The organism is Cupriavidus sp. WKF15 (genome assembly GCF_029278605.1).
Lineage (GTDB): Bacteria > Pseudomonadota > Gammaproteobacteria > Burkholderiales > Burkholderiaceae > Cupriavidus.
In genome coordinates this window covers 724296-780195 of the sequence record NZ_CP119572.1, presented here as the reverse complement: position 1 = coordinate 780195, position 55900 = coordinate 724296, and the positions used below count along the sequence as shown (strand labels likewise).

Annotated in this window: 55 protein-coding genes (1 of these 55 running past the window's edge); 29 read left to right on the top strand and 26 right to left on the bottom strand. The window is 66.1% G+C overall.

Annotated elements, in window-relative coordinates; all coding sequences use genetic code 11:
* The 3 genes from CupriaWKF_RS03745 to CupriaWKF_RS03735 all read left to right on the top strand — a co-directional run.
* Positions 1–148 carry the 3' portion of a type II secretion system F family protein gene (locus CupriaWKF_RS03745; RefSeq protein ID WP_276099695.1) on the top strand. The gene continues 830 nt to the left of window position 1, outside the view, so 148 of the gene's 978 nt are visible here — the last part of the coding sequence; its start codon lies off the left edge, out of view; its stop codon occupies positions 146–148.
* Positions 149–235: 87 nt separating this feature from the next.
* The gene (locus CupriaWKF_RS03740) at positions 236–1207 is read left to right on the top strand and encodes a type II secretion system F family protein (protein WP_276099694.1); all 972 of its coding nucleotides are present in this window, start codon (positions 236–238) and stop codon (positions 1205–1207) included.
* 235 nt (positions 1208–1442) lie between these two features.
* Positions 1443–2228: a metallophosphoesterase gene (locus CupriaWKF_RS03735; protein ID WP_276099693.1), complete on the top strand. Its 786-nt coding sequence runs from the start codon at positions 1443–1445 to the stop codon at positions 2226–2228.
* A 111-nt stretch (positions 2229–2339) separates the two neighbouring features.
* Here the strand turns inward: CupriaWKF_RS03735 and CupriaWKF_RS03730 are convergent, their stop codons facing one another.
* The 5 genes from CupriaWKF_RS03730 to groES all read right to left on the bottom strand — a co-directional run bounded on the left by CupriaWKF_RS03730 (position 2340) and on the right by groES (position 6983).
* Positions 2340–2783, bottom strand: coding sequence for a TadE family protein (locus CupriaWKF_RS03730; protein WP_276099691.1), 444 nt, complete (start codon positions 2781–2783; stop codon positions 2340–2342).
* Positions 2776–3267: a TadE/TadG family type IV pilus assembly protein gene (locus CupriaWKF_RS03725; protein WP_276099690.1), complete on the bottom strand. Its 492-nt coding sequence runs from the start codon at positions 3265–3267 to the stop codon at positions 2776–2778. The genes CupriaWKF_RS03730 and CupriaWKF_RS03725 overlap by 8 nt, the downstream gene beginning before the upstream one ends.
* Positions 3268–3276: 9 nt before the next feature.
* The gene (locus CupriaWKF_RS03720; protein ID WP_276099689.1) at positions 3277–4515 is read right to left on the bottom strand and encodes a pilus assembly protein TadG-related protein; all 1239 of its coding nucleotides are present in this window, start codon (positions 4513–4515) and stop codon (positions 3277–3279) included.
* A 487-nt stretch (positions 4516–5002) separates the two neighbouring features.
* The gene (groL, locus tag CupriaWKF_RS03715) at positions 5003–6646 is read right to left on the bottom strand and encodes a chaperonin GroEL (protein ID WP_276099688.1); all 1644 of its coding nucleotides are present in this window, start codon (positions 6644–6646) and stop codon (positions 5003–5005) included.
* 46 nt (positions 6647–6692) lie between these two features.
* Positions 6693–6983: a co-chaperone GroES gene (gene groES, locus CupriaWKF_RS03710; RefSeq protein ID WP_063237002.1), complete on the bottom strand. Its 291-nt coding sequence runs from the start codon at positions 6981–6983 to the stop codon at positions 6693–6695.
* Positions 6984–7386: 403 nt separating this feature from the next.
* Here groES and CupriaWKF_RS03705 point away from each other — a divergent pair, with 403 nt between their 5' ends.
* The 6 genes from CupriaWKF_RS03705 (at position 7387) to CupriaWKF_RS03680 (ending at position 13809) form a co-directional block, all read left to right on the top strand.
* The gene (locus CupriaWKF_RS03705; RefSeq protein WP_276099687.1) at positions 7387–8364 is read left to right on the top strand and encodes an NAD(P)-dependent oxidoreductase; all 978 of its coding nucleotides are present in this window, start codon (positions 7387–7389) and stop codon (positions 8362–8364) included.
* Between the two features lie 239 nt (positions 8365–8603).
* Entirely contained in the window at positions 8604–9581 is a 978-nt protein-coding gene (locus CupriaWKF_RS03700; protein ID WP_276099686.1) for a tripartite tricarboxylate transporter substrate binding protein, read from the top strand.
* Positions 9582–9865: 284 nt separating this feature from the next.
* Positions 9866–11116: a serine hydrolase domain-containing protein gene (locus CupriaWKF_RS03695; RefSeq protein WP_276099685.1), complete on the top strand. Its 1251-nt coding sequence runs from the start codon at positions 9866–9868 to the stop codon at positions 11114–11116.
* 75 nt (positions 11117–11191) lie between these two features.
* On the top strand, positions 11192–12211 hold the full coding sequence (locus CupriaWKF_RS03690; RefSeq protein WP_276099684.1) for an NADP-dependent oxidoreductase: 1020 nt from the start codon (positions 11192–11194) through the stop codon (positions 12209–12211).
* 36 nt (positions 12212–12247) lie between these two features.
* Positions 12248–13108, top strand: coding sequence for an SDR family NAD(P)-dependent oxidoreductase (locus tag CupriaWKF_RS03685; RefSeq protein ID WP_276099683.1), 861 nt, complete (start codon positions 12248–12250; stop codon positions 13106–13108).
* Positions 13105–13809: an EthD family reductase gene (locus tag CupriaWKF_RS03680; RefSeq protein ID WP_276099682.1), complete on the top strand. Its 705-nt coding sequence runs from the start codon at positions 13105–13107 to the stop codon at positions 13807–13809. Before CupriaWKF_RS03685 ends, CupriaWKF_RS03680 begins: the two co-directional genes overlap by 4 nt.
* Positions 13810–13820: 11 nt before the next feature.
* On the opposite strand, the gene CupriaWKF_RS03675 is transcribed toward CupriaWKF_RS03680, so the two are convergent.
* Entirely contained in the window at positions 13821–14879 is a 1059-nt protein-coding gene (locus CupriaWKF_RS03675) for an AraC family transcriptional regulator (protein ID WP_276099681.1), read from the bottom strand.
* 93 nt (positions 14880–14972) lie between these two features.
* The gene (locus CupriaWKF_RS03670) at positions 14973–15701 is read right to left on the bottom strand and encodes an SDR family NAD(P)-dependent oxidoreductase (RefSeq protein WP_276099680.1); all 729 of its coding nucleotides are present in this window, start codon (positions 15699–15701) and stop codon (positions 14973–14975) included.
* A gap of 200 nt (positions 15702–15901) precedes the next feature.
* Between CupriaWKF_RS03670 and CupriaWKF_RS03665 the strand changes: the two genes are divergently transcribed.
* Both CupriaWKF_RS03665 and CupriaWKF_RS03660 read left to right on the top strand, forming a co-directional pair.
* Positions 15902–16918, top strand: coding sequence for an AraC family transcriptional regulator (locus tag CupriaWKF_RS03665; protein ID WP_276099679.1), 1017 nt, complete (start codon positions 15902–15904; stop codon positions 16916–16918).
* Positions 16919–17127: 209 nt separating this feature from the next.
* Positions 17128–17886, top strand: coding sequence for an SDR family oxidoreductase (locus CupriaWKF_RS03660; protein ID WP_276099678.1), 759 nt, complete (start codon positions 17128–17130; stop codon positions 17884–17886).
* Between the two features lie 86 nt (positions 17887–17972).
* Here the strand turns inward: CupriaWKF_RS03660 and CupriaWKF_RS03655 are convergent, their stop codons facing one another.
* Positions 17973–18785, bottom strand: a complete 813-nt coding sequence (locus CupriaWKF_RS03655) for an SDR family oxidoreductase (protein WP_276099677.1) — start codon at positions 18783–18785, stop codon at positions 17973–17975.
* Between the two features lie 460 nt (positions 18786–19245).
* Here CupriaWKF_RS03655 and CupriaWKF_RS03650 point away from each other — a divergent pair, with 460 nt between their 5' ends.
* Complete coding sequence (locus CupriaWKF_RS03650; protein WP_276099676.1) at positions 19246–19665, top strand: hypothetical protein; 420 nt, start codon at positions 19246–19248, stop codon at positions 19663–19665.
* A 154-nt stretch (positions 19666–19819) separates the two neighbouring features.
* Entirely contained in the window at positions 19820–21349 is a 1530-nt protein-coding gene (locus CupriaWKF_RS03645) for a transglycosylase SLT domain-containing protein (RefSeq protein ID WP_276099675.1), read from the top strand.
* Positions 21350–21369: 20 nt separating this feature from the next.
* Here the strand turns inward: CupriaWKF_RS03645 and CupriaWKF_RS03640 are convergent, their stop codons facing one another.
* From CupriaWKF_RS03640 to CupriaWKF_RS03625, 4 genes are all read right to left on the bottom strand, one after another.
* Positions 21370–21657, bottom strand: coding sequence for an ArsR family transcriptional regulator (locus CupriaWKF_RS03640; protein ID WP_276099674.1), 288 nt, complete (start codon positions 21655–21657; stop codon positions 21370–21372).
* Between the two features lie 104 nt (positions 21658–21761).
* Positions 21762–22517 (bottom strand): DsbA family protein, encoded by a 756-nt coding sequence (locus CupriaWKF_RS03635; protein WP_276099673.1) that lies wholly within the window; start codon positions 22515–22517, stop codon positions 21762–21764.
* A gap of 50 nt (positions 22518–22567) precedes the next feature.
* Positions 22568–24832: a xanthine dehydrogenase family protein molybdopterin-binding subunit gene (locus CupriaWKF_RS03630; RefSeq protein WP_276099672.1), complete on the bottom strand. Its 2265-nt coding sequence runs from the start codon at positions 24830–24832 to the stop codon at positions 22568–22570.
* 14 nt (positions 24833–24846) lie between these two features.
* Complete coding sequence (locus CupriaWKF_RS03625; protein WP_276099670.1) at positions 24847–25305, bottom strand: (2Fe-2S)-binding protein; 459 nt, start codon at positions 25303–25305, stop codon at positions 24847–24849.
* Positions 25306–25514: 209 nt separating this feature from the next.
* Here CupriaWKF_RS03625 and CupriaWKF_RS03620 point away from each other — a divergent pair, with 209 nt between their 5' ends.
* Positions 25515–26621, top strand: a complete 1107-nt coding sequence (locus CupriaWKF_RS03620; protein WP_276099669.1) for an acyltransferase — start codon at positions 25515–25517, stop codon at positions 26619–26621.
* Positions 26622–26625: 4 nt separating this feature from the next.
* Here CupriaWKF_RS03620 and CupriaWKF_RS03615 read toward each other — a convergent pair whose 3' ends face one another.
* The gene (locus CupriaWKF_RS03615) at positions 26626–27510 is read right to left on the bottom strand and encodes a c-type cytochrome (RefSeq protein ID WP_276099668.1); all 885 of its coding nucleotides are present in this window, start codon (positions 27508–27510) and stop codon (positions 26626–26628) included.
* A 318-nt stretch (positions 27511–27828) separates the two neighbouring features.
* On the opposite strand from CupriaWKF_RS03615, the gene CupriaWKF_RS03610 reads away from it, so the two are divergent.
* Positions 27829–31200, top strand: a complete 3372-nt coding sequence (locus tag CupriaWKF_RS03610; RefSeq protein ID WP_276099667.1) for a diguanylate cyclase — start codon at positions 27829–27831, stop codon at positions 31198–31200.
* 473 nt (positions 31201–31673) lie between these two features.
* Positions 31674–32984: a dicarboxylate/amino acid:cation symporter gene (locus CupriaWKF_RS03605; RefSeq protein ID WP_276099666.1), complete on the top strand. Its 1311-nt coding sequence runs from the start codon at positions 31674–31676 to the stop codon at positions 32982–32984.
* A 222-nt stretch (positions 32985–33206) separates the two neighbouring features.
* Here CupriaWKF_RS03605 and cax read toward each other — a convergent pair whose 3' ends face one another.
* From cax to CupriaWKF_RS03565, 8 genes are all read right to left on the bottom strand, one after another.
* The gene (gene cax, locus CupriaWKF_RS03600; RefSeq protein ID WP_276099665.1) at positions 33207–34277 is read right to left on the bottom strand and encodes a calcium/proton exchanger; all 1071 of its coding nucleotides are present in this window, start codon (positions 34275–34277) and stop codon (positions 33207–33209) included.
* A 15-nt stretch (positions 34278–34292) separates the two neighbouring features.
* Positions 34293–34937, bottom strand: coding sequence for a hypothetical protein (locus CupriaWKF_RS03595; RefSeq protein WP_276099664.1), 645 nt, complete (start codon positions 34935–34937; stop codon positions 34293–34295).
* Between the two features lies 1 nt (position 34938).
* A complete protein-coding gene (locus tag CupriaWKF_RS03590) occupies positions 34939–35643 on the bottom strand; it encodes a hypothetical protein (protein ID WP_276099663.1) in 705 nt (234 codons plus the stop codon).
* Positions 35644–35889: 246 nt separating this feature from the next.
* Positions 35890–36792 carry a transglutaminase family protein gene (locus CupriaWKF_RS03585; protein ID WP_276099662.1) on the bottom strand — a complete coding sequence of 301 codons (903 nt, stop codon included), beginning with the start codon at positions 36790–36792 and terminating at the stop codon, positions 35890–35892.
* Positions 36774–37934, bottom strand: a complete 1161-nt coding sequence (locus CupriaWKF_RS03580; protein WP_276099661.1) for a putative zinc-binding metallopeptidase — start codon at positions 37932–37934, stop codon at positions 36774–36776. The genes CupriaWKF_RS03585 and CupriaWKF_RS03580 overlap by 19 nt, the downstream gene beginning before the upstream one ends.
* Positions 37935–37948: 14 nt before the next feature.
* Positions 37949–38233, bottom strand: coding sequence for a hypothetical protein (locus tag CupriaWKF_RS03575; RefSeq protein WP_276099660.1), 285 nt, complete (start codon positions 38231–38233; stop codon positions 37949–37951).
* A 141-nt stretch (positions 38234–38374) separates the two neighbouring features.
* On the bottom strand, positions 38375–38668 hold the full coding sequence (locus tag CupriaWKF_RS03570; RefSeq protein ID WP_276099659.1) for a hypothetical protein: 294 nt from the start codon (positions 38666–38668) through the stop codon (positions 38375–38377).
* Positions 38669–38695: 27 nt separating this feature from the next.
* Positions 38696–38980: a hypothetical protein gene (locus CupriaWKF_RS03565; RefSeq protein ID WP_276099658.1), complete on the bottom strand. Its 285-nt coding sequence runs from the start codon at positions 38978–38980 to the stop codon at positions 38696–38698.
* A 300-nt stretch (positions 38981–39280) separates the two neighbouring features.
* Here CupriaWKF_RS03565 and CupriaWKF_RS03560 point away from each other — a divergent pair, with 300 nt between their 5' ends.
* The 3 genes from CupriaWKF_RS03560 to CupriaWKF_RS03550 all read left to right on the top strand — a co-directional run bounded on the left by CupriaWKF_RS03560 (position 39281) and on the right by CupriaWKF_RS03550 (position 41047).
* Positions 39281–40000, top strand: a complete 720-nt coding sequence (locus CupriaWKF_RS03560) for a Crp/Fnr family transcriptional regulator (RefSeq protein ID WP_276099657.1) — start codon at positions 39281–39283, stop codon at positions 39998–40000.
* Between the two features lie 247 nt (positions 40001–40247).
* Positions 40248–40508: an XRE family transcriptional regulator gene (locus tag CupriaWKF_RS03555; RefSeq protein ID WP_276099656.1), complete on the top strand. Its 261-nt coding sequence runs from the start codon at positions 40248–40250 to the stop codon at positions 40506–40508.
* 200 nt (positions 40509–40708) lie between these two features.
* Positions 40709–41047 (top strand): DUF5329 domain-containing protein, encoded by a 339-nt coding sequence (locus CupriaWKF_RS03550; protein ID WP_276099655.1) that lies wholly within the window; start codon positions 40709–40711, stop codon positions 41045–41047.
* A 119-nt stretch (positions 41048–41166) separates the two neighbouring features.
* Here CupriaWKF_RS03550 and CupriaWKF_RS03545 read toward each other — a convergent pair whose 3' ends face one another.
* Positions 41167–41385, bottom strand: a complete 219-nt coding sequence (locus tag CupriaWKF_RS03545) for an SDR family NAD(P)-dependent oxidoreductase (RefSeq protein WP_276099654.1) — start codon at positions 41383–41385, stop codon at positions 41167–41169.
* A gap of 238 nt (positions 41386–41623) precedes the next feature.
* Between CupriaWKF_RS03545 and CupriaWKF_RS03540 the strand changes: the two genes are divergently transcribed.
* The 3 genes from CupriaWKF_RS03540 to CupriaWKF_RS03530 all read left to right on the top strand — a co-directional run bounded on the left by CupriaWKF_RS03540 (position 41624) and on the right by CupriaWKF_RS03530 (position 45813).
* Entirely contained in the window at positions 41624–43525 is a 1902-nt protein-coding gene (locus CupriaWKF_RS03540) for an ATP-binding protein (RefSeq protein ID WP_276099653.1), read from the top strand.
* Complete coding sequence (locus tag CupriaWKF_RS03535) at positions 43515–44834, top strand: sigma-54 dependent transcriptional regulator (protein WP_276099652.1); 1320 nt, start codon at positions 43515–43517, stop codon at positions 44832–44834. Before CupriaWKF_RS03540 ends, CupriaWKF_RS03535 begins: the two co-directional genes overlap by 11 nt.
* Positions 44835–45213: 379 nt before the next feature.
* Positions 45214–45813, top strand: a complete 600-nt coding sequence (locus CupriaWKF_RS03530; RefSeq protein WP_276099651.1) for a helix-turn-helix domain-containing protein — start codon at positions 45214–45216, stop codon at positions 45811–45813.
* Positions 45814–45831: 18 nt separating this feature from the next.
* On the opposite strand, the gene CupriaWKF_RS03525 is transcribed toward CupriaWKF_RS03530, so the two are convergent.
* Both CupriaWKF_RS03525 and CupriaWKF_RS03520 read right to left on the bottom strand, forming a co-directional pair.
* Positions 45832–46908 carry an ornithine cyclodeaminase gene (locus CupriaWKF_RS03525; RefSeq protein WP_276099650.1) on the bottom strand — a complete coding sequence of 359 codons (1077 nt, stop codon included), beginning with the start codon at positions 46906–46908 and terminating at the stop codon, positions 45832–45834.
* Positions 46909–46938: 30 nt separating this feature from the next.
* Positions 46939–47820 carry an arginine deiminase-related protein gene (locus CupriaWKF_RS03520; RefSeq protein ID WP_276099649.1) on the bottom strand — a complete coding sequence of 294 codons (882 nt, stop codon included), beginning with the start codon at positions 47818–47820 and terminating at the stop codon, positions 46939–46941.
* A gap of 160 nt (positions 47821–47980) precedes the next feature.
* On the opposite strand from CupriaWKF_RS03520, the gene CupriaWKF_RS03515 reads away from it, so the two are divergent.
* Positions 47981–48403, top strand: coding sequence for an Lrp/AsnC family transcriptional regulator (locus tag CupriaWKF_RS03515; RefSeq protein WP_276099648.1), 423 nt, complete (start codon positions 47981–47983; stop codon positions 48401–48403).
* 4 nt (positions 48404–48407) lie between these two features.
* On the opposite strand, the gene CupriaWKF_RS03510 is transcribed toward CupriaWKF_RS03515, so the two are convergent.
* Positions 48408–48557: a hypothetical protein gene (locus tag CupriaWKF_RS03510; protein WP_276100880.1), complete on the bottom strand. Its 150-nt coding sequence runs from the start codon at positions 48555–48557 to the stop codon at positions 48408–48410.
* A 70-nt stretch (positions 48558–48627) separates the two neighbouring features.
* Between CupriaWKF_RS03510 and CupriaWKF_RS03505 the strand changes: the two genes are divergently transcribed.
* The 6 genes from CupriaWKF_RS03505 (at position 48628) to CupriaWKF_RS03480 (ending at position 54835) form a co-directional block, all read left to right on the top strand.
* Positions 48628–49767: an HPP family protein gene (locus CupriaWKF_RS03505; protein WP_276099647.1), complete on the top strand. Its 1140-nt coding sequence runs from the start codon at positions 48628–48630 to the stop codon at positions 49765–49767.
* 230 nt (positions 49768–49997) lie between these two features.
* Complete coding sequence (locus CupriaWKF_RS03500) at positions 49998–51155, top strand: AI-2E family transporter (RefSeq protein WP_276099646.1); 1158 nt, start codon at positions 49998–50000, stop codon at positions 51153–51155.
* Positions 51156–51164: 9 nt separating this feature from the next.
* Positions 51165–51842 (top strand): paraquat-inducible protein A, encoded by a 678-nt coding sequence (locus CupriaWKF_RS03495; RefSeq protein ID WP_276099645.1) that lies wholly within the window; start codon positions 51165–51167, stop codon positions 51840–51842.
* A complete protein-coding gene (locus CupriaWKF_RS03490) occupies positions 51839–52597 on the top strand; it encodes a paraquat-inducible protein A (RefSeq protein ID WP_276099644.1) in 759 nt (252 codons plus the stop codon). The genes CupriaWKF_RS03495 and CupriaWKF_RS03490 overlap by 4 nt, the downstream gene beginning before the upstream one ends.
* Positions 52584–54215: an MlaD family protein gene (locus CupriaWKF_RS03485; protein ID WP_276099643.1), complete on the top strand. Its 1632-nt coding sequence runs from the start codon at positions 52584–52586 to the stop codon at positions 54213–54215. Before CupriaWKF_RS03490 ends, CupriaWKF_RS03485 begins: the two co-directional genes overlap by 14 nt.
* The gene (locus CupriaWKF_RS03480; protein ID WP_276099642.1) at positions 54212–54835 is read left to right on the top strand and encodes a PqiC family protein; all 624 of its coding nucleotides are present in this window, start codon (positions 54212–54214) and stop codon (positions 54833–54835) included. Before CupriaWKF_RS03485 ends, CupriaWKF_RS03480 begins: the two co-directional genes overlap by 4 nt.
* A 42-nt stretch (positions 54836–54877) precedes the next feature.
* On the opposite strand, the gene CupriaWKF_RS03475 is transcribed toward CupriaWKF_RS03480, so the two are convergent.
* The gene (locus tag CupriaWKF_RS03475; RefSeq protein WP_276099641.1) at positions 54878–55573 is read right to left on the bottom strand and encodes a transglycosylase domain-containing protein; all 696 of its coding nucleotides are present in this window, start codon (positions 55571–55573) and stop codon (positions 54878–54880) included.
* Positions 55574–55900 lie beyond the last annotated feature (327 nt).

Genomic DNA, 55900 nt, shown 5'->3' with positions numbered 1-55900 from the left:
GACCGCCGGAATGATCCTGGTCATCAACCCGGGCTTCATGAAGGTACTGTGGGACGACCCGATCGGTTTGCAGTTGATCGGGGGCGCACTGCTAATGATGACATTGGGCGTACTGTGGATGCGCAAGATCATTCGCATACGGGTGTGATGCCATCGTGCCGGCAGGCAGCAGAACACATACATCGTAGTGCTACGACACACACGGCTTGGGCAGTCAGCCTGACGGGGGTCCATCATGCAAGGCATCTTTCAAGGGGTCCAGGCCCAGCAGCTTATCGTGCTCGGGTTGATCTTTGTGGCGGCATTCGGCACGGTGTTCGGCGTGCTCTATGCGTTCTCGCCAAACCGCATGCGCGGCCGTGCCGAGCAGGTTGCCGGCCACGCCGGCCAGGCGGAGGGCGGCACCGGATGGCTGCAGGCATGGCTCGGCAAGCTGGTGCGATGGACCCAGCCTGTCTCGCGCCTGTCGCTGCCAAAGGAAGGATGGGAAGGTTCGCAACTGCGGGTGCGATTCATGAACGCCGGGTGGCGCAGCGCGGGCGCCGCTCCGTTGTACTTCACCGCCAAGACGGTGCTGGCTGTCGTGCTGCCGATGGCCGGTCTGGTCGCCGCGACGGGCGAAGCCGAGCTCCAGCAGCAACACACCATACTCGCTTTGCTGACGGTGCTTGCCGCCATCGGCTATTACCTGCCGAACTTCGTACTGGCGCGCAAGGTGGCCAACCGCCAGCGCACGATCTTCGAAGAGTTTCCCGATGTGATCGATCTGCTGACGGTATGCGTCGAAGCCGGTCTTGGTCTGGACGCGGCGCTGATGCGCGTGGCCGACGAACTGGCGCTGCGCTGCCCTGTCCTGGCGGACGAACTGCAGCTGATGCTGCTGGAGCTGCGCTCGGGCTTCTCCAAGGAGAAGGCCCTGTCCAACCTCTCGCTGCGCACAGGTGTGGAAGACGTCGACAAGTTCGCCTCGATGCTGATCCAGGCCGATCGTTTCGGTACCAGCCTGGGCGACTCGTTACGCGTACTGTCGGACATGCTGCGCACCAAGCGCCGCATGCGCGCGGAAGAAATGGCGGCGAAGATTGCGCTGAAACTGCTGTTTCCGCTGATCTTCACGATCTTCCCTTCGCTGCTCCTGGTACTGCTGGGACCGGCATTCATCCAGATCTATCGGGTCCTGTTGCCGACCATGTCCGGACAGGGCTGAGCGCGTTTCCGGGTAGCCGCACACGGTTCCCCCGGCTGTCTCCCCGGTGCAACGCCGGCAAGACAGTCTTTGCCCGGACCTAGCGCCGGGCTTTTTCGCCTGCTGCGCAACCGCTATGCGGCACCGCGCCGACACGGCACGACACGGGACTTGACCGGATCGCCGGCCTTCTTAAGAATTCAAGCACCGCCGCCCTGCCACGGCGCGCAGTCCGAATGAATTCGCGGGAGTCCCAATGAAACTACGTATCCTGAGCGACCTGCATATCGAGCACGCCATGCCGCAATCGGTACCGGCCTGCGAGGCAGATATCGTGATACTCGCTGGCGACGTCGCCAATGGCCGCAACGGCATCGACTGGGCCGCGGACACCTTCGAACAGCCTGTCATTTACGTTCCGGGCAACCACGAATACTACGAAGGCAATTTCGACGCCGTGGACGCGCAGATGGCAGACGCCGCAGCCGCCTATCCCGCCATGCATCTGCTCAACGGCGCTGTGGCAGAGTTCAGCGCGGCCAACGGGCGCGTACGCGTTCTCGGGGCAACCTGGTGGACCGACTACAACCTGTTCGGCACCGATCGGCGCGAGGCGTCGATGCAGGCCTGTTCCGCGGCGATGCTCGACCACCGGCTGATCGAACTCAAGGGCAATGACGGACATCTGCGGCACTTTCGACCGGAAGATGCACTGGCACGCCATGAGGCCGCGTCAGCATGGCTGGCCGAGCAACTGGCCCGGCCGTTCGACGGCAAGACCGTCGTCGTGACCCACCATGGCCCTGACCTCGGCAGCCTCGATCCGCGCTATTCGCACGACCTGGTATCCGGCGGATTCCTGTCACGCCGGCCCGACCTGGTGGCACAGGCCGACCTGTGGATCCACGGCCATACGCACACCAGCTTCGACTATTGCATCGACGACTCGCGCGTGGTGTGCAATCCGCGCGGGTATGTCAGTCGGCGTACGGGCGAGCTCGAGAATTCACGGTTCGACTGGTGCTGCGTCGTCGAAATCTGACCCTGACTCCGCTATCCGTGGCCAATGGTCAAGCCTGCACGCCGTTCGCATTGCGCCAACAAAAAAGCCCCGCATACCGATGCGGGGCATTGCCTCTGACGACGCGTGACACTAGCTGCAGACTGTGCCGCTCCCCGGATCCTGTCCCATGATTTCGCGCGGAAGGTAGGTCGCAAATCCCGGCACGGTCAATCCGGATCTTCCGAACCAGGCCGCCGGTGCGATCGTAGACGCGGACAGTCCGGTCACCGTGACCGAAACCCCTGTGCAAGACGTGCTGTCGCAGCTCGCACTGACACCGCCTGCGTCATACCAGGTAACGGAGACATTGCTGGCCGAGAGACTGGGGACAATCTGCTGCATGCGGCTGAGCACCGATCCCGATCCTCGTCCGCACACGACAGCCTGCCTCGCTCCCCATCGCGTCGCTTCCGCCACGGAGTTCCAGGTGTAGAGTACGCGCCCGAACTCCATGATCCCAAGCAACACCGCAAAGAAGATCGCTGCCACCAGCGCAAACTCCACCGCTGTCGCACCTCGCTGCCGTCTATTCATATGCCTGCCTCATCGTGGCTGAGATGTCGCTGAAGGAAATGGACGTCAGGGAGTTGCTGCCACCGGTGTAGAACCGCGTAAAGCCGAGAATGTCCACCAGCGGCGTAAACGTGTATCCCGAGATCCGGACCGTCACCGTATTGATGGCGGGATTGCTGCCCTGCCCCATGTTCGAGGTACAGGTCACATCCGCCGCGTCGCAGATGCTGACCATGCCGGTCGTCAGGCCGGGCACTAGGGGCGGCTGGCTGGCGCCCACCACCGGAGTGCCATAGACGGCCAGCTGCTGTGCCATGGCGTGCGCCGTCGCACTGCCCGCCGCCTGCGTACTGAGGTAGCGCGCCGCGTCGCGCACCGATTTCGTCAGCGTGTTGTACGTATAGATGGCCCGGCCGAACTCGGTGAGCGCAAAGCAGATCGCCAGCAGCAACGAGATCGTGATGCCGAACTCGACGAGCGCCACGCCTTTCTGTCGCTTTTTCATCGCTTTCCCCTACTCTACGAGCGCCGGGATCATGGGGCCGAAATTGCCGCCGGCCAGGCCGTTGGTCGTGCAAGGACTGCTGAAGCTTGCAGCGTTGCCGAGATATTCGAACTGCACCGTCAGCGTAGGGCCACTGATTGGCTGCAGCATGAGCATGCAGGCGAAATCGACGACTTTCGACGCGGTCGAAACCACCGGTACGATAACGAGGCGCCGGCTCATCCCGAGCTTGGCGTAGTCGCCCGTGCTGCCAGGCGCCGCCAGGTTCTTGTAACCACCTTTCATATTCAGGCCAGTGATGTTGTCACCCACCTGTACATCGGTGCTCGTATCCCCATAGCTTGCGAACGAAAGCCGCTTGGCCTTGAAGTTGGCGGCAGTGGGATCGGTGCCGCCCGAAGCGCCGTTATATGCGTTCCTGCCATTCGTCCAGTTCTTGCTCGTGTACGAATAGCCCGTAAAGTCAGGGCGCATCGCCTGCATGTCGCCGTTGTTCTTGTAGATGCCGAAGCGGCTGTTCCACTGGTCATCGACAGCAACCTTTGCGCCAGGCGTCCGAAGCGTATCGTTGACCTTCGAATTGCAGTAGCCGACCGACATTTCGTTCTTGGTTTCGTTGGCGTTCGTCGAGCCGTCCAGGTTGTACCAGCCCATCTCTCCCGGGCCGGCGGTCGTCGTCCCGTCATAGAGTACCGTGACCCAGTCTCCGACCGTGAAGCCATAGTCGGGTGCGGTACCACCGGTCTTGGGGAGCAGCCCGACGGGAATCGGGCAGGTGCTTTGCGCATGGGTGCGGGTAGCCACGCCCACGGCTGCCACCGCATTGCTGCTTGGCCCGCCGACCATCTTGATCAGGTAGGCCACGATCCCGCTGGTCAGGTGATTGCACTTGGCGTAGCGCGCATTGGCCACGGGCGCGAACGTCGAACTGAAGGTTCCGGTCAGCGAATCGCTGAACGTGACATCCGTGTCGACCAGCGATGCCGAGGCCTTCTGGTATTTGACCTTGTTGGCATTCCCGGCGGTCAGGCCGGCGCTGGTCGCGCGTGTCAGGGCATCCGCGGCGCCATCCAGCTCCTGCGCCGCCGCGAGCGCGCAGCTGTCGACCGCTGACTGCAGCTCGGTCTTCGCGACGAACATGGCCCCAAGGTCAATGATCAGGCCTGCCATGCCGAGCAGCACGGCAAGAGTCAGGCCCACAATCGGAAGAATGACCCCTCTTTCCTTCTTGTTGTCGTACCTGGACATATGGCTTCGCCCTTGGAAAATCATATAGGCACGGTCGGGCGGATGGTGGGAAAGCGCAATCCGTGCAAACAACCGGGGAACCTGCCCAAGCCCTACCGACGTACATGCATTCTTGGCGATGCGACTCGCAATTGGTATCGATCCAATGGTGGAACATGCCGGCAAGCGATCAGCCTGCAGGCGATGAAGAAATGAAACACGTGCACCCGGGAACGCGAAGCAGCGGGGTCGCACATCCATCTCGCAAAGGGCTTGGCGGGCACCACTGCATCGATAGTGGAAGCGGAGACACTTGCAGGGCGGCCGCGCCGTACCAAGGTGCCCGTGTCGAGGGCGTTCGCGCCTGCCGCATGTTGCAGACCTGATTCATACCTCTGGCGACAGCGCCGATGTCATCGGCCGGCCGCAAAGCAAAAACCCCCGCAAGCTCGCGCTTGCGGGGGTCTCTTCAGACAGCCTGCCCGTCAGGGCAGTCGGTCGGCACAAATTACATCATGCCTTCCATACCACCCATGCCGCCCATGCCGCCCGGCATTGCCGGAGCCGACTCTTCCTTCGGCGTTTCGGCAACTGCGCAGTCCGTGGTCAGCATCAGCGAAGCCACCGAAGCGGCGTTCTGCAGTGCGGTGCGGGTGACCTTGGTCGGGTCCAGCACGCCCATTTCCACCAGGTCGCCGTACTCGCCCGAAGCAGCGTTGTAGCCGTAGTTGCCCTTGCCTTCGATGACCTTGGCAACAACGACCGAAGCTTCTTCACCAGCGTTCAGCACGATCTGGCGCAGCGGCTCTTCCATGGCGCGCAGCACGATCTTGATACCGGCGTTCTGGTCGGCGTTCTCGCCTTGCAGACCCGAGATCGCAGCGCGGGCACGCAGCAGGGCCACACCGCCGCCGGGGACGATGCCTTCTTCCACCGCAGCGCGGGTGGCGTGCAGGGCGTCTTCCACGCGGGCCTTCTTTTCCTTCATTTCGACTTCGGTTGCAGCGCCAACCTTGATCACGGCAACACCGCCGGCCAGCTTGGCCACGCGCTCTTGCAGCTTTTCACGGTCGTAGTCCGAGGTCGCTTCTTCGATCTGGGCGCGGATCTGCTTCACGCGGCCTTCGATCGCAGCGGCGTCGCCGGCGCCATCGATGATGATGGTGTTTTCCTTGCCGATCTCGATGCGCTTGGCCTGGCCCAGGTCGTTCAGGGTGGCCTTTTCCAGCGTCAGGCCGATTTCTTCAGCGATGACGGTGCCGCCGGTCAGGATGGCGATGTCTTCCAGCATGGCCTTGCGGCGGTCGCCGAAGCCCGGGGCCTTGACGGCGGCGGTCTTCAGGATGCCACGGATGTTGTTGACCACCAGGGTCGCCAGGGCTTCGCCTTCGACGTCTTCAGCGATGATCAGCAGCGGGCGGCCAGCCTTGGCCACTTGCTCCAGCACCGGCAGCAGGTCGCGGATGTTCGAAACCTTCTTGTCGAACAGCAGCACGAACGGGCTGTCCAGCTGGACAACCTGCTTTTCCGGGTTGTTGATGAAGTACGGCGACAGATAGCCGCGGTCGAACTGCATGCCTTCCACGACTTCCAGCTCGTCGGCCAGCGACTTGCCGTCTTCGACGGTGATCACGCCTTCCTTGCCGACCTTGTCCATGGCTTCGGCGATGCGCTCACCGATCGAGGTGTCGCTGTTGGCCGAGATCGCGCCAACCTGGGCGATTTCCTTGCTGGTGGTGGTGGGCTTGCTGACCTTCTTCAGCTCTTCCACGGCGGCGGCGACTGCCTTGTCGATACCGCGCTTCAGGTCCATCGGGTTCATGCCGGCGGCGACGAACTTCATGCCTTCGCGCACGATCGACTGGGCCAGAACGGTAGCGGTGGTGGTACCGTCACCGGCGTTGTCGCTGGTCTTGGAAGCCACTTCCTTGACCATCTGGGCGCCCATGTTCTGCAGCTTGTCCTTCAGCTCGATTTCCTTGGCCACGGACACGCCGTCCTTGGTCACGGTCGGGCCGCCGAAGCTGCGCTCCAGCACCACGTTGCGGCCCTTCGGACCCAGGGTAACCTTCACTGCGTTGGCGAGGATGTTCACGCCTTCGACCATCTTGGCACGGGCGGCGTCGCCGAACACTACGTCTTTTGCTGCCATGTTCTGATTCTCCTAATTCTTTGCGGTGGGTGTCGTCGACAAGTGATTACTTGTTCACGACAGCCATGATGTCTTCTTCGCGCATGACCAGCAGTTCCTGGCCTTCGACCTTCACGCCCTGGCCGGCGTACTTGCCGAACAGCACACGGTCACCCACCTTCACGTCGAGGGCGATATTGTTGCCCTTGTCATCCTTCTTGCCCGGGCCGACGGCCAGCACTTCGCCTTGATCCGGCTTCTCGGCGGCGTTGTCGGGAATCACGATACCGGACGCGGTCTTGGTTTCATTGTCCAGACGCTTCACGATCACACGGTCGTGCAAAGGACGCAGATTCATACGGACTCCTAGATACAAAAGTGAGTTTTGATTCACAAGCGAGCCGCGATCAGAGTCGGCGGCCGCGGAATTTCGGGTACCGCAGGGAGCTGTTAGCACTCACCCCCAGCGAGTGCTAATTATAGGGACGGGGTATGGGCATTTCAAGACAGCGACTTGATGGGGGTTTTCCCTTGGTGGGTGTCGGGGGCCTTTGGTGACGCGGAGGCGAGGTGGCGAGGTGGCGAGATTCGCTCAACCCTGGCCCCTTACGGCTTCCCGCGCCAGCCTGAACTCCTCGCGCAATGTCCCCGGCTGTCACGCCGGCGCCCCGCCACGTCAATCCCGATGGCGATGGCCTTCCTAGAATGTTGACAGTTCATTCCGGGCACGCGGCGGTGCCCGCAACCGGTGACTGGCAACGATGGCGAACTCTGAGCGATTTCTGGTAACCGGGGCACTGGGATGTATCGGCGCATGGACGGTGCGCCGGCTCGTACAGGAAGGCGTGCCGGTCGTTGCCTTCGACGCGGACAACGACGTCCGGCGCCTGCGCCTGTTGATGGACGATGCACATCTGTCGCGCGTCGAGATGGTTCGCGGCGACATCACGGACCTGGGCCTGCTCGAGGCAACACTGGACAGGTATCGCATCACGCATGTGATTCACCTGGCAGCGCTGATTCACCCAAGGTTCAAGGCCGATCCTCCGCTTGGGGCCCGCGTCAACGTGCTGGGCGGCGTGAATCTGTTCGAAGCAGTGGCGCGGCGCGCCCAGCGGATCGCCGGCATCGTGTACGCGTCATCGATTGCGGTGTACGACAGCTGCGACGCGGCGAGCGATGCAACCATCCTGCACCATACCTGCGGGCATCCGACGACCCTCTATGGTGTGTTCAAGCAGGCAGAAGAGGGCATGGCGCGCGTGTATTACCAGGACAGAGGCGTCTCCAGCATCGGCCTTCGCCCGGCAACAGTCTTCGGCGCCGGAAGAGACTATGGCCTGACCGCGGCGCCCACCCAGGCCGTCCTGGCGGCAGCGCTCGCGCGTCGTTTCCATATTCCATACAGCGGCCGCAGCCAGATTCACTATGCCGACGACCTTGCGCGCATGTTCATCGCGTGCGCACGTTCCGGCTATCGCGGCGCTGACGTCTTCAATATGCAAGGCAGCGTCGCAGACATGGGCGAAGTCGTCGAGACGATCGAGTCGGTCATACCGGAAGCGCGCGGAACGATCACGTTCGCCGGGCCATCGCTCGGGCTTCCCGAAGACTACGACGCGACCGCGCTGGAGAACCTGATTGGTCCCCTGCCCCGCACGCCGCTGCGCGAAGCAGTAGGCGAGACCTTCAGACTCTTCCGCACCGGGATCGCCAGCGGAGCCATCCGCGACATCTGATCCCGTTTGCCGCCGCGGTGCCGTCGCGCCGCGATCTGCGCATTTCCCGACGCATTTCCCCGTTTTCCCGCACTGCCCCCGAGGGCATCCCCGCATTGGGCTTTCCCTAACTGTCCCGAAATGTCAAATATTTGCCCCTGAATGTTAAGACGCTTTGCATCGCCCGCCCATACTTCTGGCACGACTGCCGTCGTCCATGGCACCCATTTCGAGACCACACCCATAACGGGGAGACATCTATGCCAATCCGCCCTACCCTGAACTGCGTGCGCCGCGCCGCTGCCTGCGCTGTCCTGGCCCTGTCCATGCCCGTCGCCATGGCATGGACCAACAAGCCGGTCCGGGTACTGGTCCCAGCGCCTGCCGGCGGCACCATGGATGTGCTGGCACGCGTGCTGTCCGAAGCGCTCACGGCCGAACTGGGCCAGTCCGTGGTGGTCGACAACAAGCCAGGCGCCGGCGGCGGCATTGCGATGAACACGTTGCTGGGGGCGCCGGCCGACGGGCAGACCATCCTGGTGTCGACCACCAATGTGCTCACGGAAATCCCGCATGTGATGAAGGTCTCCTACGATCCGATGAAGGATGTGAAGCCGGTGGCCGCGGTGGCCAGGTCGACCCTCCTGCTGGTCGGGTCGACGGCCCTGCCGCCCAAGGACCTGCCGAGCCTGATCAGCTATGTGAAAGCCCATTCGGGCCAGCTCAGTTTTGCTTCATACAGTGCGGGCACGGTCGCCCACTATGCTGGCCTGATCATGAACCAGAAAGCTGGCATGGATCTGCAGCACGTGCCTTTTGCCGGCTCTCCGCCGGCGCTGACACAGGTCATGGGCGGACAGATCGCGGTGATGTACGACGGCATGGTGACCTCGCTGCCGATGATCAAGGCCGGCAAGCTGCAGGCCTATGCGCTGGCCGCGAAACAGCGTTCGCCGCTGCTGCCGCAAGTCCCGACCTTTGCCGAGCTGGGCTATCCGGACATTGACTTCAACAACTGGGCGGGCGTGTTCGTATCGTCCAAGGTGCCTGCAGACGTGGTCCAGAAAATCCAGGCTGCCGTCTACAAGGCAGCCTCGACGCCCAAGGTGCAGGAGCGGATTCTCGGGCTCGGCTTCGAGACCGTGCCGGCGCAAACCCCGGCTCAGCTTGGCCAGGCCTTGCGCACCGAGTACGACCGCAATGCCGCCATCGTGAAGACCTACAACATCCAGCCCTGACGGTCCGCGGCTCCGGCAGCGCTGGCTGTTGCCTTCCTGCCGGAGTTCGCACTCGGCCACCGACGGCCATCGCGGCGATCTGCCGCAATCATTCGACCTTCGCCGGTTGCTCCCCTCTTCGCCGGTACCCGTCGACAGTGCGTGCCCCGGATACGCAATGTCCCCGGCGGTCACGGCGAAGACCCGCACCATCATCCGCCCGGCCGCCTGCTTCCCTAGACTCGGTACATATGCCTTACGGCAGGCGCAAGGCGCTGATGCCGCGAAACATGAAGGAGCCAGTATTGCCATTCAAGACCTGTGCCCTGGACCAGGCTGATACCCCTGAAGAGGTCGGGCTGTCCGCGCGGCGGCTGCGGTCGATCTCATCGGTGTTCAATGCAGATATCGACCGTCGCAAGATCCCGGGCGCCGTCGTGCTGGTTGCGCGCAAGGGCCGGATCGCCTGGTTCGAGGCGTTCGGCTTCGAGCATGCGGATACCCCGCGCCGTCCGATGCAGCGCCACTCCGTCTTTCGCCTTGCTGCGATGACCCGGCCCGTCATTGGCGTGGCAGCGCTGATACTGATGGAAGAAGGAAGACTGGCCCTGAACGATCCGGTCGAACGCTACATCCCGGAATTCGCGCACCTTCAGGTCGGCGTCGAGACGGCCGACGGGAAACCCGGCGGGCGCCGCCTTGTGCTCGAACCGGTGCGCCGCGCCATGACCGTCCACGACCTGTTCCGGCACACGTCCGGCCTGACATACGGGCAGTTCGGCGATTCGCTGGTGCAGCGCCAGTATCGCGAAAGCGCCACGATGGACCCCGGGCAGACCAATGCCGAGATGGTCGCAAAGCTGGCGGCCATCCCGCTGCAATGCCAGCCGGGCGAGGTGTTCGAGTATGGCATGTCCACCGACGTGCTCGGCCGCGTCATCGAGATAGTCTCGGGCATGGACCTGGCTCGCTTCGTCGCGGAGCGCGTGACACAGCCGCTGCGCATGCATGCAACGGCCTTCGGGCTGAAGCGCCAGGACGGCGCTGGCCTGGCACTGCCATCCGGCGCATCCGGCAAATCGACCGCCCTGTTCGACTACGACGAGCACGACCCGCCTCGCTGGCATTCCGGCGGCGCCGGCCTGCTGTCCACGGCCGGCGACTACGCGCGCTTCTGTCAGATGCTGCTCAGCGGCGGTGTGCTCGATGGCGTGCGCCTGCTCTCCAGGAAGACCGTCGAATTGATGCTTGGCAACCATCTGCCCCCGGCCACACGCTATGGCAGCTCGACCACAGGGCTCGGCATCAACGCGCCATTGCCCGATCTCGGCCAGGGCCATGGCTTGACAGTGGGCGTGCGCACTGTGCGGGGCCTGAGCCCGGTGCCGGGTTCGGTCGGCGATTTTTACTGGGGCGGCGCGCTCGGGACGTATTTCTGGGCGGATCCGCAAGAGCAGCTGGTAGCCATTCTGATGCTTCAGGAGAACGACCCGGCGACGCGCGTCGGGTACCGGGCCCTGTTGCGCAACATCGTATATGGCGCGCTGGAAGACTGAGCAGCGAGCGCGTTACGGCGACCGGCAGTGCGGCCCGCGCACGCGGTACCAGGCATAAATTTTGGAGGAGCAAGCATGAAGACAATGAACCGGCGCTGGATCCTCAGGCAGCGCCCCGTCGGCGATATCGGCGACAACGACCTGCAGCTCGTTGAAGCGCCGCTGCCGCGCCCGCGCGACGGCGAGATCCTGGTGCGCAACCTCTATCTCATGGTGGCGCCGACCAACCGCGTCTGGATGAGCGAGATCGACCAGTACATGGCCCCGGTGGCGCTGGGCGAGGTGATGCGCGGCGTCACCATGGGCGTGGTCATCGAGTCCCACCACCCGGACTTCAGGCCTGGCGACATCGTCGAAGGCGGCATGGCGTGGGAAGAGTACTCGGTAACGAGGACTGCCCGGCGCGTCCCGGTGGAGTATGGCCTGCCCCTGCATGCGTATGCGAGCGTGCTGGGCAGCTCCGGCATGACCGCCTATTTCGGCATGCTCGACATTGCCAGACCCAGGGCTGGCGAGACCATCGTGGTGTCGGCCGCCGCAGGTGGCGTCGGCTCGATCGCCGGCCAGATCGGCAAGATACTCGGCTGCCGGGTGGTTGGCGTCGCGGGTGGCCAGGCCAAATGCCAGCTCGTCAGGGATGAGTTCGGCCTCGATGCCTGTGTCGACTACAAGGGCGGCAACCTGCTTGCCGATCTTCGCGACGCCTGCCCGGACGGCATCGACGTCGATTTCGAGAACGTGGGCGGCGAGACCATGGATGCCGTGCTGGCTCTGATCAATCCGGGTGCCCGCATCGCCCTGTGCGGGATGATCTCGACTTACAACGCAAGCGGTGACTGGTGGAGCCCGAAGCTGTTCCGCAACGTCATCATGAAACGCGCCCGCATCGAAGGCTTCCTTATTGCCGACTACCGTTCGCGGTTCCACGAAGCCGTGGAAGCCCTGGCGAACTGGGTCAGGGACGGCCGGCTCAAGTACCGCGTCGACATCGTTGACGGCATCGAGCAGGCGCCCGCCGCCCTGAACCGCCTGTTTACCGGCAAGAACACCGGCAAGCAGCTTGTCCGCCTCGCTCCGGAATCCGTAATCGGCTGAATGCCGCGGCCGCGCAGCCCTTAACCACCAATATCCATGATTCATACAGACATCGGCGGCAACGAGTCCCGGCCGAACGCCCGCCCCCGCCTTCAGGACTTTCAGGGCAAGACGGCAATCATCACAGGCGCCGCGTCGGGCATCGGCCTGGCACTGGCCGAGGCACTGGCGGCTCGCGGTGCCGACCTTGCACTGGCCGACATCGACGCGCACGGGCTTGACACTGCACGCGAGCAGCTCGCATCGACCGGCAGGCGCATCTGCACGCGCGTACTGGATGTTTCCTCCGATGCGGACGTGCGCGATGCGGCGGCGGAGTTCGCGGCGAAACTGGGGCGCATCCACCTGGTCTTCAACAACGCCGGCATCGATATGAGCGGCGAACTGGCTTCGCTATCGGAGCAGGACTGGATCCGCGCGTTCGGCATCAACGTGTTTGGCGTGATTCACGGTATCCGTCATTTCCTGCCGCTGCTGCGCCGGCACGGCGAGCCGGCGCATTTCGTCAACACGGCGTCGGGCGCTGGCTTCTGGGTGAACAGCGACTTCCCGATGGGCGCCTACGCGGCCACGAAATACAGCGTGGTAGCCCTCTCCGAGGCGCTCGAGCAGGAACTGCGCGGCACCGGCATTGGTGTTTCGGTGCTTTGTCCTGGCCCGGTGAAGACCCCCATCGCCGAACGCTCGAGCCATGCCAGCGAATCGTTCAGGGCCAGTGTTGCCGCTGGCACGGCGCCGGAACTGGTGGCAAGCCAGACACTGGAGGCGATTCGGGCGGGCGAGTTCTACATCTTCACGCCGACACGCATGCGGCCGCGCCTGGAAGCGCGATTCGCGCGGATTCTCGGCGCGCTGGAGCGCGCGCCCGCCGTCACCACCGGCACGCCCGCGACATGATCCATCTCATCTTCCTCTGCACGCGGCGCCCCGATGTGGACCGCCACGATTTCCTGCGCTACTGGCGAGAAGCGCATGCGCCGCTGGCGGCGAGCTTTCCCGGTGTGCGGCGCTACGTCCAGAACACTGTCCGCCTGGTCCCCGGTCAGGCTGCGCACTACGATACCGTGGACGAGATCTGGGTCGAAGATAGTGCGGCTCTCGATGCGCTCCTGCACAGCGCGGAGTATGTCGGGTCGGCGCTGGCGGGCGCTGGCAAACTGGCCGCCCCCGGGCCCTGCGTGCGTCTGCACACAACGGATCACGTCGTACACGCCGGCGCATCGATCGCCAGGGACGAATCGTTGCCAAAGCGAATGACCTTCTTCAAGCGCAAGGCGAATCTCGGCCGCGCGGACATGCTGCGCTACTGGCGCGGCACGCATGGGCCATTGGCCGCGTCGGTGCCGGGTCTGCGCCGCTATGTCCAGAGTGCCACGCTGCCGGCCGCCTGTGCCGATGCCTGTGAGCAAGGCGAGCCGCGCTTCGACGGCGCGGCGCAGATCTGGTTCGAGGATGATGCCGCGCTGCAGGCAGCGGTGCGCTCGCCGCTCTTCCGGGAGTCAGTCAAGCCGGACGAAGCGAACTTTATCGATACCGACGCTGCCGTGACGCTGTCGATCGAAGCAGAGCACCGCATCGTCTGGCCGCAGGCGGCCTGAGCAACGCCGCGTTACGCCCGCTGCTCGGGGCTCGCCGCCAGCAGCTGTTGCCGCGGCAGCGGCCCGGCCGGCTGCATGCCATCGCTGCGCCATGCACTGGGGCTGCAGCCAAAATGGCCGCGGAACCAGCGCGAGAACGCACTCTGCATCGAAAACCCGAGCAACACGGCCACGTAGCTGACCGGGCGGTCCGAATGCCGGAGATACTGCACCGCCTGCGAGGCACGGACCTCATCGAGAATGCTGCTGAAAGTCGAGCCTTCCTGCAGCAGCTTGCGGTGGACCGTGCGCCGGTCGACGCCAAGCTGGCTGGCGACGCGCTCCACGCCGCAGTTTCCCGACGAGAGCAAGGACAGCACCATGCGCCGGACTTTTTCGGTCATGGACAGGGTCGCACGCGCGCTCAGTGATTCCAGATAGGCATGCGCGTACTGCGCCAGCTCCGGGCGCGCGGAGCACGGCACTGCCTCCATGTCCTGCAGCTCGCAGACAATGCCGTTGAAGTCGCAACCGAAATCCACGGTCCGGCCGAACACGCGCGCGTGCGCTGCCGGATTTCTCGGGGCGCCATGCGAAAGGCAGATACGCCGCGCGCGCCACCGTGGACCGATCAGCTCCTGAAGCATCCGGTAAAGCGACACCACTACCATTTCGTCGGCCTGGCGTGTCGAGCCGGAATGCTCGACCATCAGCGACACGCGGATGACCAGAGCGCCCTCCCGTTCTTCCACGCCGAGGAACAGAGCCTCGCTGTGCAGCGTGATGTAGCGCACCATCGCACCCAGCGCATCGCGCAGCGTCCGCGAATCTCGCACTGCCATGCCGAGCGGCCCCAATACCGACAATTGACGGCCCTCCCCCATGCGCAGGCCAAAGTCTTCGGCATCGGAGGCTGCCGCGGACATTTCGAGAAGGCGGCAGACTGCGCTGGCGGAAACCAGGTTGTCGCCGTCGTCCAGGCAGCTTGGCGGCAGCCCCACTTCCGCCAGGATCCGCAGCGGATCCAGGCCGACCGAGCGCGCCACCTCGGTATAGCGCGACAGCGTGGCGATGCGGACTAAACGACTCATGGGCCTCCTTGCACGGGCAGCGGCTGCAAGGCCATTTGCAGCCTTCGGTTGTCGCGGGAGCGGTGTCCGCGCCCGCCGGTCGTCTGCATGGTGTCAGGCGCGGCGCATCAGGCTGTAGCTCTGCGCGCTGGGACCGAAATCGGGCATGCCGGCCAGGAACAGGGCAAGCGGGACGACATCGGCGGGATCCTTGAACCATTCGCCGGGCGGTATGGCGACGTCACGCGTCATGTCCGTCCTGACCGGCCCCGGTATCAGCTCATTGACGCTGATGTTGTCCTCCTGGAGTTCCATCGCCAGCGACTGGGTAAGCATCCACAGGCCGCTCTTGGAGCACGAGTAGGCCGACAGGCCCGCATTGGGCCGGTTGCGCTGGCCGGAACCGATCATGATGATCTTGCCGGCGCCACGGCGGCGCAGGTGGGGAATGGCGGCATGGGCGGTGTGGTAGGCACCCGTCAGGTTGACATCGATGGTCTTGCGCCAGAGCACGGGATCGCTGTCAGCGATCCGGCGCTGCTCGAGCGCGACACCGGCATTGGCCACGACGATATCGACACCGCCAAAGGTATCGCTGGCGCGCTGGAACAGGGCCGCGACGGTCTCGTAGTCCGCCACGTCAACGGTCTGCGCGATGGCCCGGCCACCCGCTTCGCGGATCAGCGCGGCGGTCTGCGCGATGTCGGCCTCGCTGCGGGCGCTGCATACCACCGCAGCACCGGCGCTGGCATAGGCCAGTGCAATGGTGCGTCCGATGCCGCGGCCCGCGCCTGTGATCACGGCAACCTTGTCCCTGAGCATATTGGGGTCGATCTGGCTCATTGTCAGTTTCTCAGTCTCGCTTTGCGTTGCAATGGTGTGTGTGTGTCGCACGTAAGTGGCTCGACTCGCATTGCGACTCCGAAAGGTTGTAGTAGAGGTCGATGCAGAAGGGTCGATGCACAGTATTGAGGAACTGGCGCGCGACGCGTTGACATTCGGGGGCAGCCACTTTACATTTTGGGGCACCTTGGGGAAGTCCTATGTCGACACTGCTGCAACATGTGAACCTGACGGAGTTTGTCGACGTGGCCCGCCAGCTCGGCCTGGATCCCTATCGCCAGCTGCGTCAGGCGGGTATCAGCCCGACGGCGCTGGTGGACCCGGAAATGCGGGTGCCGGCGAAGTCGGTCATGCGCCTGCTGGAGGATTCGGCACGGCGTGCCGGCCTGGAAGACCTTGGGCTGCGCGTGGCGGAAGCCCGTCAACTGACAACGCGGGGCCCACTGTGGACGGCGATGCGCGAGTGCGCCACCCTGCGCGACGCACTGGACGCGATGGCGCGCTATCTGCATTTGCTCAACGAAGGTCTCGATATGCGCATCGAGACGATCGGGGACGCCGCGCTTGTCAGGCTTGAACTCCTCGTGTCCGTGGATGGTTCCATGCGGCAATCGACGGAGTTCGTGATCTGCCTCTGGTTCCGGTTGTTCAAGCTGCTCGCGGGCCCGGCATGGAAGCCGCGCAGCGTCTGCTTCAGCCATGCCGCGCCAGCCAGCCTTGCCACGCATCGGCGCGTGTTCGGTGTACCGGTGCGCTTCCGCCAGGATTTCGATGGCATCCTGCTGGCCGCCTCCGACCTCGACGTGGCCAACGCAGCGCCGGATCCGGCACTGGGACGTCATGCGCGCGAGTTCCTGGATACCAAGCTGGCGCAGTCCGGCTCCACCATGCCGGACAAGGTGCGCAAGCTGGTATTCGCGCTGCTGCCAACCGGCCAGTGCGGGGCCGAACAGGTAGCCCGGCAGCTTGGCATCGACCGCAAGACGATGCATCGCCACCTGGCTGCCTATGGACAGAACTACCTTTCCGTCGTCGATGCCGTCAGGGTCGACCTCGTCACGAGATACCTTAAAAACAGCGCGCGACCGCTGTCGGACGTTGCGATCCTGCTGGGCTTTTCCTCGCTTAGTGCATTCTCCAGGTGGTTCTCCATGCGCTTTGGCTGCAGCGTGACGGTGTGGCGCCGTCAATCACCGGCACGGGAAAGTACCCGCTAGCGCTGCGCTGGCCGATGCCGCGGAGACCCATCGTGCGCGCGAAGCGCGCAAGACCAGCGGCGCTGGCGCCCTACTGGTACCGTAACGTTGCTTCCCGGCGCGCGGGCATCACCGCTCCACCAGGACGCATGCGCTATCACGGGGCGACGTGCTCAGGGCATGATCGCCCGGAACCCATTGCTGGAACATTGCAGGAAATCGGAGAGATCATGGACCTGAGGCTAGAAGGCAAGCGCGCCATCGTGACAGGTGGCAGCCGCGGCATTGGCAAGACGATTGCCCTGCAGCTCGCGCAGGAAGGCGTTGATGTCGTGCTCGCCGCGCGCGGGCAAGAGGCGCTGGAGGCGACAGCCGCGGAGCTCGCGGCGCTGAGCGGCCGCCGTATTGTGCCGCTGACGGTCGATACCGCCGACAAGGCGTCCGTCGACGCCATGGTGGAGCAAGCGATCGAAGCCCTGGGTGGCATCGATATCCTGGTCAATGCCGCGGCGCTGCCAGGCGGCATCTCGCCGGCCACGCAGCTGGACCAGATCGTCGATGCGCAAGCACTCGAAGATATCGACATCAAGGTCATCGGCTATCTTCGCACCGCGCGGGCGCTGGCGCCGCATCTGGCCGCAAATGGCTGGGGACGAATCATCAATATCGGCGGCCTGGCGATCTACCATACGGGCCGGCCCATCGCCACGCTTCGCAACGTCGGCGTGGCGGCGATCACCAAGAACCTCGCGGATGAACTTGGCCCGAAGGGCATCAATGTCACGGCGGTCCATCCCGGACCCACGCGCACCGAGAAGACCGATGCGGCAACCGAGGCGTGGGCGGCGACCAGAAGCAGCCTCGGCCGCATGGTCGATGCCAGCGAGGTCGCCTGCGTGGTGACCTTCCTCGCTTCACCGCTGAGTGTGGCCATCAATGGCGAAGCCATCGCGGTCGGCGGCGGAATCCCCGGCAGCATCCACTATTGAACCTACCCTGAACCGGCGGCGGCAGCCTCGCCTTGCCGGCCCGCTTCAGCGCGGGCCAGCCTTCAAGGCTGCCAGTCGCGACGAGCTCAATGGCCCCGTTCTTCCTGGAGCCGCTGGCGCAGCACCGCGCGGAGATCCTCGCCATATCCGGTGAGGGTGCCGCCATCCACGGCCAGCATCTGGCCCGTGATCATGTCGGCACGGTCGCTGGCAAGGAACGATACCGCCTCGCCGATCTCCTCGGGCTTGCAGAACCTGCCCAGCGGCACCGTCCGCCGGATCAGCGCATCGCGCTTTTCCGGACTTGCATAGGCTTCAATGGCAGGCGTCAGGATGCCGCCGGGGCACACGGCATTGACATTGATGCGCTGGTCCGCCAGCTCCCATGCGAGGTGTTGCGTCAGTCCCGTGACCGCATGCTTTGACGCGGTGTAATCCACACTGCTGAAGTAAGCCATGCGAATGCCGGCGATGGAGTCGATATTGACGATCTTGCCCTTGCCCTGCGCCTTCATGGCAGGGATGACCGCCTGGCAGCAGAACAGGATGCCCTTGGCGTTCACCCCCATCACGCGGTCCCAGTTTTCTTCCGTGACGTCGCACACCAATGCGGAGGCGCCGCCGATGCCGGCGTTATTGACCAGGATGTCGATCGCGGCAAACGCCTCCAGCGTCTGGCGGGCCATGGCCTCCGTGTCGGCCTTCTTGCTGATGTCGGCGCGGATGGCGATCGCACGCTTGCCGTCCGGATCAATGCTGGAAGCGACGCGTCTGGCGGCGTCAAGGTTCAGGTCCACCACGGCAATCCTGGCGCCTTCACGCGCCAGCACGCGCGCGATGCCTTCGCCGCCGCCCTGCCCGCCGCCCGTAATGATTGCCACCTTGTCCTTAAGCTCCATGCTGGTCTTCTCCTTGCGATCTTGTCAGAGGTCGATACCGTGGGCCGTTGCGGCCGACCTCGCCAAGTATCTAGGAGCAAGGCGGAGCATTTTGACAATCCGGGGCATCAGATTGACATTTCGGGGTAACTAGGGAAACCACGAAGGCCGAGCCATCATACCCATGAGCGGCCGACCAGCTTTCGCAAACCGCCCAGCCGCCAAATGCGCCTTTTGCTGACTTTCGCCGTCCGGCCAAGTGACCCGCCGGCCAAACCGCGAAACAACCACGCCCGCCAGGCACGACACCGCTGTCAGACATCCTCCCCCCACTCATTCGGCCCAAACCCGACATCCCCGACCCCATCCCCTCGCTAGAGTGAATCTTGCGGCCAACGCACCGCTGGATCACAGGTGCCGCTACCTGCTCCCGTGCAACAGCCTGCGGGCCGCATTCGACAACAACCCGATGAGGTTCCAAATGGATCTGAAAAAGCCCGTCCGTCCGACCCATGTGGCCGGCGCACTCGCCGCGGTCCTGACCGGTCTGAGTTGTGCCGCTGCCTTTGCCCAGACTCCCGCCACTCCGTCCACCCAGTCCACCCAGTCCACCCCGGCCACACCAGCCACTCCAGCCACTCCAGCCACTCCAGCCACACCGGCCACACCGGCGGGGGCGCAAGGCGTGCCGCCAGGCATGACGCAAATCGAACCACCGAAGGATCCGCTGGTGGAACGCCGCGAGGCCCGCAAGAAGGCGGCCGATGAATACAAGGCCACCAAGAAGACTGCAAAGGGCGAGTACAAGCAGGACGTCCACGCAGCCAAGCAGGAGCGCAAGGCCGAGGACCAGGCCGCGGACAACGCCGCGCGCCAGGAACTCGCGGCGCCAAAGCAGTAGCGAACCGCAGCATCTTCGCCGGCAGTGGACTGGCAAGCCGCTGCCGGCGCCCCCGTCGCCAGCCGGCTCACGACCGGCTTGCACCGGGCCGTATCCGCACTAGACTCCAGTAGCACGCGCCGCAGGCACTCGCGCAGCGGCCGCGCTGCCCGACATGCCCGCTTTCCGCTTGCCCCCCAAGCTGGCAGGCCTCTTGCTGCAAGGCCTGGTGGGGGCAGCATGCTGCTTCGGCCCGCTTGCCGCCGCGCAGCAAAAGTCGGCGCCGGCGTCCGCGCCGACAGCGGCCGCGCCAGCCGCAAAAACCGATGCCGCCGCCGTACGCGGGCTCAACCTGGCCAACAAACCCTGGAAGGGCGATTTCGACGCAATGGTCGATCGCCACGTCATCCGCGTGCTGGTGCCCTACAGCCGCACGCTGTACTTCAGTGACAAGGGCCGCGAGTGCGGCCTGACGGCCGGGCTGGTGCGGGACTTCGAGCGCTACCTGAACAAGACCTACGCCAGCCGCCTCGGCAAGCGCCCGCTGACGGTCATCATCATCCCGACCACGCGCGACCGCCTGCTGCCCGACCTGGCCGCTGGCCTGGGCGACATTGCCGCCGGCAACCTGACCGAGACCGAATCCCGGCTCAAGCTGGTCGACTTCGCCGCGCCACGCGACCGCAAGCCGGTGCGCGAACTGATCGTCACCGGGCCCAAGGCACCGGCGCTGTCCAGCCTGGTCGACCTGTCCGGCAAGACCGTGCACGTGCGGCGCACGAGCAGCTACTACGAAAGCCTGACGGCCCTGAACGACAGCCTGCGCCAGACCGGCAAGGCACCCGTGAAACTTGTGCTGCTGCCCGACGCGCTCGAAGACGAAGATGCCATGGAGATGGTCAATGCCGGGCTGTTGCCGATCATCGTGGTGGACGACTGGAAAGCCGCGATGTGGGCGCAGATCCTGCCCAAGATCAAGGTGCGCGAGGACCTCGTGGTCCGCGCCGCGGGCTATGTCGGCTGGGCCTTCCGCAAGAACAGCCCGCAGTTGCGTGCGGCGATCGATGATTTCTACGTCAACCACCTGAAGAAGCACAGTGTCGCGGAATACCGGCTCAAGCAACTGATGAAGAGCGTCAAGCAGATCCGCAACAACACCAACGATGCGGAATACAAGCGCTTCGAGCAGACCATCGCCTTCTTCGAAAAGTACGGCAAGGACTACAGCTTCGACCCGCTGATGCTGGCCGCGCAGGGCTTCCAGGAATCGCAGCTGAACCAGAAGGCCCGCAGCCATGTGGGCGCGATCGGCGTCATGCAGGTCATGCCCGCCACCGGCAAGGAGCTCAACGTGGGCGATATCAAGCAGACCGAGTCGAACATCCACGCGGGCACCAAGTACCTGGACAAGCTGATGACGCAGTATTTCGCCGATGCGCACTTCTCCGAAGCGAACCGCCCGCTCTTTGCCTTTGCCAGCTACAACGCCGGCCCCGGCAATATCGCGAAGATGCGCAAGGAGGCCGCGGCGCGCGGCCTGGACCCGGACAAGTGGTTCAACAATGTGGAAATCGTGGTGGCCGAGAAGATCGGCATCGAGACCACGACCTATGTGCGGAACATCTACAAGTACTATGCCGCCTACCGGCTGGTGCAGGACATGCAGGCCGCGCGGGAACGCGCGCTGAAGGAAGTCAGCAGATAGGTATGTCCCGTGCCGCGGGCTCAGTCGGCCAGCCCGCTGGCGTCGATATAGCCGAGCGCTTCGGTCACCGCCAGCCGCGCCTTGAGCACGTAGCAGACACGGCGCTCGCGGATGGCCAGGGTGACCACGTTGGCCTGCAGCATTTCCTCGAACAGGTGGCCGGCACGCTTGATCGGCAGGCCGGCCAGTTGCGCCAGGTCGGCCGCGGGCAGCCCCTCTTCGCCTGCCTGCAGCAGCGCGCGGCAGATCTTCACGCGTGCGGGTTCGGTCATCAGCGCCATGGTCAGCGCGCTTTCCTGGGTCTCCATGTCCACACCTCGATTGTCCGGCGGGCGCCGCCGCCCTCGCTTTTTTTCACGTTCTACGCGGGCCTGGCGGCAAAGGCAATAGGGCCGCGCCCCGGCTGCGTGGATTACAACACGCAGCCGTCAGGCCCGCAGACGGGTGATGCGCGACCGGCATCGTTGGTGTTGGCCGGCAACTGCTGCGCGATCGACGCCTGCCATTCGGCGGCCTTGCCAAGATAGGGACCGAAATCGAGGACGCGGTAGCCACCGTCCGTTTCGAGCGCAAAGGTCGGGAAACCTCGTCCACCCAGCGCGCCCAGCAGGCGCCGGCTTTGTTCGATATGGCGGGCGGCCGGCGCCCCGGCCGCGGCGCTGTAGGCCGCGCCAAAGGCTTCGGGCGCCATGCCAAGTTCGGCGGCCAGCGCGGCCAGCACCTCGGGCCGGGCGATCTGCCGCCCTTCGACGTAGTGCGCGTGCTGGATGCGCTTGAGCATGGCCAGTGCCAGGTCCTGCGGCGCATCGGCCGATAACTCGTCCCATAACTCGTCCCATAACTCGGCCGATAGCGCGGCCGTGGCAAGGATCGCGGTAATCGGCGGCTCGGAATCGAACACGGCATGCGGATCGCACAGCAGGCCGTTGAAATAGGCGTCGCCAAACGGCTGGCCCGTGAGCGCGTGGATGCGCCGGTCATGCGGCATCACATAGTTGCGCAGTGCCGGCGTCACCGGCTGGCGTTGCGCCCCGACCATCATGCCGCCGGCATGCAGCGCCAGCGCCAGGCCGGGCACGGCCTGGGCGGCCTGCACCAGCGGCGCGGCGGCATAGCACCAGCCGCACAGGGGATCGTAGATATAGTGGAGAGTGGCGGTCGTCGTCATGCCGCCATGATAGCGCCGGAGGCGGCATGCACCTCCGGCGCACCGGCCGGTCAGGCCAGCACGAACGGCAACTGGCGCTGCCGCTTGCCCGTCAGCACGAACAGCGCATTGGCGACCGCCGGGGCAATCGGCGGCACGCCTGGTTCGCCCAGGCCGGTGGGCGGGTCCTGCGAGGGCACGAAGAACACGTCGACCACGGGCGCGTCGGTGATCCGCGGCGGCGGGTAGTCGGGGAAGTTGCTGTTCTTCACCGCGCCGTTCTCGATCTCGATGGCAAACCCGGGCCGCGTCATCGCCAGCCCGAAGATGCAGGCGCCCTGGATCTGCGCCTCGGCCGACAACGGGTTGACCACGCGGTTGGCGTGCACGCCGGCGGTGACGCGGTGCACGCGCGGCTCGCCCTTGACCAGCGAGACCTCGGCCACATGGGCCACCACCGAGTTGAACGACTCGTGCACCGCCACGCCCCACGCGTGCCCCTTGGGCAGCTTGCGCTTGCCGTAGCCGGACTTTTCCACCGCCAGCTGCAATGCGGCCCGATGGCGCGCGTGCTTGCTCTCGTCCAGCCGCGCCAGGCGGTAGGCCACCGGATCCTGCCTGGCCGCCGCGGCCATTTCGTCCACGAGCGTTTCCTTGACGTAGGCGGTGTGCGTGTTGCCGACCGAGCGCCACCACAGCACCGGCACGTCCACCTGCGGGTGGTGTACCGAAAGCTGCATCGGCAGGTTGTAGTCGTTCTCGAGCAGGCCTTCGGTCATGGTCGCGTCGACGCCATTCTTGACCATGAACGGCTCGAACGGCGTGCCCTTCAGGATCGACTGGCCGACGATGGCGTGCTGCCAGCCCACCACCTTGCCGTGCGCGTCCAGGCCGATGCGCGCGCGGTGCACATGCAGCGGACGGTAGTAGCCGCCGCGGATGTCGTCCTCGCGGCTCCAGACCACCTTGAGGGGTTCGGTGTGGCCGTTGGCGACCCAGGCGCGCAGCACGTTGGCCGCTTCCACCAGGTAGTCGGAGGTGGGCACCGCGCGGCGGCCGAAGCCGCCGCCCGCCATCATGGTGTTGAGGGTGACCTGGTCCGGGCGCAGTTCGAGCACGCGGGCCACGGCCGCCTGATCCACGGTCTGGAACTGGGAACCGACCCACACCTTGACCGCCTGCACCTTTTTGCCGGCCACCTCGGGCTGCAGCGTGCAGTTCAGCGGCTCCATCGGCGCATGGGCGAGATAGGGGAAGCGGTACTCGGCTTCGATCTTGCGCGGCGCGCCGTTCACGGCCGCGGCAATATCGCCCTCCCCGGCGCGCGCCACGATGCCGGGCTGGGCGGCCAGCTTCGCGTACTCATCGAACAGCGCCTGCGACGACACCTTCGAGCCGGTGTCTTCCCATTCGATCTGCAGCGCCTCGCGCGCCTGCCTGGCCGGCCAGTAGCCGTTGGCCACCACGGCCACGCCGGTGCCGCCACGGTCCACCGGCACCAGCATCACGTCGCTCACGCCCTTGATCGCGCGCGCCTTGTCGGCGTTGAACGACTTGACCTTGCCGCCGAAACGCGGCGGACGCGCCACCACGGCCACCATCATGTCCTTCACGCGCGTATCGATGCCGAACGCGGGCTTGCCTTCGAGCTTGCCGCGCGCATCGAGCCGCGGCGTCGGCTTGCCCACCAGCCGGAACTGCGACGGGTCCTTCAGGTGCACCTGCTGCGGCACCGGCATCTCCATGGCCGCGGGCGCCAGTTCGCCGAAGGTGGCACGCCGGCTGCCCGAGCTCACCACGCCCTGCTCGACCTTGCAGCTGGCGGGATCGACCTGCCATTGCCGCGCCGCCGCGGCGACCAGCATGGCGCGGGCACGGGCGCCCAGTTCGCGGTACTGCTGGAACGAATGGTTGATGGCAGTCGAGCCGCCAGTCATCTGCATGCCGAAGCCGGGGTCCTTGTACGGATCGCCGGCGGGGGCCAGCGCGGCGCGCACGTTGCGCCAGTCGACGTCCAGCTCTTCGGCCAGCGCCATGGGCAGCGCGGTGTGCACGCCCTGGCCGAATTCCAGCCGGTTCACCGCGATCGTCACCGTGTTGTCCGGCGCGATCACCAGGAACGCCTGCGGCGCCGATGGGGGCGCCTTCGGTGCGCCGCCCTCCTGGGCCTGCGCCACGGGCACCATGCCCAGTGCCAGGCCGCCGCCGGCCAGGCCGCTCAGCTTGAGGAAGCTGCGGCGATCCAGCGTTGCCACGCCGGCAGCGCCGCTGCCGTCGGCATTGCCGCCCTGCGCCGTGCTTGCGCCGGCCAGGGCCTCGAGTCCACGAATACGCATGTCAGGGCCTCCGCTCAGGCCAGCGCGCGGGCCGCGTCCTTGATCGCGGCCCGGATGCGCTGGTAGGTGCCGCAGCGGCACAGGTTGCCGGCCATGGCCTGGTCGATGTCGGCATCGGTGGGCCGGGGCTTGTTGCGCAGCAGTCCCACCGCGCTCATCACCTGCCCGTTCTGGCAGTAGCCGCACTGGGCCACGTCATGCTTGATCCAGGCGTCGAGTACGGCGCGGCCGACCTTGTCGGCATTCACGCCCTCGATGGTGGTGATGCGCGCCCCGGCCGCTGCCGAGACCGGCGTCACGCAGCTGCGCGTGGCCTGGCCGTTGATATGGACCGTGCAGGCGCCACACGCGGCCATGCCGCAGCCGAACTTGGTCCCGGTCAGGTCAAGGTTGTCGCGCAAGGCCCACAGCAGCGGCGTGGACGGATCCACGTCGACTTCCTGCGCCTTGCCGTTGATATTGAGAGTTGTCATGGGGGGACACTCCTTGGGTACGTTGCCCGTAGTCTTGTTCACACGCCGCGCCCACGGCCATTGACCGGCCGCCGCGGACAAATGAGCATAGTGCAATTCCGGTCACCTTGCCGGCAGGGGCGTGACGCGCGCGCGTCATGCACGAACTTTGTGCAGCCGGGTGAGGTCAGTCAGGAAATCAGGGGCGTCCGCCCGCCGCCACAGCAACAGTGACTCCGACTATTCCAGAATCCCGCGAACGCGCCGTCGCGACACTCGACAGCATCCAGGCCCTGCGCGGACTGGCCGCGGCGTATGTCGTGCTGTACCACTCCGGCCTGACGCTGGGCACCGGACAGACGCCCGTGCTCGCGTGGATCACCGCCAACCTCATCAAGCGCGGCCATGTCGGCGTCGATGTGTTCTTCGTCATCAGCGGCTTCATCATCGCGTGGGTCGCGGTGCTGGCACGGCCGCGGCCCGAAACGCCGGCCAGCTTCGTGATCCGCCGCTGCTGCCGGCTGGCGCCGCCGTACTGGACCATGTCGGTCATCCACGCGCTGCTGCTGAACCCGGTCACGCCGGCGGTGTTCGCGTTGTCGCTGGCCTTCGTGCCCACCAGTACGGACCATGCGCCCTACTACGGCTATCCCGCGCTGTACGTGGGCTGGTCGCTCAACTACGAGATGGCCTTCTACGGCGCCTTCGCGCTCGGGCTATGGCTGGCGGGCCGGCGCGCGCTGTGGGTGGTGCTGGCGCTGTTCGCCGGGTTCACGCTGGCGCTGCCGTGGTGGCGCTTCGGCGCGCCCGTCATGGATCCCGCGCAGGGCTATCCGTTCGCGTGGCCGTGGGTGGCGATGGCGAGCAATCCGCTGGTGCTGGAGTTCCTGCTCGGCTGCCTGCTGGCATGGGCCTATGCGCGCTGGCGCCACCTGCTGACGCGCGGCGCGGCGTGGGCGATGCTGGTCGCGGGCACCGCCTGGTTCCTGGCCTCGCTGCCGCTGGTCGGGCCCGAGTTCAGCCTGGCGGGGCGCGGGCTGCCCGCCGCCGCGCTGCTGGCGGGCGCGGTCGCCGCCGAGCACTGCGGCCTGCTGCGCGTGCCGCGCACGCTGGTATGGCTGGGCGAGCTATCGTACGCCCTATACCTGGTCCACCCTACCGTGATCGAGGGCGTCAAGCGGCTGATGCCCGAACTGGCCCCGGACCAGTACGCGCTGCAGCTCGCGCGATTCGCCATCGACGCCGTGCTGGCGCTGCTGCTGGCGATGCTGCTGCACCGCTGGGTGGAGCTGCCGGGCATCGCCGCCGGCCGGCGCCTGGCCCGCCGGCAAGGTTGACGGCTCAGCTCCGCCGGCTGGCCAGGTACAGGTAAAGCGCGGTCAGGTCGGTGTCGTTCATGCGGCCGAAGGAATCGAACGGCATCACGGTGCTGATGGCCGACCCGTCGGGCCGCTTGCCGCTGCGCATCATGGCGATGAAGGCGGCGGCACGGTCGTAGCGCGCCATCGCGCCCCCCGCAACGGGCCGCAGGTCCGCCGCGGGTGGCCAGTCAGGCGGGGCACCGGGGATCTTGCCGCCGCGCAGGTCGGCGCGGTGGCAGCCCTGGCAGGCATTGGCCACGTAGCCGCCGTACTGCGCCGTCACCGAGGGCACGATCGCCGGCGACGGCGGCAGCTTGTGGTCGATCTTGGAAGCCGCGTCGCGGATCAAGCCCGCGCCATACATCGCGCGCACGAACCACGGCATGCGGATGTCGGCGGGCGCGCCAAGGCCCGGGGGCAGGCTGCGCAGGTACGCCACCAGCGCGGCCAGGTCATCGTCGCTGAGCCGGTTGTAGTCTTCGCTGGGCATGACCAGCAGCGGCCGGCCCGATGGCGCGATGCCATGGCGGATGCTGCGGACCCAGTCGATCGGCTGGTAATGGGCGATCTCAGCGTTGCCGCGCGTCAGGTCGGGCGCGCGCACCTGCAGCCCGCCCGGGTCGTCGAACACCTGGCGCCCGCCGGCCGCGGCGCCGTGGCACTCCATGCAGCCGCGCGATTCGAACAGGTACTTGCCAAGCGCTACGCTGGCGGCATCGTCGCGATAGGCCACCGGCGCCACCTTGACGTCAATGGTGCGCCCGGCCTTCTGGTCGCCGATCAGCATGGCGCCATAGACGACCCCGGCCGCGGCCACGACCAAGCCGGCCAGCGACCACGCCGCCACACGCAGATAACGAGCCATGCTGCTTCCTCCGTGCGGACATCGCACCGCCCATGCGGCGCGGACAGTTCAGCTTGAAGCGGCAGGCATCGCGGTGTCTGTGGGGAAAGGCACACTTGGCCGGGGCCGCGCGACCATGACCGGGGCCATCGCCATGACGTCCTCCGCCGGTGGCGGCGCCATACCAAAAAAAGCGCGACAGCACCAGTGGCAACAGGCACGGTACCTGCCTGCTATCTCCGACCTGCCTCCGATTCCGAACCGATACAGTGGCGCTACGCTGGGGCCCGCTACGCCCTGGCAACGTTGAACCCACGTTCCTGCCTGCCAGAACCGTCCATGACGCCCGATACGGTCGATACGGCCGCTCCCTCCGTTGGCGCACCGCTGCGCCGCTGGCTGCCCATGCTGATCTGCGGCATGGGCTATTTCGCCCTGGCCGCGTTCGGCATCTGGCTGGCGCGCCTGCCCGGCAGCGTGGCCACGCTGTGGTTGCCCAACGCCTTTTGCCTGTGCCTGCTGCTGCATCGGCCGCGCGCCGAGGCGCCGTGGCTGCTTGCCAGCATGTTCTGCGCCAACCTGGCCGCCAACTGCCTGTTCCTGGACGGCCCGGACGCGGCCGTACTGCTGGCCGCCGCGAACCTGTTCGAGGTCGCATGGACGGCACGGCTGCTGCGCTTTGTCTCCGCCCATGCCAGCGCGGAGCGCCTGGGCCCGCTCGGCAATTTCGCGTTCACGCTCGGCGTGGCCTGCATGCTGGGGCCGGCGCTGGGCGCCACGGCCGGCGCGGCGGCGCTGACCTGGGTGGCCGGCACACGCTTTGCAAGCCTCTGGTGGGCCTGGTGGCAGGCGGGCGCACTTGGCATGGTGGTGCTGCTGCCGCTGGCGCTGACCATCAACGCCACACGCGCACGCGCAACCTTTGCGCGCCGCATGCTGTTGCCGCAGGCCGGCCTGCTCGCCCTGTGCCTGGCCATCGGCGCGCTCGCGCTGTGGCAAGGCCATGATCCGTTCGTCGCCATGTCGCTGCCACTGGTGCTGGCGGCCATGTTCGCCAACCCGTTCGGCACGGCGCTGCTGACGCTGCTGGCCACGCTGACCATGGAACTGGCCGCCGTGGCGGCAGGGGTGCAGCAGTCGGTGCCGCTGTCGGCCGCCCTGATCATGGTGTTCCCGGTCTGCATCGCCTACCTGGCGGACCAGAACCGCCATGGCCGCGCCAGCCTGCACAGCAGCGACCAGCGCTTTCGCCTGGCCATGGAACATTCGGCCATCGGCATGGCGCTGACCGGGCTGGACGGCCGCTGGCAGACCGTGAACCGCGCGCTGACGGACCTGCTCGGCTACAGCCCCGCACAGCTGTACCAGCAGCGCTTCCAGGACATCACCCACCCCGATGACCTCGATGCCGACCTGCGCCAGATGCAACGGCTGCTGGACGGCGAGATCGAGTCCTACCGCATGGAAAAGCGCTTCCTGCACCAGGCCGGCGAGTACCGCTGGGCCTTGCTGGCGGTGTCCCTGGTGCGCGACCAGCACAGCCGCAGCCCACTGCACTTCATCGCGCAGATCGAGGATATCCACACGCGCAAGCTCGCCCAGGAGCAGCTCGAGCAGCTGTCGCGCCGCACCCAGCTCGCGGTGGAAGCCGGTGGCGTGGGCATCTGGGAATGGGATTTCACCAGTTCCGGCATTACCTGGGATGCCCGCATGCACGCGCTGCACGGCACCGATGCCGCGCACGGCGCGCCGGTGATCGCGCAGTGGATCGCCATGCTCCACCGCGACGACGTGGCCCGCGTGAACGGCGAGATGCGCAAGGCCATCCGCGGCGAGAAGGCGTTCGACACGGAATACCGCATCGTCTGGCCCGATGGCCAGGTACGCCACGTGCGCGCGATGGCCAATGTCACGCGCAACGGCGACGGCGCCGCGCTTGCGCTGGTGGGCACGAACTGGGACATCACCGAGCAGCGCCGCCTGACCGAGGCGCTGTTCGAGGAGAAGGAACGCCTGCACATCACGCTGCAGTCCATCGGCGACGCCGTGATCTGCACCGACGCCGGCATGCGCGTGACCTTCATGAACCCGATTGCCGAGCAACTCACGGGCTGGACCATGGCCAGCGCGAGCGGCCTGCCGCTCGAACGCGTGTTCCGCATCGTCGACGAACTCACCGGGCTGCCCATCCCCAGCCCGGTCGAAGCCTGCCTGCAGACGCTCACGCCCGCTTACCTGCAGGAGGGCGCGGTGCTGCAGAGCCTGACCGGCGAGCGCCACGACGTGCAGGATTCCGCCGCCCCGGTACTCACCGCGGCCGGCGATGTGCTGGGCGCGGTGCTGGTGTTCCAGGACATCACCACGGCCCGTGCGATGCAGCGCGAGCTGGCCCATTCGGCCATGCACGACGCGCTCACCGGGCTGCCCAACCGCACCTGGTTCGAAAAGCGGCTGCGCGAGGCCTGCGAGGCCGCGCGCACGCAGGGCCACCACGCCGCGCTGTGCTTCATCGACCTGGACCGCTTCAAGATCGTCAACGACACCGCCGGGCACGCCGCCGGCGACATCCTGCTGCGCGAGCTGGGCTACCTGATCCGCAACCATGTGCGCCCCGACGACCTGCTGGCGCGGCTCGGCGGCGACGAGTTCGGGCTGCTGCTCAAGGACTGCACGGTCGACCAGGCCGAGGCCATCGGCCAGGGCGTGATCGACGCCATCCGCAGCCGGCGCTTCCCGTGGGACGGCCGCGTGTACGACGTGGGCGCCAGCATCGGCATTGCCGCCATCGACCAGGACGTGCCGCCGGTCGGCGAACTGATGAGCCGCGCCGACGTGGCCTGCTATGCCGCCAAGGCGGCCGGGCGCAGCCGCGTGTCGGTGTATCGCCGCGACGAGAGCGACGCGCGGCGCCACCATCGTGAACTCGAGGTGGCCGCGGGCATCCACTCGGCGCTGGAAGGCAATCACTTCCGGCTGTTCGCGCAGGAGATCCGCGCGCTGCAGCACCAGCCCGGCGACGGCCGCGAGGAACGCCATATCGAGATCCTGGTGCGCATGGTCGACGAGCACGGCGAGATGATCATGCCCGGCGCCTTCATTCCGGCCGCGGAGCGCTATGACCTGATGGGGCACGTCGACCGCTGGGTCATCCGCCATGTGCTGCGGGAGTACGGCGAGCGCCTGCGCGCCGTGCCGGGCCTGTCGGTGTCGGTCAACCTGTCGGCCAACTCGCTCGACGAACCCTTCCTGCTGCCCTTCCTGCATGCCGAGCTGGAGCGATCGGCCCTGCCCGCCAGCCGTATCCGGCTCGAGATCACGGAAACCGCGCTGATCAACAACATGGCCGCCGCCAACCGCGTGGTAACGGAAATGCGGCGCGCCGGCTGCACGGTGGCGCTCGATGATTTCGGCTCCGGGCTGTCGTCATTCGCGTATCTCAAGCAGTTCCCGGTGGACTACCTCAAGATCGACGGCAGCTTTATCCGCAACCTGGCCGACAACGTGGTCGACCGCGAGATCGTCAGCTCGATCAACGATATCGGCCACCGGCTCGGCGTGCGGACCGTGGCCGAATGGGTGGAGGACGAGCGCACGCTGAACGCGCTGCGCGCGATCGGCGTGGACTACGCCCAGGGCTATGCCATCGGGCGGCCGGTTCCGCTCGATGCCTACCTTGCCGAGTGCGAGAACCTGGCACCGGCAAGTGACTGAACGTCCATAGCGCGGGCTCCCGCTCGCGCGGCATGCCACGGCAATCGTTCGGAAATCCGAACGATTGCCGCACCCAACATCCGGACGGCCGAACACTGGCGCCGGCATCACATTTTTTCTCCTTTGTTTTCAGCGGCTTAGCGTGCACTGCGAGGCATGCGGCCCTGGCACGTCTCGTGCAATGTATGGCGCCGCCGACAGGGCCAACAGGCAGGCCAGGCCGTCCCCGCGACGTGCCGGCCAACGCCAAAAACCAAGGAGGAGACATATGACGGAACCCGCCAATCAATCTGCCCGCGCCGCCCAGGCGCGAATGCGGCGCCTGTTGCCCCGCTAACGTCCCCGGCCCGCGCCGGCGCGACGCACCGCCCTTGCCGGCGGCACAGCGTTCCGGCCCGGCCGATCCCGCAATACAGCCGTCCGGCTCCTTCCCCGTCCGCGGGCGAGGCACCGGACGCACGGCCTGACCCACGATGAAACTGAACCGACTGCCCACCCTGATCTTCATTGCGATGCTGCTTGGCGTGCTGGTCGGCACCGCCGCGCACAATCTGTCGCCGGACGCCGCCACCGCCAAATCCATCGCGGACCACCTGTCCATCCTCACTGACGTGTTCCTGCGGATGATCAAGATGATCATCGGACCGCTGGTATTTGCCACGCTCGTGGCCGGCATCGCCAGCATGGGCGACGGCCGCGCCGTCGGCCGCATCGGCATGAAGGCGATGGGCTGGTTTATCGGCGCGTCGATCACCTCGCTGCTGCTCGGCCTGCTGATGGCCAACCTGCTGACTCCCGGCCACGGCATGAACCTGCCGCTGCCGGCGGCCGATGCCGCGTCCACCCTCAAGACCGGCGCGCTGAACCTGCGTGACTTTGTCGCGCACATGTTCCCGAAGAGCTTCGTCGAAGCCATGGCCACCAACGAGATCCTGCAGATCGTGGTGTTCTCGCTGTTCTTCGGCTTTGCGCTGGGCACCGTCAAGGACGGCGTGGGCAAGCCGGTGCTGCAAGGCATCGAGGGCCTCGGCCACGTCATGCTGAAGGTGACCAACTACGTGATGGCGTTCGCGCCGGTGGGCGTGTTCGGCGCCATCTCGGCCGTCATCACCGCGCAGGGCCTGGGCGTGCTGGTGGTCTACGCCAAGCTGCTGGGCAGCCTGTACCTGGCGCTGGCGCTGCTGTGGGTAGCGCTGATCGCGGGCGGCTACTACTTCCTGGGCCGCGACGTGTTCCGCCTGCTCAGGCTGATGCGCGCGCCGCTGATGATCGGCTTCGCCACGGCCAGCAGCGAATCGGCCTACCCGAAGGTCATCGACCAGCTGACGCATTTCGGCGTCAAGGAGCGCATCACCAACTTCGTGCTGCCGCTGGGCTACTCGTTCAACCTGGACGGCTCGATCATGTACACCTCGTTCGCGGCGCTGTTCGTGGCCCAGGTGTATGGCATCCAGCTGTCGCTGACCCAGCAGATCACCATGCTGCTGGTGCTGCTGGTCACCAGCAAGGGCATCGCCGGCGTGCCGCGCGCCTCGCTGGTGGTGGTGGCCGCCGTGCTGCCGATGTTCGGCCTGCCGGAAGCCGGCATCCTGCTGGTGCTCGGCATCGACCACGTACTGGACATGGGTCGCACCGTGACCAATGTGCTGGGCAATGCGATTGCCACGGCTGTCGTCGCCAAAAGCGAAGGCGCCATCGGCGCGCCCGTGCCGTCCGACGAGGATGAACCCGTCGCGGACAGCGCCCCTGCCCTGGCATCCGCCCAGGTGCTGGCGGGCAAGTAAGCCGCCCTGTTTCGATAGGGCACGCGCCGGAGCCCGGCTGCCGATCAGGCAGCCGGGCTTTTTTTTTGGTTTTTTGGTGGAATGTGGGTGGGGGTTTTTGGGGGGGTCTCTGGTCCGGAAGGTTGTCGTGCTTGGCAGGCGCCGCTGTTTCGCCGGCTACGCCGGCGAAACAGCGGCGCCTGCCAAGCACGACAACCCCCTCATCATCAAACATCCCCATCCCTATCCCGGCAGAAAGAAGAAGGTAAGCCCAAGCGCAAGATATACAACCAGCAACTGCGTACCCTTAAACCAATCCGCATGCCCATCGCTAGCCATCTGCGCCGTGACCAGCACCGACAGGATGACAATCAGCACAAGGGCCGGACGGAACGCGAGGTCCATCGGCGCCGGACCGAGGAAATGGCTTGCCAGCACCAGCACCGGCGCGACGAACAGCGCCACCTGGACGCTCGAGCCGACCGCAATGGAAAACGACAGGTCCATGCGATTCTTCATTGCCGCGGTAATAGCCGATGCATGCTCGGCTGCATTGCCCAAGATCGCGACCACGAAGGCACCGACAAAAATATCGCTGAGCGCGTATTCATGCATCACGGGGGCGAGCGAACCCACCATGATCTCGCTCATCCACGCAACGGCCGCGGTGGCTGCCGCCAGAATCGCAAGCGCCGCTCCCGTGGATGCGTGTGCCTTGTGCTCCGTGTCTTCCTGAATGGCCATTTCGGCTTCGTGCGCGCTGCGGAACAGCGCCGGGTGCGTAACCAGCGAGAACACCAGGTACAGCGCGTAGACGACAAGGAGGACGATGGCGATCGAAACGCTGAGAGGGTCCAGCACGGCCGACTTGCCCTCGACGGCTTCGAAGGCAGCCGGAAGAATCAGCGCGATGGCCGACAGAATGAGCATGGTCGCCTGGGAACGAGCGCCACGCGGATTGAAGGCCTGTTCGGGATAGCGGATGCCCCCGGCGAGCATCGCGGCGCCAAACACCAGCAGCAGGTTCCCGATGATGGAACCGACAATGGACGCTTCTACTACCTGATACAGTCCGGCACGCAAGGCAGTCAGCGCGATGATCAGTTCCGCCGCATTGCCGAACGTCGCATTGAGCAGTCCGCCAACAGCTTCGCCCATGCGTTCCGCCAGTTGCTCTGTGGCGTGGCTCATTCGTCCGGCAAGGGGCAGGATGGCCAGTGATGAGGCAGCAAATATCAGGAGGTGATGGTCGGGAGCCAGGAACTCCAGGGCGATTGCAATCGGGACAAAGACAAGAAGCCAGTTCATCCACATGGTTTGCCTCTTACTCTAGAAGCTGACACCCAGCGACAGGATCGCGACCTGCTCGTGCGAGCCAGGGTTGAACCAGTAGAAACCAGCGGTGACCTTGCGCACCGTGACCTGGAAAAAGCCGCCCCGCTGGAGATCGCGGTCGCCCCCGTAAATCCGCGTGCGCTGGGCGACGAGGCCCAATCTCAGCCATTCGACGGGGCGGTAGCCCAGTTCGCTCCAGGCATAGAGGTATCCCGGTTCTGCCCCGTTCGGATCCAGGTATTCGGCTTCGATGTAGTAGTCGAACTTGCTGATGGCCACGCTGGCCTCGAGCCCGCCAATCACACCGTGTGTCGAGCCCCAGACGAATCCGACGATAGGCGTCGCCTTGAACTGGATGGCTTCGCCCCCCGCGAATGACCAGCCGATGAATGCCGACTGCGAATGCTTCGCCTCGTAGTTGGTTCTTGCCTCGAGGTGGAGTTGCGATTTTTCAGCAATGAAGATGCCGCTGAGATAGTCACCGCTCTCGCGCGGCATATTCCAGTAGCCGGTTGCCGAAAACGTCCAAGGCATGCTGGCAGGCATTGGGGCAGCATCCGGTGCAGGCTGGGGCGGCTCCTCTGCGCTTGCGCCGGCCGCCGCAAGCGTGAGGGCCAGCAGCAAGGTCGCGGCACGCACCTCAGCCACCCAGCGCAATGACAGCTGCAGTCAGGGCGGCCCCTCCCGCCATCATGCCCAGGCCGGTGGCCCACCCGCCAATGCCTGCGTAGCGGCCCAGCGCCCATCCGGCGATAAAGAGCATGGCGAGCGTCAGCACGCGCGAGATCAGCAGTGCCTGGCGCACGTCTGCCACCAGCACGAACGGCAGCGCTACCGGAAACGTGGTCAGGACGACAATGCAGAAGATCCGCACGGACGCCAGCAGGTCGCCCAGGTTCAGGCGGGGACGGGCCGGCAGTGTCGGGTCGGCGGCGAGCCGCGCCCGCACGGCTTCCAGTTCCGTCTCGGTCACCAGCGACCTCATTTTCCGTGGCAAGGCATCACGTATGAGAGCGGTTGCCACCGAACGGTCCTTCGCATTCCTGACGGCCAGCGCGAGGGCGAGCCTCTGGCCGCGGCCTGCCAGCGTGCGCACCAGGAACATGACTGCGTCGACCAGCCCCCAGGCCAGGTTGCAACCCAGGGCGGCATGCAGCATGGTGCGGCTGGCGTTCGGCCCGCCCGTGCCGCTCGCCACCGCGCCCACAAAAGTGAGCGCCATGAACAGGCCGAAGCACATCTCGGATACACGGTCCACCACGTCCAGCACCGGCTCTCGCATCTCTGCGCCTTCCGGCGCGGCTGGCGTGCCTGCGCCGATGCTCGTCTTGGGTGTATTTGCCACGGAGAGCCCCCCGCTAGTGCCCCTATCTGTCCGCCTTGCCTCATCATGACAAGCCGACGTCCGCCGTAAGTCACATTCCGCCGGATTCGCCATATGACCATAGGGCAGGGATCCCCCGAATGCAACCCGGACGCCGCGCGGTTGTGGCGGCCCTTGACCGATGCTTTGGCGTAGCTGGCGGGCCAAGCCGGCCAGGGATTTTCCAGTCTCCGCGCTGCGCGCCAGCCGTGCGGCGCACCGGGTTCATCAATTGCCAGTCGAGACGGCCTTCTCCGTGTGGTACGGCATCACGAAGCCTTGCGCCGGTTCGTCGATGGCGATGGCATGAACCATTGGCGCGTAGATCGGCGTGACGTCGCCAAAGATCGTCGCGAACGACACATCGGCGGCGTCGCGGCCGGTGCCGATCCGTACGAACCCCATCGGAATGCCGGTTCTGGACGGATCGACGATGTACCAGCGGTCGCCGACATAGACTTCGACATAGGCGTGGAAATCGGGCGGACCCAGCGACGGGTCGGCGCCGTAATCCGTGCCGGTGGTGAACCGCGCCGGGATGTTGACGGCCCGGCAGAGCGCAATCATCAGGTGCGAAAAATCACGGCATACGCCGGCACGCTCGATCAGCGTTTCGACGGCCGACGTGCGCGCATTGGATGCGTTCGCCGTGTAGGTGATCTGCCGCTGCACCCATGCCATGATGGCCTGTACGCGCCGATAGCCCTGGGGGAGGCTGCCAAACTCTTCCATCGCCAGCCGCAATAACTTGTCGGACTCGCAATAGCGGCTGGGATAGATATAGCCCAACACCTCCAGTGGCAACCGATGGATCGGGATCTCCTGCAACTGAGCGGGATCGGCCTGATGGTGCCGCAGGTCGACCGTGGCCCGATACGATACCGCCAGTTCCCCCGGCTGGCCGCGCAACCGCATGTATCGATTGCCCGTCAGCGCATCGGTCTGGATTTCAGCCTCGATGGCCTGGCTCAGCGACAGGTGCTCGGACGACACCCACTGGCATGGCGTGTGCGCGGGATGGATATTGAAGATGAAGTCGCCGCCCGGGGTATCGATGTGGTACGCCAGATCGACGTGCAGCTCGATCCGCACTTTGGGCGAGCAGGCGGGACTCATACCGGACACTTGCATTGCGGCAGCTCCGGCAGGCGCGACACTGCGCAATGGATGAAGTGCAGTTTGGCGACGGCACGCCGGGGCAGGACGAACGGATAGAAATCGTGCTGGCCCATCGCGCGCGACATCTCGTTCATCACGCCGGTGATCTGAATCCACCGGTGCAGCATCTCCAGGAATGCGTCCCCGCCGGGGTCGTCGGTCCACCACAGGTCAGGTACGCCGAAGGATTCGGACTCGCTATCCACCTGCATCGGCGCGATGCCGAAGCTGATAGCAGTATCGAGCGTGTCGCGAAGATGGAGATAGTGCGCCCAGCTTTCCGCCCAGTCCTCGAACGGGTGGACACTCGCATAGGCACTGACGAAGTGCTGCGCCCAATCGGCCGGCGGGCCATGCCGATAGCCTTGCTTCAGTGCCGCGGCGTAGTCCTGCCGGTCGTCCCCGAAGACGCGGCGGCCGGCATCCTGCCAGTCGCTTCCCATGATCAGCCGCCACCAGTAGTAGTGGCCAACCTCATGGCGGAAGTGACCGAGCAGCGTTCGGTAAGGCTCGTGCATCGCGACGCGGGCGCGCTCGCGAAACACGTCGTCGGCCTCTTCCAGGTCGATGGTGATGATGCCGCGCACGTGCCCTGTCAGCACACGCGGCTGTCCGGGCAAACGACGCAGGAAGTCGTAGGCAAGTCCCCTGTCAGGGTCCTCCACCACCTTGGATTTGACCGGCAAGCCAAGCCCGATGAGCTGTGACACGAGCCGGCGCTTGGCCCTTTCCAGGTTTTGCCACAGCGGCAGGTTCTCGCTGCAAGACAGGTCCGGAATGGTGCGGTTGAGCCGGCAAGCCTTGCACAAGTCCGGATGCGCCGCGTCGTCGGGCTCGATCAGCCAATTGCAGGACGCGGCGGTGGTGAAGTTGGCACAGCGGCGGTACAGGAGCGCGCTTGCCGCGTCATTGCCGACGATCCGCCAGGTGTCCGGTTCCGGCCCCGCTTCCAACGGATACAAGCCCCGCAGCGATGGCGCATAGCCAAGCGGCGCTTCGCATGCCAGGCAGCGGCTGTTGCGGAAGAAGACTTGCTGGCCGCAGATGCACTGATACGCGCGAGGGATCGCGACGCCATGGGCGGCTTTCGCAGAAGGCAGAGGCAGGTCGGTCAAAGCGTTGTCCGATACTAGACGCCTCCCATGCTCTGGCCGGGGACCAGGCCATCGATGATCTGCTCTCCCGTCCTGACCGCCGCGCGCTTCGCGAGGCCAAGGCTTTCCCATTGTTCCGCGGCCAAGGCAAAGACCTTGCCGTTGGCAGCGGTTGGTTCCTCGCCTTCACGGCAGATGACGACGGAAGCGCTGTAGGTGCGGTCAGGCCGCCGCTCATGCCACTCGCGGGGCGAATCATAGCGGTAGACCAGCGGATAAAGGTCGAAGCCCTTGTAGTTGGCACTCGGGGAATTGTCCATTGTCATCTCCGTTGGACCGTGCTCTCACTGTACGCTCTTGCGCCAGGGCATGCAGGATTACTTGAACCGCAATCCGTCAGGCGCGCGGCGAACCTCCGCAGCATTGAAGGCGTTCGTTTCTACCGCACCTTGCGTAACCCTCTACCAAGTGGCCTCGGCAATCCCATAGACAAAGGCGTACAGGTTTTCCAGGGTGGGTTCGCTGGTGCGAAGCCATTGCTGGCAGAATGCCGCGCAGGCTTCATCCGAAAGTTGCTGGCCGCTCGCAACGTCGTGCAGCCGCCGGGCCCACGGCCAGGGATCTCCGCCATCCAACGCCTGGCTTAACGGCATCAATAACGCGGCGACCGCGCTGATACGCTCGTTATCCGCCTGTTTCGCCCACTGGCTGGAAAGACCGCCGCTGCCAACCACCTCTGCATCTTCGATTCGCATCACATGCCTCATTTGGGGATCTTTCGATCACGAGTTCGTGCGGGAAGCCCGGACTGACGACCACGTGCTATTTGTCATTCGTTCCGCGTTCCCGCGAATCATCAGTGCGCTGTCGTCCAGAACTTCGGATGAATCGCTGAGCTCGATCCTGGGCACTTCGGGAAACAGGACCGAAACGAGTTCGTCGGCGACCTGATGGGAATCGAAGGGACCAAAGCGATAGACCGATGCGCCATCGACCTCGGCAAAGCACCAACCGCCATTCAACGCCGGGAAGAGAATCACGCTGTGACCTGCATGCTGGATAGCCATACAACCCCCTATCTCCTGCGCATCCACGGCGTCTTGTTCGGTGCGCAACCTCCACGCCCCGGTCACAGGACAGAATCGATGCAGCCACAATAAGAGATCGCCTGCGACCTGTCGGTACGCTATCGTGCAAGTCGTGCAATTTTTGCGTGTTCGAAGAATCCGATCGGCCACATTACCTTGGGCAAGGGGCGCGTGACGCACCCATCCATTCTTGCCGAAGGTATATATTGGAATCCCGATGCTTGCATGGCCTGTTTCTCGTTTCGCCATCGACACGCGATTGCACAAGGGAAGCGAGATATGCTGCACTTGGACGCTCCGCGAGGGAATCATCTCTTGTCCGTTCTGCCAGAGTCAGAATGGTCTCGCCTGGCGGCACAACTGATGCCCGTTGATCTTCCGCTGGGCAGCGCGATCTACGAGTCCGGCGACCGCCTGGACTATGCCTTTTTCCCCACCACGTCGATCGTGTCGTTGCTCTATGTCATGGAGAACGGCGCGTCGGCCGAGATCGCCATCGTAGGAAACGAAGGCGTCGTCGGAATCGCCATCTTCATGGGTGGAGAAACCATGCCGAGCCGCGCGATCGTGCAGAGTGCGGGCGCGGGCTTCATGCTCGACCGCGCGGCAATGAAAGCGGAGTTCAACCGTGGCGGGCCAATGCAGCGGCTGCTCCTGCGCTATACGCAGGCACTGATTACGCAGATGGCGCAGACCGCTGTCTGTAACCGGCATCACTCCATTGACCAGCAGCTTTGCCGCTGGCTCCTGCTGAGCCTGGACCGTTTGCCCACCAATAAGCTTCGCATGACGCAAGAGCTGATCGCCAACATGCTGGGCGTGCGCAGGGCAGGCGTGACCGAGGCAGCGCTGAAATTACAGGAGGCAGGCCTGATCCATTATCACCACGGGTGCATCGACGTGCTGGACCGGGCTGGCCTGGAGGCTCGCGTGTGCGAGTGCTACACCGTCGTCAAGCAGGAGTTCGACCGACTCCTTCCCAACTTGCAGGCGATCTGAGGGATCCGAAAGCGTTCTCGCGATTTCAGTGCGCGGCTTCGAATCGAGGGGCGGGCAGCCTGTGCCATGCGGTGACGGCGCACGCATTGTGTCACTGTGATGACTGCCAGGGCCCAGGAGGCTCTGCACCAGATCGGTGTTTCCCCGAGATTGTCTTTACATTGGCCTCCCGCAATAATCGCGGCCTCACCCACCATCAGCCAATGCAGAAAGGGGTTGTTGTCGAGGGATAAGCAAAGGAGTCCACATGTTTCGCTTCGTATATGGAAAGAGCAATGTTTATGCGCAGCTTGGCTTCGCGGACGCCGAAGAGATCCCCGTCAAGGCGGGAATTGTGCAGGACATCACCAACCGGATTCGTGTCACCGGACTGACAATCTCCGAGGCTGCGACCATGCTTGGGACATCGCAATCCGATCTTCTCCTGGCGCTTGGTGGGAAGTTCCAATCCTTCCGCGCCGCGGAATTGCGCACCTGGCACGATCGCCTGAGTTTCTCCCCGCGGTAATTCCCGGCGAATAGCCCAACAGGCCGTAGCACGAATGACCGGCTCTGCTTCCAAGGTACTTTCGTAGCTTGCCGTGTCACCGATCTGGGTTCAATATCGGACTCGTTCGGCACGCCAAGGTAACGCCCGCGCTACGTCCAAAATGAGAGGGTGCTGTGTCATTGCATGTTCGCAATACTCTGTTTGCGTTGGCCATGAGCATGGCCACGATGGTCGCGGCCGGCGAGGCCAGGCCCGCTGTGCAGTTGGAAATTACATCACTGCTTTCCCGCCTGGAAACATCGGGGTGCCGGTTCAACCGCAATGGCGTGTGGCACACGGCATCGGAAGCGAAATCCCATTTGCTCACCAAGCTCCATTACATCGAAGACCGGACCACGTTAGTGAGCACTGAACAGTTCATCGAACTCGCCGGTAGCAAGAGCAGCTTTTCCGGCAAGCCCTATCTGGTTCAATGCGGCAACGCGGCGGCACAGCCAAGCGCAGTGTGGCTGACGGCGCAGTTGCATTCGCTGCGAGCGGCATCAAAGCGGCCCTGAACGCCGCCCACAGGTGCGCTGGGGACCAGTAGTCAACCGTTCAGGCGCCGCGCGAGGCACCGTGCAATGTCAGCCGGCCACGACGGGCATCATTGCTCCGCATACCAGCGCTCCCGCCATCATGTGGCCGATATCCGCGACCTGGCCGATGTCGCCGGCCACCAGCCATCCCCTGCGTCCCGTGGATCGCACGCCTGCAAGGCCTGTTCGGCGCGGTCATCGACACGGTGTACCGCCAGCACAACGTTGGCACCCTCCTGCGCAAAGCGCAACGCGATGGCACGGCCGATCCCACTCGCACTGCCAGTCACAAGCGCTGTCTCGCCCGCCAGTTTCATGGCCCCTCCCCATGCGTCGACGCCGACGCCTGACTGCTGCTGCCCATAACGGTCTGAGCCACAGTGGGTTCGGAAGTTCGCCGCAAGGCCGCGGGCCGCAAAGCAGCGCTACATGGCGCCGCCGGCAGGAGCCTGGGCCAGCCCCTCCCTTTTTTGTTTTTGTGTCTCCACGGTGTGGTAAAAGTAGGCGCCCGCCAGCCTTGCGGCGCCGCATATCAGCAGCCTTACCCAGCACTTCATGACCGGCCAGCCCGATCCGTTCCACGACCCCGCCCGCCACCCTGCCCCCCGCTCCCCCGCCCTGCGCGGCGCCGCGCCGCTGCTCGCGCTGCTGGCGCTGGCCGTGCTGGTCGGCCTGGCCGGGTGGCTGGGCTACCGCTTCAGCTATGACACCGCGCTGGCACGGCAGGCCGAGCGCGGACAGGTGCAGCTGCGCCTGTACGCGCAGGCGCTGGAAAGCGAACTGGCGCACTACGACTACGTGCCGGGGCTGCTGACGCTGGACGAGCGCATCGGCACGCTTTTGCGCCAGCCCGGCGACAGCGCCGCGGCGGCGCGCGCCAACGACTACCTGTCCGCCCTCAACACGCGCGCCGGCACCCGCGCGGTCTATGTGCTCGATGCGCGCGGCAAGGTGCTGGCCACGAGCAACTGGCAGCGGCCCGACAGCTACCTGGGCGAGGACCTGAGCTTCCGCCCGTACTTCCGTACCGCCATGGAAGGCCAGCTCGGCCGCTTCTACGGCGTGGGCACCACGCGCAGCGAGTCGGGCTACTACCTGTCCGCGCCGCTGGGCGAGCGCGACAACCCCGACGGCGTGGCCGTGGTCAAGATCGGCCTGGAGCCGCTGGAAAACCGCTGGCAGGGCGCCGACAGCCAGATGCTGCTCGCGGACGAGAACGGCGTGGTGATCCTGGCCTCGGACCCATCCTGGAAACTTGCGGCACTGCACCCGCTATCGCCCGATGTACGCGAGCGGCTCGCGCGCAGCCTGCAATACAACCGCGCGCCGCTGCCGCAACTGCCGCTGTCGGAAGTGCGCCTGCTCGGCAATGGCAATGGCAGCGACCGCCTGGTGCGGCTGCGCCAGGGCCCGCCGATGCTCGCGCAGCAGGCCGCGCTGCCGGGCACCGACTGGCACCTCACGCTGCTGTCCAATACCTCGCAGGCGCGCGTCGCGGCACTCAACAGCGCGGCGCTGGCCGGCGTGCTGACGGCGTTCGTGCTGCTGCTGGGCGCGGCCTGGAACGTGCGCCGGCGCATCATCGGCGAGCGGCTGGCCGCGCGCGCCGCGCTCGAAGCCGCCAACAGCGAACTGGAGCGCAAGGTGGCGGAGCGCACCGCCGACCTGTCGACCACCAACCAGCGCCTGCAGGCCGAGGTCAGCGAGCGCATCCGCACCGAGGCCGTGCTGCGCCAGGCCCAGGACGGCCTGCTGCAGGCCGGCAAGCTGGCCGCGGTGGGGCAGATGTCGACCGGCATCGCGCATGAACTCAACCAGCCGCTGGCGGCACTGCGCACGATTTCCGGCAATACCGGCAAGTTCCTCGACCGCGGCGACTATGACACGGTGCGCGCCAACCTCGGCACGATCATCGGCCTGGTGGAACGGATGGGACGCATCACCGGCGCGCTCAAGTCGTTCGCGCGCAAGCCCGGCAACGGCCTGCGCCAGGCCGAGCTGGCGCAGGCGGTGGACAACGCGCTGTTCCTGCTCGATACCCGCGTCGAGGCCGCGCACCCGCGGCTGCAGCGCGAGATCGAGCCGGGGCTGCTGGTGGCCTGCGACCCGAACCGGCTCGAGCAGGTGCTGGTCAACCTGATCGGCAACGCGCTTGACGCCGTATCGGGGCGCGAACAGCCGATGGTGTCGCTGCATGCCCATGTGAGCGGCGGCACGGCGCACCTGACCGTGCGCGACAACGGCCCCGGCCTGTCGGAAGAAGCGTTCTCGCGGCTGTTCGAGCCGTTCTTCACGACCAAGCCTGCCGGCGAGGGCCTGGGCCTGGGCCTCACGCTCTCGGCAGGCATCCTCAACGAAAGCGGCGGCAGCCTGTCCGCCTCCAATCATCCGGACGGCGGCGCGTGCTTCACGCTGGTCCTGCCGCTGGTCCGCCAGGAAGCCCCTCATGCCAGCTGAGCTGACTGTACTGATCGTCGAGGACGATGCCGACGTGCGCCTGGGCTGCGAGCAGGCGCTTGGCCTGGAAGGCATTGCCACGCGCGGCGTGGCCAGTGCCGAGGCCGCGCTGCGCGAGACCGCGGCGGGCTGGCCCGGCATCGTGATCAGCGACATCCGCCTGCCCGGCATCGACGGCATGGCCCTGCTCGCGCAACTGCGCGCGCGCGACCCGGCACTGCCGGTGATCATGATCACGGGGCATGGCGACGTCGGCCTGGCCGTGCAGGCGATGAAGCAAGGCGCCTATGATTTCCTGGAAAAGCCGTTCTCGCCCGAGCAGCTGGTGGACGCCACGCGCCGCGCGCTGGAACAGCGCCGCCTGACGCTGGAGGTGGCGTCGCTGCGCGAGCGCCTGGCCGGCCGTGACAAGCTCGAGGCCCGGCTGATCGGCCACTCGCCCGCGATCGAAAGGCTGCGCCGGCTGATCGCGGACCTGGCCGACACGGCGGCCAACGTACTGATCCACGGCGAGACCGGCACCGGCAAGGAACTGGTGGCGCGCTGCCTGCACGAAGCCAGCCAGCGCCATGCGCGCAACTTCGTCGCCATCAACTGCGGCGGCCTGCCCGAGCAGCTGTTCGAAAGCGAGATCTTCGGCCACGAGGCCGGCTCCTTCACCGGCGCCGCGCGCCGCCGCATCGGCAAGGTGGAACACGCCGAAGGCGGCACACTGTTCCTCGACGAGATCGAGAGCATGCCGATGCCGCTGCAGATCAAGCTGCTGCGCGTGCTGCAGGAACGCGTGGTGGAGCGCCTGGGCTCCAACGAGCCCGTGCCGGTGGACGCGCGCGTGGTCGCGGCCACCAAGGCCGACCTGCGCGCGCTGTCGGACGCTGGCCAGTTCCGTTCCGACCTGTATTACCGCCTCAACGTGATCACGCTGGAACTGCCCGCGCTGCGGGAGCGGCGCGAAGACGTGCCGCTGCTGTTCGAGCATTTCGTGGCGCAGGCCGCGCTGCGCTTCGGGCGCGACGCCGTGCCGGCCACCCCGGCCGAGCTGGCCACGCTGGTGGCCTACCCCTGGCCCGGCAATGTGCGCGAACTGCGCAACCTGGCCGAGCGCCACGTGCTGGGGCTTGGCTGCGATCCGGGCCGCGGCACCACCGCACCGGAGGCGCTGCCGCTGGCCCAGGCGGTGGAGCAGTTCGAGCGCGCCCTGATCGCCGATGCGCTGCGCCGGCACGACGGCAACCTCAGCCGCGCCAGCGAGGCGCTGGGCGTCGCCAAAACCACGTTGTTCGACAAGACTCGCAAGTACGGCCTGTAGCCCGCTAGCGGCAATGCGGCGGGAACTGACACCGCTTGCACGGGTCTGCCTCCAGGCAGGGCGCCTTGTTGAGCCTTATTGCGGCAGATAGCTGCGGATTGCGGAATGTGTGTCAAAGAACAAAAATGTCAGTCGATTATTGTTCATGAGCAGTGATATTCTGCTCTTTCCGGCATATTATTGGGTCCAGCTTAGCCACACGGACCGGTCAGCAAAGAACAGCCACAAAGAAAAGAACTAGAGCAGCAACGCAGCTGCGGTCGGGCCAGGGAGCGGGCCGACGAACAGGGTCAGTCAACCAGGATGACGGCAGCAGGCCGTGCGGCGCAGGTGCCTGGCGCAGCGCGGGGCCGTGATCGGGACTACTTCGGGTGATGGGATGAAACTGGATCCGGCACTGGCTGAAAAGCCTTACTACAGTACGCGTACCGCGGCAAAACTGCTCAACGTATCGTTGGGCACCGTGCAGAAGATGGTCGAGCGCGGCGAGCTCGGCGCCTGGAAGACCAATGGCGGCCACCGCCGCATCCACAAGGAAACCGTGCACCGCCTGCTGGCGACGCGCGTCGGCCATGACGCGCCCGCCAGCGGCAACGCGCTGGACCTGGTGGTGTTCCACCCCAACCACCAGGAAGCCCAGCGCATCCACGGCCAGCTCGGCAAATGGGGCCTTCCGCTGCGCACCGCGGTGGTGGACGACCTGCTCGACACGGTGATCGCCTCGGTCAGCGCGCAGCCGCGCGTGGTGCTCTATTACGTCGACGAACTGAACGACGCCGAGTCCGCCACCATCGAGAAGCTGCAGAACTTCTTCTCCAGCCTGCACGTGATCTTTGCGGTCATCACCAACCGCCAGGCCTACGAAGGCGTGGCCGACGCACTGCAGCACTGGGGCATCATGGTGTTCCTGAAGACGCCCTCGCTCGAAGAGGTCAAGGGCTTCCTGCGCGCGCAGCTGATGATGGGCCGGGGCGGCTGAAACCCCGGCCGAGGCCGGTCACGCCAGCGCCGTCTCCTGCGGTGCTGCCGCGCGCGGCGCCTGCGCGTCCACCATCCAGCCATACAGGTTGCGCGGGTCGGGCGGCATCGCCACCAGCTCGATCTGCCGGCCGGCATGGCGTGCGCACGCGGCCGCGTACAGCCAGCGCAGCGCCGAGTAGTCTTCGAGCGCAAACCCGACCGAATCGAAGATCGTCACCTCGTCCGCGCCGGCACGCCCCGGCGCGCGGCCTGAGAGCACCTGCCAGAGTTCGGTGACCGGCGCGTCGGGCGCGAGCTGCTGGATCTCGCCTTCGAGCCGCGTCTGCGGTTCATACTCCACCACGATGCGCGCCTGGCGCAGGATGTCCCGATGCAGCTCGGTCTTGCCCGGGCAGTCGCCGCCGAGGGCGTTCAGGTGCATGCCCGGGCGCACCATGTCCGGCGTCAGGATCGTCGCCTGCTTCTTGTCGGCGGTCACCGTGGTGACGATGTCCGCGTCCGCCAGCGCGGCCCGCGCGGTTTCGACGGGAACGATGGACAAACCCGGAACCGCCGCGAGGTTGCGCGCCAGCCGTGCCGTGGCCTCGCGGTCAATGTCATAGGCACGGACCTCGCGCACGCCCAGCATGGCGTGGAAGGCCAGCGCCTGGAACTCGGCCTGCGCGCCATTGCCGATCAGCGCCATGACCGCGCTGTCCGGCCGCGCCATGGCGCGCGCGGCCAGTGCCGAGGTGGCGGCCGTGCGCAGCGCCGTGCCCAGGGTCAGGTCGGCCAGCATCAGCGGGAAGCCGGTCTTGACCTCGGCCAGCATGCCGAAGGCCATCACGGTCGGCATGGCGAAACGCGCATTGCGCGGATGACCGTTCACATACTTGAACGCATACTGCACGCCGTCGCTCACAGGCATCAGCTCGATCACCCCGACCGGCGAATGGCTGGCCAGCCGGGCCGACTTCTCGAACTGATCCCAGCGCAGGAAATCCTGGCGCACGTGGTCGGACAATTGCGCGAGGGCAACCGGCACGCCGATGGCGCCGACCAGCCTGGCAACGTCCGTGGCGTCCAGGAAGCGCGTCATGGTGGTGTCTTTCATGGTGGACTCCCGAATCCCGGTGACAACCGTTCACGCTGCCGCGCGAGATGCGTTGAGCGTCCCGCTGCTGCGGTCCAGGCGCAAGGTCATGCAATAGGCGCCACCGCCGGACAGCATGAACGGCGACAGGTCGACTTCGCGCAACTGGTAGCCGCGCCCGCCCAGTTCGGCGCGCAGGTGCGGCGTCGTGCGCGTCATCACGACCTGGTCGTGCAGGTTGACGGCGTTCACGCTGAAGTGGCGCAGGTCGTCCTCGGTCGCCTCGATGCGCAGGCTGGCCGGCACGCGTGCGCGCAGGTCGCGCAGCGACGCTTCGGAGAAGGCCGGCGGGTAGTACAGGATCTCTCCCCCCGACAGCGGGCAGAAGCACACATCCAGGTGATAGCTGTGCTGCGTGGCCAGTTCCAGCGCCACCACCTCTCGCCCGAACCGGGCCGCCATGGCATCGGCCGCCTCGCGCGAGGAGCGCGGACCGAAGCCGGCCCAGAAGTGGCCGCGGCTGGCGTCCCAGATGCAGTCGCCCGCGCCCTCCTGGTAGCAGCCGTCCGGAAGCTGCATGACTTCATCGACCAGCCCGCGCTGGCGCATGCTTTCGAAGATGCTGGCGAACGGCGCCTCTTCGCCGCGCCGCTGGGGGTAGCGGAAGCGCGCGAGCACGGCGCGGCCGTCCAGCACCACGGCGGCATTGGCCGGGAACACCATGTCCGGCACGCCCGGGAAGCCCGGCGCCAGTTCGACCGCGAAGCCGGCCAGGCGCAGCGCATCGTGCAGCGCATCAAAGGCATTGCTGGCATCGCGGTGCATGCCGCGGGGATCGCGCGCCCACGCTTGCGGATCCATCCACGGGTTGATGCTGTACGACACATCGTAAAACGTGGGTTCGACAAGCAGGATGGTAGGGGTGGTGATCACGGCGGCTCCTTGAAGGCGTCGGCAGCAGTCTGCGGCGCGGTTATTTGTTCGATTGCATTCTGATGCAGGCCGGTGTTAACTAATAGCCAGCAACTTGCACAATCTGCGCTGTTGAATGTACAAATCGCCAGGACAAAACAACAAAGCGCCAACCCGCCCCATGGACGCCATTGACCACCAACTGCTCTCGCTGCTGCGCGACAACGCCCGCACGCCGGTCACGGCGCTCGCGCAGGCGCTGCGCGTGTCGCGCGCGACCGTGCAGAACCGTATCGACAAACTGGAGAAGGAAGGACTGATCGTCGGCTATACCGTGCGGCTGCGGCCGGAGGCCGAGCCGCACCGCATCCGCGCGTGGATGACGGTGGCGGTGGAAGGCAACAAGGCCCGCACCGTGCTGCAGGCCTTGCGCGGCGAGCCGAATGTGCAGGCGCTGCACACCACCAACGGCCGCTGGGACATCATTGCGGAGCTGCGCGCCGATTCGCTCGAAGCGTTCGACCGCACGCTGGACCGGATCCGGCTGATCGACGGCATCAGCGCGACGGAGACCAGCATCCTGCTGTCGACCTACAAGCTTTAGCGCTTCAGCGCGTAGCGCTCAGCTTGCCGGTCGCGACGCCGCGCAGGCGCTCGCGGCTGAACTCCTCATGGAAGACCTGCCCGCTCGGCCGCAGCAGGTCGCGCAGCGAGACAATGCCGATCAGCCGCATGGACATGGTGTCGGTGCTTTCCACCCCAAAGGCCGCCAAATATATCACCCCGTGATATATTACACCGACCATTCCAACGCGCCCCCGTTCCCGAATGCCTTCCGCCCCCGCCGTCGCTGCACTTGCACATAACACCCGTGCCTGGCTGCGCACTTTCGTCCCCTTGCCGGTATCGGCCAGCCGTCTCGAGCGCATCAAGAGTTGCCTCGGCGCGCTGCTGGGCCTGTTTTGCACCGAGTGGATCAGCCACCAGACCCTGGGCGGCTTCAACCCATGGTTTGTCGCGCCGATGGGTGCTTCGGCGGTGCTGCTGTTCGCAGTGCCTTCGAGTCCACTCGCACAGCCCTGGTCGATCATCGGCGGCAACCTGTTCGCCGCGCTGATCGGCGTGGCCTGCGCGCGCTGGATTCCCGACCCCGGCCTGGCCGCGGCCACCGCGGTGGCGGTCGCCATCGCGGTGATGTTCCAGCTCCGTTGCGTGCACCCGCCCAGCGGCGCGGTGGCGATCACTGCTGTGTTTGGCGGACCTGCGGTCAGTGCGCTGGGCTTCGGCTTCGTGGTCGTGCCGGTGCTGTTCAATTCCATGCTGCTGTTGCTGATGGCACTGGCCTTCAACAACCTGTCGCAGCGGCGCTATCCGCACCGCCCGCCCGAGCCGCCGGTGCAGCACCACACCAGCGATCTTCCGCCCGGACAGCGCGTCGGCTTCACGCGCGCCGACCTGCACGATGCGCTGCAGGCGCGCGGCGAGTTCCTCGATATCGAAGAAGACGATCTCGAAGCGATCCTGATGGCCGCGCAACTGCGCGCGTACCGGCGCCGCTTCGGCAACGTGCTGTGCTCCGACATCATGTCGCGCGACGTCGTGACGGTGCGCGCCGAGCGGCCCGCCACCGAGGCCTCGCACCTGCTGACGCGGCACCGCATCAAGGCGCTGCCGGTGGTCGACGAACACCGCAAGCTGCTGGGCATCATCACCCAGAGCGATTTCTTCGCCGCGCAGCGCGACACCGGTGCGCGCCGCCTGGCCGGCACCGTGCGCGACCTGATGACGCGCGCCGTGGTCACCGCGCGCCCCGAGCAGCCCATGGTGGAACTGGCGCAGGCGTTCAGCGACGGCGGCCTGCACCACGCGCCCGTCATCGACGACCACCACCGCGTGGTCGGCATGGTGACGCAGTCGGACCTGGTGGCAGCGCTGCTCAAGGACGGCGTGATGAGCGCGACGTCCTGACCAGCCAGTTCTTTCCGCACGGCAACGGGCGCTACGGCGCCCGTTTGCGCTTTCATGCTTTCCATGCGGTGCTGGCGCATGTCATACAGGTGTGGCACTGTGGGTTGTTCCCTCGGCTATGCCCGCACGAGTGCCTGCACCGGCCCCCGAAATGGCCCTCTCGCCGCCGGGGGGACCGACGTAGGCTATATTTACGCCGTTTCCGTCACTCCGGCGGAATTGGAGAAGTCATGAGTTCCGGCCAACTGATTGAAAAGATCGCCGCCGTATTCGCGCTGGTCGTGCTGATCGGCGGCTCGTTGCTGGTTCTGGCACCGTTCACGACGGCGCTGCTGTGGGGCGCCATCCTGGCATTCAGTTCGTGGTACCCCTATACGGTGCTGGCGCGCTGGCTCGGCAACCGGCGCGGCCTGGCAGCGCTGATCTGCGTGGTGCTGGCCACGGTGATCGTGCTCGGCCCCTTTGTCTATGCGGGCGCGAGCTTTGCCGCGCATATCGATGAACTCTCCGGCCTGGTCGACCGCTACATGGACCAGGGCGTTCCGCAGTTGCCCGACTGGCTCAGCAGCCTGCCCTATGTGGGCAGCTATCTGCAGACGTCGTGGCAGGGGCTGTTCCACGCCGACTCCGACATGATGGCCAACCTGCGCAAGCTGATCGCGCCGGTCGGCCATGCGCTGCTCGGCGCCGGGCTGTCGGTCGGCGCCGGACTGGGGCAGCTCGCGCTGTCGATCATCCTCGCGTTCTTCTTCTACACCGGCGGCGAATACGCGGTCGACTGGCTGCGCGCGGGCATGCGCCGCATTGCCGGCGAGCGCGCCGACCACCTGCTCGCGCTGGCCGGCAGCACGGTCAAGGGCGTGGTCTACGGCGTGCTCGGCACGGCGTTCATCCAGGCAGTGCTGCAAGGGATCGGCCTGTGGATCGCGGGCGTGCCGGGGGCTGCCATCCTGGGCTTCGTCACGTTCTTCCTGTCGGTGATCCCGGTCGGGCCGCCGCTGATCTGGCTGCCTGCCGCGCTGTGGCTCTATCACGCTGGCGCCACGGGCTGGGCGATCTTCCTGGTGGTATGGGGCGTAGCCGTGGTCGGCATGGCCGACAACATCATCAAGCCCCTGCTGATCAGCAAGGGCACGGGCATGCCGCTTATCTGGATCATGATGGGCGTGCTCGGCGGCGCGCTGGCCTTCGGTTTCCTGGGTGTATTCATCGGCCCGACCCTGCTCGCGGTGGCCTACGCCCTGCTGCGCGACTGGACCATCGGCTCGCAGATCGAAGCCGTGCAGCGCGCGCAAGCCATGGCGCCGGCGCCCGCGCCCAGCCCCGCGCCCGCGCTGGTCGACAACCCCGACGCACCGGCAGTCGCGCCGGGCAAGCGGCCCGGCTGAGCGCGACGCATGGCACACGGTGACACCGGCACGCCGTTGGACGCTGGCACCCTGCACGGACTGGTCGCCTGCGAATACTGCGACGCCGTGTACCAGCGCGCGGAACTGGCCCCGGGCGAACGCGCGCTGTGCCTGCGCTGCGGCGGCGAGCTGTACCGCGAAAGCACGCGCGCCTACCGGCACCTGCTGCCGCTGGTCATCACCGCGCTGATCCTGTTCCTGGTCTCCAACGCCTTTCCGATCGTCGAGATGGACCTGAAAGGCGTGCGCACGCAAACCACGCTGCTCGGCGCCGTGCAGGCGCTATATGCCGACAACATGGCGCTGGTGGCCGCGCTGGTGTTCGCCACCACCATCCTGTTCCCGCTTTCGGAAATGCTGATGATGGCCTACCTGCTGGTGCCCATGGCGGCCCGCCGCATGCCTGCCGGCTTTGACCGCGTCGTGCGCGGCATCCGCCAGACCCGGCCGTGGGGCATGATCGAAGTGTTCATGATCGGCGTGCTGGTCACGCTGGTAAAGCTGTCGAGCATGGCCCAGGTGCTGCCCGGCATCGCGCTGTGGTCGTTCGGCGCGCTGGTGGTGGTGCTGGCGGCCATGCTGTCGTTCGATCCGCGCGACCTGTGGCATTTCCTGGAATCGCCGCAAGAGGCGCAGGCCAAGGCCACGGACGGAGCCCGCCGATGAGCGATACGCAGCCGCCGCGCCGCAAGCTGCCGCGCCTGGCCGGCGCGCGCGAGCAGCTCCAGCGCTCGCGCCAGTTCGCCAGTAGCGTGGTGCAGGAGATCACCGACGACGACGAGCGCACGCCGCTGCCGCAGGTGCCCACGGCCACGCGGCTGGGGCTGCTGTCTTGCCATGCCTGCGACCTGGTCAGCCCCCGTTCGCTCGAAGGCCGGCCCTGCCCGCGCTGCGGCGCCACGCTGCACCACCGCAAGCCCGACAGCGTGGCCCGTACCTGGGCGTTCCTGCTGTCGGCCTACATACTTTATATTCCCGCCAACCTGCTGCCGGTAATGGTGACGCAGTCCATCCTCGGCACGCAGCAGGACACCATCCTGTCCGGCGTGATCTACCTGTGGCTGTCGGGCTCGCACCTGCTCGCGGGGATCGTGCTGATCGCCAGCATCATCGTGCCGCTGCTGAAGATGCTGATCCTCACGCTGCTGCTGGTCTCCGTGCATATGCGCTCGACCTGGCGCCTGCGGCAGCGGACCAGGCTGTATGGCCTGATCGAGGTGATCGGCCGATGGTCCATGCTCGACATATTCGTGGTGGCGCTGCTGGCCTCGCTGGTGCGGGCCGGGGCGCTGGCCACCATCATTCCCGGCGGCGGCGCGCTGGCCTTTGCCTCGGTCGTGGTGCTGACCATGCTCGCGTCGCTGAGCTTCGACCCGCGCCTGCTATGGGACTCGCTGGAACAACAAGATGCCCGAGACTGACAACACTCCCCCCTCGCCGCCGGGGCTGCCGCAACCCGAGCGCCGCCGCCGCGCGCGCTGGCTGCCGTCGCTGGTCTGGCTGATCCCGATCGTCGCGGCCGTGGTCGGCATTTCGCTGCTGGTCCACACGCTGGCCTCGCGCGGGCCCGAGATCACCGTGACCTTCCGCTCGGCCGAAGGCCTGACGCCGGGCAAGACTGCCGTGCGCTACAAGGACGTGGACATCGGCCTGGTGAAATCGGTGCGGCTCGCGCCTGACCGCTCGCACGTGCTGGCCAAGATCGAGCTGACCAAGGACGCCGAGAACTTCGCCGTGGCCGACACGCGCTTCTGGGTAGTGCGGCCGCGCTTTGCCATCGGCGGCATATCGGGGCTGGAAACGCTGCTCTCCGGTGCCTACATCGGCGTGGACGCGGGCAAGTCCAACGAGAGCAGGCGCGAGTTCAAGGGCCTGGAGGCGCCGCCCGTCGTGACATCGGACTCGTCGGGCAAGCAGTTCGTGCTGCGCGCGTCGGACCTGGGTTCGCTCGACATCGGCTCGCCGGTCTACTACCGGCGCGTCCAGGTGGGCCAGGTGGTGGCGTTCCAGCTCGATCCGAACGGGCGCGACATCACCCTGCGCGTGTTCGTCAACAAGCCCTATGACAAGCTGGTGAATGCCGACACGCGTTTCTGGCACGCCAGCGGTGTCGACCTCAAGCTCGATGCGTCGGGCCTGAAGCTGTCGACGCAATCACTGGTCACCGTGCTGCTCGGCGGCGTGGCCTTCCAGGCGCCCGAAGGCACCAGCGCGACGGCCCCCGCCGCGGAAAACACGCAGTTCCTGCTCGCCGCCGATCAAGTCGAGGCCATGAAGGAGCCCGAGGAGCTGGCGCCGACCCTGGCGGTACTCAACTTTGACCAGTCCGTGCGCGGGCTCGCGCCGGGCGCACCGGTGGACTTCCGCGGCGTCATCGTGGGCCAGGTGCGCTCCATCGGCATCGAGTTCCAGCGCGACAAGAAGGCGTTCCGCATGCCGGTGGTGGTGGAGCTGTACCCGTCGCGCATGGGCTTCCGCGAACGCGACGTGCAGGACCCGACCCGCCGCCACGAGATCATCGCCGGGCTGCTCAAGCGCGGCATGCGCGCGCAGCTGCGCACCGGCAACCTGCTGACCGGCCAGCTCTACGTGGCGCTGGACTTCTTCCCGAAGGCGCCACCGGCGAACGTCGACCTGAACGCGCCGATTCCCGAATTCGCCACCACGCCGGGCACGTTCGACCAGCTGCAGGCGCAGGTAGGCGACATCGTCAACCGCATCGACAAGGTGCCGTTCGACCAGATCGGCGAGGACCTGCGCAAGTCGGTGGCCGCGCTCAACGGCACGCTCGCGAGCGCCGACGAACTCGTCAAGCAGCTCAACGGCGATGTCGCGCCACAGGTGCTGGCCGCACTGCAGGACGCGCGCAAGACGCTGTCGACCGCCAACGGCACGCTGGCTTCCGACGCGCCGCTGCAGCAGGATGCGCGCCGCATGGTGCAGGAGCTGACCCGCACCGCGACGTCGCTGCGCACGCTGACCGACTATCTCGAACGCCACCCCGAAGCGCTGCTGCGCGGCAAGCCGGAGAAGGAATGATGAATCGGACCCATGCCACGCGCGCCTGTGCGCTGGCCGCGCTGGCCGCCGCCACGGTGCTGGCGGGCTGCGCCTCGCCGGAGCCCCGCTACTACACGCTCGCACAAGGGCCGGCCGCCGCTGTCGCCAGCGCGGCAACACCGGCGACCAACACAGATCCACTGTGGATCGAGGTGGCGCCCGTGCGCGTGCCCGAACGCCTGAACCGGCCGCAGCTCGTGGTGCGGGACAGCCGCAATGGCAATGAAGCCGGGCTCAGGCTGCTGGACCTGTCGCGCTGGTCGTCGCCGCTGCCCGACGAGATGCGCGATGCGCTGTCGCAGCAGCTGCAGGCCAGCCTGGGCGCGGTGGATACCTACCAGCAGGGGCTGGCCGATGTGTCGCCGGTGTACCGGATCACTACCGAAGTGGTGCGGCTGGACGCCGATATCGGCCAGCGGGCCGGGGCGACCATCAACTGGACCGTGCGGCGGCTGCCGGATGGGAAAGTCGTGAGCGGACGTACGCAGTCGGATCTGGCCGCGCCCGGCGAGGTCGAGGGAGTCGTGGCCGCTTACCGGGAGATCCTGTCCGCGGCCGCGAATGACATTGCGGCGGGATTGCAGGCGTTGAAGCGGTAGACGGGTACCGCATCTTGCCGGCGTGCCGGCGTTGCCGGGCCCCTATTTCAGCCTCATGGGTTCCAGCAACGCCGCGTCATATTCGCCCCTCGAAATCTTCCCCAGCTCCAGCATCCGATGCAGGATATAAGCCTGCCGCTGCCGCGCCCGCCGCGGGTTGACCACCGGGTTGTTGGCCGAAGGCGCCTTGGGCAGGCCCGCAAGCATGGCGCACTCGGCCAGCGTCAGCTGGCCGAGAGACTTCCCGAAATAAACCCGCGCCGCATCGCCAAACCCATATGCGCCCTGCCCAAGGTAGATCTTGTTCATGTACAGCTCAAGGATCTCGTCCTTGCTCATCGCATGCTCGATCCGGTACGACAGCAGCGCCTCGTAGAGCTTGCGCGTATAGGTCTTTTCGCGCGACAGGAAGAAGTTGCGCGCGACCTGCATGGTGATGGTCGACGCGCCCTGTGACAGCTCGTCAGAGAGATTGGCCACGCCCGCGCGCATGACGCCGACGTAGTCGATGCCGTCATGCAGGTAGAAGCGCTCATCCTCGATGGCGACCACCGCATCGGCCAGGTCGCGCGGAAACTCGCGTAACGGCACATAGTCAGGCGTGCTGCGGAACGCGTTGAGCGCATCGAGCGATGGCAGCTGGCGATTGGCCACCAGCACGGCAACCGTGGCAAGCAGCGCGCCGCCGACCACGGCGAGCACCACCAGTTTGACAAAGGCGGACCAGAGACTTTTCATGCCGGGTATTGTGCCAGCAAGCAGCCTGGCGTCACGTTTGGCGGGACCGCTGCTTCGGCAGGACCCTACTAAACGCGCGTGCAACCAGCCAGTGCGGCCTGCCCTGAGGTTCGCCGCAATGCGTCAAACTGGCAGGTGACGCAGGCGCCGGAGCGATCTGGGATAATTGGGAGTCGAACATGAAGGTTCTGGTACGAGGCCTGCGGGCCGGCGTCGACGCCGCGGCATTGCGTGCGGCGCTGGCGCGAACCGATCGCGCCACAGAAGACAGACAAGAGGACGACAAATGATCAGCCAATGGTTGGCCTGGGCCCCAGGCATGCGTGC

Coding starts and splice junctions, on each gene's coding strand:
- CupriaWKF_RS03525 (WP_276099650.1), bottom strand. CDS start 46,908: ATGAAAGACACCACCATGACGCGCTTCCTGGACGCCACGGACGTTGCC.
- CupriaWKF_RS03490 (WP_276099644.1), top strand. CDS start 51,839: ATGAGCGATACGCAGCCGCCGCGCCGCAAGCTGCCGCGCCTGGCCGGC.
- CupriaWKF_RS03555 (WP_276099656.1), top strand. CDS start 40,248: ATGTTTCGCTTCGTATATGGAAAGAGCAATGTTTATGCGCAGCTTGGC.
- CupriaWKF_RS03615 (WP_276099668.1), bottom strand. CDS start 27,510: ATGGCTCGTTATCTGCGTGTGGCGGCGTGGTCGCTGGCCGGCTTGGTC.
- CupriaWKF_RS03475 (WP_276099641.1), bottom strand. CDS start 55,573: ATGAAAAGTCTCTGGTCCGCCTTTGTCAAACTGGTGGTGCTCGCCGTG.
- CupriaWKF_RS03515 (WP_276099648.1), top strand. CDS start 47,981: ATGGACGCCATTGACCACCAACTGCTCTCGCTGCTGCGCGACAACGCC.
- CupriaWKF_RS03565 (WP_276099658.1), bottom strand. CDS start 38,980: ATGGCTATCCAGCATGCAGGTCACAGCGTGATTCTCTTCCCGGCGTTG.
- CupriaWKF_RS03570 (WP_276099659.1), bottom strand. CDS start 38,668: ATGCGAATCGAAGATGCAGAGGTGGTTGGCAGCGGCGGTCTTTCCAGC.
- CupriaWKF_RS03540 (WP_276099653.1), top strand. CDS start 41,624: ATGACCGGCCAGCCCGATCCGTTCCACGACCCCGCCCGCCACCCTGCC.
- CupriaWKF_RS03665 (WP_276099679.1), top strand. CDS start 15,902: ATGTCGACACTGCTGCAACATGTGAACCTGACGGAGTTTGTCGACGTG.
- CupriaWKF_RS03610 (WP_276099667.1), top strand. CDS start 27,829: ATGACGCCCGATACGGTCGATACGGCCGCTCCCTCCGTTGGCGCACCG.
- CupriaWKF_RS03740 (WP_276099694.1), top strand. CDS start 236: ATGCAAGGCATCTTTCAAGGGGTCCAGGCCCAGCAGCTTATCGTGCTC.
- CupriaWKF_RS03640 (WP_276099674.1), bottom strand. CDS start 21,657: ATGGAGACCCAGGAAAGCGCGCTGACCATGGCGCTGATGACCGAACCC.
- CupriaWKF_RS03545 (WP_276099654.1), bottom strand. CDS start 41,385: ATGAAACTGGCGGGCGAGACAGCGCTTGTGACTGGCAGTGCGAGTGGG.
- CupriaWKF_RS03660 (WP_276099678.1), top strand. CDS start 17,128: ATGGACCTGAGGCTAGAAGGCAAGCGCGCCATCGTGACAGGTGGCAGC.
- CupriaWKF_RS03725 (WP_276099690.1), bottom strand. CDS start 3,267: ATGAAAAAGCGACAGAAAGGCGTGGCGCTCGTCGAGTTCGGCATCACG.
- CupriaWKF_RS03655 (WP_276099677.1), bottom strand. CDS start 18,785: ATGGAGCTTAAGGACAAGGTGGCAATCATTACGGGCGGCGGGCAGGGC.
- CupriaWKF_RS03670 (WP_276099680.1), bottom strand. CDS start 15,701: ATGAGCCAGATCGACCCCAATATGCTCAGGGACAAGGTTGCCGTGATC.
- CupriaWKF_RS03575 (WP_276099660.1), bottom strand. CDS start 38,233: ATGGACAATTCCCCGAGTGCCAACTACAAGGGCTTCGACCTTTATCCG.
- CupriaWKF_RS03705 (WP_276099687.1), top strand. CDS start 7,387: ATGGCGAACTCTGAGCGATTTCTGGTAACCGGGGCACTGGGATGTATC.
- CupriaWKF_RS03605 (WP_276099666.1), top strand. CDS start 31,674: ATGAAACTGAACCGACTGCCCACCCTGATCTTCATTGCGATGCTGCTT.
- CupriaWKF_RS03675 (WP_276099681.1), bottom strand. CDS start 14,879: ATGAGTCGTTTAGTCCGCATCGCCACGCTGTCGCGCTATACCGAGGTG.
- CupriaWKF_RS03625 (WP_276099670.1), bottom strand. CDS start 25,305: ATGACAACTCTCAATATCAACGGCAAGGCGCAGGAAGTCGACGTGGAT.
- CupriaWKF_RS03645 (WP_276099675.1), top strand. CDS start 19,820: ATGCCCGCTTTCCGCTTGCCCCCCAAGCTGGCAGGCCTCTTGCTGCAA.
- CupriaWKF_RS03720 (WP_276099689.1), bottom strand. CDS start 4,515: ATGTCCAGGTACGACAACAAGAAGGAAAGAGGGGTCATTCTTCCGATT.
- CupriaWKF_RS03505 (WP_276099647.1), top strand. CDS start 48,628: ATGCCTTCCGCCCCCGCCGTCGCTGCACTTGCACATAACACCCGTGCC.
- CupriaWKF_RS03585 (WP_276099662.1), bottom strand. CDS start 36,792: ATGCAAGTGTCCGGTATGAGTCCCGCCTGCTCGCCCAAAGTGCGGATC.
- CupriaWKF_RS03495 (WP_276099645.1), top strand. CDS start 51,165: ATGGCACACGGTGACACCGGCACGCCGTTGGACGCTGGCACCCTGCAC.
- CupriaWKF_RS03650 (WP_276099676.1), top strand. CDS start 19,246: ATGGATCTGAAAAAGCCCGTCCGTCCGACCCATGTGGCCGGCGCACTC.
- CupriaWKF_RS03730 (WP_276099691.1), bottom strand. CDS start 2,783: ATGAATAGACGGCAGCGAGGTGCGACAGCGGTGGAGTTTGCGCTGGTG.
- cax (WP_276099665.1), bottom strand. CDS start 34,277: ATGTGGATGAACTGGCTTCTTGTCTTTGTCCCGATTGCAATCGCCCTG.
- CupriaWKF_RS03485 (WP_276099643.1), top strand. CDS start 52,584: ATGCCCGAGACTGACAACACTCCCCCCTCGCCGCCGGGGCTGCCGCAA.
- CupriaWKF_RS03680 (WP_276099682.1), top strand. CDS start 13,105: ATGATCCATCTCATCTTCCTCTGCACGCGGCGCCCCGATGTGGACCGC.
- CupriaWKF_RS03530 (WP_276099651.1), top strand. CDS start 45,214: ATGAAACTGGATCCGGCACTGGCTGAAAAGCCTTACTACAGTACGCGT.
- CupriaWKF_RS03700 (WP_276099686.1), top strand. CDS start 8,604: ATGCCAATCCGCCCTACCCTGAACTGCGTGCGCCGCGCCGCTGCCTGC.
- CupriaWKF_RS03560 (WP_276099657.1), top strand. CDS start 39,281: ATGCTGCACTTGGACGCTCCGCGAGGGAATCATCTCTTGTCCGTTCTG.
- CupriaWKF_RS03735 (WP_276099693.1), top strand. CDS start 1,443: ATGAAACTACGTATCCTGAGCGACCTGCATATCGAGCACGCCATGCCG.
- CupriaWKF_RS03500 (WP_276099646.1), top strand. CDS start 49,998: ATGAGTTCCGGCCAACTGATTGAAAAGATCGCCGCCGTATTCGCGCTG.
- CupriaWKF_RS03550 (WP_276099655.1), top strand. CDS start 40,709: ATGGCCACGATGGTCGCGGCCGGCGAGGCCAGGCCCGCTGTGCAGTTG.
- CupriaWKF_RS03685 (WP_276099683.1), top strand. CDS start 12,248: ATGATTCATACAGACATCGGCGGCAACGAGTCCCGGCCGAACGCCCGC.
- groL (WP_276099688.1), bottom strand. CDS start 6,646: ATGGCAGCAAAAGACGTAGTGTTCGGCGACGCCGCCCGTGCCAAGATG.
- CupriaWKF_RS03690 (WP_276099684.1), top strand. CDS start 11,192: ATGAAGACAATGAACCGGCGCTGGATCCTCAGGCAGCGCCCCGTCGGC.
- CupriaWKF_RS03630 (WP_276099672.1), bottom strand. CDS start 24,832: ATGCGTATTCGTGGACTCGAGGCCCTGGCCGGCGCAAGCACGGCGCAG.
- CupriaWKF_RS03535 (WP_276099652.1), top strand. CDS start 43,515: ATGCCAGCTGAGCTGACTGTACTGATCGTCGAGGACGATGCCGACGTG.
- CupriaWKF_RS03635 (WP_276099673.1), bottom strand. CDS start 22,517: ATGACGACGACCGCCACTCTCCACTATATCTACGATCCCCTGTGCGGC.
- groES (WP_063237002.1), bottom strand. CDS start 6,983: ATGAATCTGCGTCCTTTGCACGACCGTGTGATCGTGAAGCGTCTGGAC.
- CupriaWKF_RS03480 (WP_276099642.1), top strand. CDS start 54,212: ATGATGAATCGGACCCATGCCACGCGCGCCTGTGCGCTGGCCGCGCTG.